Annotated in this window: 52 protein-coding genes (2 of these 52 running past the window's edge); 21 read left to right on the top strand and 31 right to left on the bottom strand. The window is 72.3% G+C overall.

What is annotated here, in order from left to right; genetic code table 11:
• From J2Y69_RS06420 to J2Y69_RS06395, 6 genes are all read right to left on the bottom strand, one after another.
• A protein-coding gene (locus J2Y69_RS06420) for a copper resistance CopC family protein (protein ID WP_310018729.1) crosses the window boundary here: on the bottom strand, position 1 shows a 1-nt sliver of it. The gene continues 773 nt to the left of window position 1, outside the view; a 1-nt sliver of its 774-nt coding sequence is all that appears in the window; its start codon straddles the left edge of the window (only 1 of its three bases is visible, at position 1); the stop codon falls past the left edge of the window.
• 192 nt (positions 2–193) lie between these two features.
• The gene (locus J2Y69_RS06415; protein ID WP_310018728.1) at positions 194–859 is read right to left on the bottom strand and encodes a hypothetical protein; all 666 of its coding nucleotides are present in this window, start codon (positions 857–859) and stop codon (positions 194–196) included.
• A gap of 93 nt (positions 860–952) precedes the next feature.
• A complete protein-coding gene (locus J2Y69_RS06410) occupies positions 953–2,326 on the bottom strand; it encodes an FAD-dependent oxidoreductase (RefSeq protein WP_310018726.1) in 1,374 nt (457 codons plus the stop codon).
• A 14-nt stretch (positions 2,327–2,340) separates the two neighbouring features.
• Entirely contained in the window at positions 2,341–3,402 is a 1,062-nt protein-coding gene (locus tag J2Y69_RS06405; protein ID WP_310018723.1) for a polyprenyl synthetase family protein, read from the bottom strand.
• Between the two features lie 138 nt (positions 3,403–3,540).
• Positions 3,541–4,263 (bottom strand): class I SAM-dependent methyltransferase, encoded by a 723-nt coding sequence (locus tag J2Y69_RS06400; RefSeq protein ID WP_310018721.1) that lies wholly within the window; start codon positions 4,261–4,263, stop codon positions 3,541–3,543.
• A 10-nt stretch (positions 4,264–4,273) separates the two neighbouring features.
• Positions 4,274–4,903, bottom strand: coding sequence for a hypothetical protein (locus J2Y69_RS06395; protein ID WP_310018719.1), 630 nt, complete (start codon positions 4,901–4,903; stop codon positions 4,274–4,276).
• Between the two features lie 22 nt (positions 4,904–4,925).
• Between J2Y69_RS06395 and J2Y69_RS06390 the strand changes: the two genes are divergently transcribed.
• The gene (locus J2Y69_RS06390; RefSeq protein WP_310018717.1) at positions 4,926–6,248 is read left to right on the top strand and encodes an isochorismate synthase; all 1,323 of its coding nucleotides are present in this window, start codon (positions 4,926–4,928) and stop codon (positions 6,246–6,248) included.
• An 80-nt stretch (positions 6,249–6,328) separates the two neighbouring features.
• On the opposite strand, the gene J2Y69_RS06385 is transcribed toward J2Y69_RS06390, so the two are convergent.
• The 3 genes from J2Y69_RS06385 to J2Y69_RS06375 form a co-directional block, all read right to left on the bottom strand.
• Entirely contained in the window at positions 6,329–7,183 is an 855-nt protein-coding gene (locus tag J2Y69_RS06385; protein ID WP_310018715.1) for a PPK2 family polyphosphate kinase, read from the bottom strand.
• A 74-nt stretch (positions 7,184–7,257) separates the two neighbouring features.
• Positions 7,258–9,027 carry a 2-succinyl-5-enolpyruvyl-6-hydroxy-3-cyclohexene-1-carboxylic-acid synthase gene (gene menD / locus J2Y69_RS06380; RefSeq protein WP_310018714.1) on the bottom strand — a complete coding sequence of 590 codons (1,770 nt, stop codon included), beginning with the start codon at positions 9,025–9,027 and terminating at the stop codon, positions 7,258–7,260.
• On the bottom strand, positions 9,024–9,371 hold the full coding sequence (locus J2Y69_RS06375) for a PLDc N-terminal domain-containing protein (protein ID WP_310018712.1): 348 nt from the start codon (positions 9,369–9,371) through the stop codon (positions 9,024–9,026). The genes menD and J2Y69_RS06375 overlap by 4 nt, the downstream gene beginning before the upstream one ends.
• A gap of 184 nt (positions 9,372–9,555) precedes the next feature.
• Here J2Y69_RS06375 and J2Y69_RS06370 point away from each other — a divergent pair, with 184 nt between their 5' ends.
• The gene (locus tag J2Y69_RS06370; protein WP_310018711.1) at positions 9,556–9,825 is read left to right on the top strand and encodes a DUF4229 domain-containing protein; all 270 of its coding nucleotides are present in this window, start codon (positions 9,556–9,558) and stop codon (positions 9,823–9,825) included.
• A gap of 168 nt (positions 9,826–9,993) precedes the next feature.
• Here J2Y69_RS06370 and J2Y69_RS06365 read toward each other — a convergent pair whose 3' ends face one another.
• From J2Y69_RS06365 to J2Y69_RS06350, 4 genes are all read right to left on the bottom strand, one after another.
• Positions 9,994–10,287, bottom strand: coding sequence for a DUF4287 domain-containing protein (locus J2Y69_RS06365; RefSeq protein WP_310018709.1), 294 nt, complete (start codon positions 10,285–10,287; stop codon positions 9,994–9,996).
• A 599-nt stretch (positions 10,288–10,886) separates the two neighbouring features.
• Positions 10,887–11,855: a 1,4-dihydroxy-2-naphthoate polyprenyltransferase gene (locus J2Y69_RS06360; protein WP_310018707.1), complete on the bottom strand. Its 969-nt coding sequence runs from the start codon at positions 11,853–11,855 to the stop codon at positions 10,887–10,889.
• 291 nt (positions 11,856–12,146) lie between these two features.
• Complete coding sequence (locus tag J2Y69_RS06355) at positions 12,147–13,472, bottom strand: aminotransferase class I/II-fold pyridoxal phosphate-dependent enzyme (protein ID WP_310018706.1); 1,326 nt, start codon at positions 13,470–13,472, stop codon at positions 12,147–12,149.
• 110 nt (positions 13,473–13,582) lie between these two features.
• Positions 13,583–14,035 carry an Lrp/AsnC family transcriptional regulator gene (locus J2Y69_RS06350; protein ID WP_310018704.1) on the bottom strand — a complete coding sequence of 151 codons (453 nt, stop codon included), beginning with the start codon at positions 14,033–14,035 and terminating at the stop codon, positions 13,583–13,585.
• Positions 14,036–14,107: 72 nt separating this feature from the next.
• Here J2Y69_RS06350 and J2Y69_RS06345 point away from each other — a divergent pair, with 72 nt between their 5' ends.
• Both J2Y69_RS06345 and J2Y69_RS06340 read left to right on the top strand, forming a co-directional pair.
• Positions 14,108–15,547 (top strand): DUF6421 family protein, encoded by a 1,440-nt coding sequence (locus J2Y69_RS06345; protein ID WP_310018702.1) that lies wholly within the window; start codon positions 14,108–14,110, stop codon positions 15,545–15,547.
• Positions 15,548–15,767: 220 nt separating this feature from the next.
• Positions 15,768–16,442: an SDR family NAD(P)-dependent oxidoreductase gene (locus J2Y69_RS06340; protein WP_310018700.1), complete on the top strand. Its 675-nt coding sequence runs from the start codon at positions 15,768–15,770 to the stop codon at positions 16,440–16,442.
• Here J2Y69_RS06340 and J2Y69_RS06335 read toward each other — a convergent pair.
• On the bottom strand, positions 16,432–17,877 hold the full coding sequence (locus J2Y69_RS06335; protein WP_310018850.1) for an MFS transporter: 1,446 nt from the start codon (positions 17,875–17,877) through the stop codon (positions 16,432–16,434). The genes J2Y69_RS06340 and J2Y69_RS06335 overlap by 11 nt on opposite strands.
• Before the next feature lie 129 nt (positions 17,878–18,006).
• Between J2Y69_RS06335 and J2Y69_RS06330 the strand changes: the two genes are divergently transcribed.
• Positions 18,007–19,074 carry a threonine aldolase family protein gene (locus J2Y69_RS06330; protein ID WP_310018698.1) on the top strand — a complete coding sequence of 356 codons (1,068 nt, stop codon included), beginning with the start codon at positions 18,007–18,009 and terminating at the stop codon, positions 19,072–19,074.
• 74 nt (positions 19,075–19,148) lie between these two features.
• Here the strand turns inward: J2Y69_RS06330 and J2Y69_RS06325 are convergent, their stop codons facing one another.
• Together J2Y69_RS06325 and J2Y69_RS06320 are read right to left on the bottom strand one after the other, a co-directional pair.
• Positions 19,149–19,877 carry a gamma-glutamyl-gamma-aminobutyrate hydrolase family protein gene (locus J2Y69_RS06325; RefSeq protein WP_310018696.1) on the bottom strand — a complete coding sequence of 243 codons (729 nt, stop codon included), beginning with the start codon at positions 19,875–19,877 and terminating at the stop codon, positions 19,149–19,151.
• Positions 19,878–19,879: 2 nt separating this feature from the next.
• Positions 19,880–20,497 carry an NUDIX hydrolase family protein gene (locus J2Y69_RS06320; protein ID WP_310018695.1) on the bottom strand — a complete coding sequence of 206 codons (618 nt, stop codon included), beginning with the start codon at positions 20,495–20,497 and terminating at the stop codon, positions 19,880–19,882.
• 67 nt (positions 20,498–20,564) lie between these two features.
• Here J2Y69_RS06320 and J2Y69_RS06315 point away from each other — a divergent pair, with 67 nt between their 5' ends.
• From J2Y69_RS06315 to J2Y69_RS06305, 3 genes are all read left to right on the top strand, one after another.
• On the top strand, positions 20,565–21,275 hold the full coding sequence (locus J2Y69_RS06315) for an alpha/beta hydrolase (protein WP_396653048.1): 711 nt from the start codon (positions 20,565–20,567) through the stop codon (positions 21,273–21,275).
• Between the two features lie 236 nt (positions 21,276–21,511).
• Positions 21,512–23,134: an ABC-F family ATP-binding cassette domain-containing protein gene (locus J2Y69_RS06310; protein ID WP_310018691.1), complete on the top strand. Its 1,623-nt coding sequence runs from the start codon at positions 21,512–21,514 to the stop codon at positions 23,132–23,134.
• 62 nt (positions 23,135–23,196) lie between these two features.
• Entirely contained in the window at positions 23,197–23,379 is a 183-nt protein-coding gene (locus J2Y69_RS06305; protein WP_310018689.1) for a PspC domain-containing protein, read from the top strand.
• Positions 23,380–23,401: 22 nt separating this feature from the next.
• Here J2Y69_RS06305 and J2Y69_RS06300 read toward each other — a convergent pair whose 3' ends face one another.
• Positions 23,402–23,812, bottom strand: coding sequence for a DUF6157 family protein (locus J2Y69_RS06300; protein WP_310018687.1), 411 nt, complete (start codon positions 23,810–23,812; stop codon positions 23,402–23,404).
• A 116-nt stretch (positions 23,813–23,928) separates the two neighbouring features.
• Between J2Y69_RS06300 and J2Y69_RS06295 the strand changes: the two genes are divergently transcribed.
• From J2Y69_RS06295 to J2Y69_RS06280, 4 genes are all read left to right on the top strand, one after another.
• Positions 23,929–28,635 carry an ATP-dependent helicase gene (locus J2Y69_RS06295; RefSeq protein ID WP_310018685.1) on the top strand — a complete coding sequence of 1,569 codons (4,707 nt, stop codon included), beginning with the start codon at positions 23,929–23,931 and terminating at the stop codon, positions 28,633–28,635.
• A gap of 2 nt (positions 28,636–28,637) precedes the next feature.
• Complete coding sequence (locus tag J2Y69_RS06290) at positions 28,638–29,471, top strand: EI24 domain-containing protein (RefSeq protein ID WP_310018683.1); 834 nt, start codon at positions 28,638–28,640, stop codon at positions 29,469–29,471.
• Positions 29,464–30,237 (top strand): DNA-formamidopyrimidine glycosylase family protein, encoded by a 774-nt coding sequence (locus J2Y69_RS06285; RefSeq protein WP_310018681.1) that lies wholly within the window; start codon positions 29,464–29,466, stop codon positions 30,235–30,237. Before J2Y69_RS06290 ends, J2Y69_RS06285 begins: the two co-directional genes overlap by 8 nt.
• A 128-nt stretch (positions 30,238–30,365) precedes the next feature.
• Positions 30,366–30,773, top strand: a complete 408-nt coding sequence (locus J2Y69_RS06280) for a transferase (RefSeq protein ID WP_310018679.1) — start codon at positions 30,366–30,368, stop codon at positions 30,771–30,773.
• A 154-nt stretch (positions 30,774–30,927) separates the two neighbouring features.
• Here J2Y69_RS06280 and J2Y69_RS06275 read toward each other — a convergent pair whose 3' ends face one another.
• The 3 genes from J2Y69_RS06275 to nadE form a co-directional block, all read right to left on the bottom strand.
• Entirely contained in the window at positions 30,928–31,698 is a 771-nt protein-coding gene (locus J2Y69_RS06275; RefSeq protein ID WP_310018678.1) for a hypothetical protein, read from the bottom strand.
• A gap of 254 nt (positions 31,699–31,952) precedes the next feature.
• Positions 31,953–35,465: a TM0106 family RecB-like putative nuclease gene (locus tag J2Y69_RS06270; protein WP_310018677.1), complete on the bottom strand. Its 3,513-nt coding sequence runs from the start codon at positions 35,463–35,465 to the stop codon at positions 31,953–31,955.
• 77 nt (positions 35,466–35,542) lie between these two features.
• A complete protein-coding gene (nadE, locus tag J2Y69_RS06265) occupies positions 35,543–36,376 on the bottom strand; it encodes an ammonia-dependent NAD(+) synthetase (protein ID WP_310018674.1) in 834 nt (277 codons plus the stop codon).
• Positions 36,377–36,437: 61 nt separating this feature from the next.
• Here nadE and J2Y69_RS06260 point away from each other — a divergent pair, with 61 nt between their 5' ends.
• Positions 36,438–37,010 (top strand): phosphorylase family protein, encoded by a 573-nt coding sequence (locus J2Y69_RS06260; protein WP_310018672.1) that lies wholly within the window; start codon positions 36,438–36,440, stop codon positions 37,008–37,010.
• A 168-nt stretch (positions 37,011–37,178) separates the two neighbouring features.
• On the opposite strand, the gene J2Y69_RS06255 is transcribed toward J2Y69_RS06260, so the two are convergent.
• The 3 genes from J2Y69_RS06255 to J2Y69_RS06245 all read right to left on the bottom strand — a co-directional run bounded on the left by J2Y69_RS06255 (position 37,179) and on the right by J2Y69_RS06245 (position 41,980).
• Positions 37,179–40,301, bottom strand: coding sequence for an SMC family ATPase (locus J2Y69_RS06255; protein WP_310018670.1), 3,123 nt, complete (start codon positions 40,299–40,301; stop codon positions 37,179–37,181).
• Positions 40,301–41,473 carry an exonuclease SbcCD subunit D gene (locus J2Y69_RS06250; protein WP_310018667.1) on the bottom strand — a complete coding sequence of 391 codons (1,173 nt, stop codon included), beginning with the start codon at positions 41,471–41,473 and terminating at the stop codon, positions 40,301–40,303. Before J2Y69_RS06250 ends, J2Y69_RS06255 begins: the two co-directional genes overlap by 1 nt.
• A gap of 198 nt (positions 41,474–41,671) precedes the next feature.
• On the bottom strand, positions 41,672–41,980 hold the full coding sequence (locus tag J2Y69_RS06245; RefSeq protein WP_310018665.1) for a GNAT family N-acetyltransferase: 309 nt from the start codon (positions 41,978–41,980) through the stop codon (positions 41,672–41,674).
• A gap of 345 nt (positions 41,981–42,325) precedes the next feature.
• On the opposite strand from J2Y69_RS06245, the gene J2Y69_RS06240 reads away from it, so the two are divergent.
• Positions 42,326–43,075, top strand: coding sequence for a winged helix-turn-helix domain-containing protein (locus J2Y69_RS06240; protein WP_310018664.1), 750 nt, complete (start codon positions 42,326–42,328; stop codon positions 43,073–43,075).
• Positions 43,076–43,144: 69 nt separating this feature from the next.
• A complete protein-coding gene (locus tag J2Y69_RS06235; protein ID WP_310018662.1) occupies positions 43,145–44,125 on the top strand; it encodes a DNA-3-methyladenine glycosylase family protein in 981 nt (326 codons plus the stop codon).
• A 217-nt stretch (positions 44,126–44,342) separates the two neighbouring features.
• Here the strand turns inward: J2Y69_RS06235 and J2Y69_RS06230 are convergent, their stop codons facing one another.
• The 4 genes from J2Y69_RS06230 to J2Y69_RS06215 all read right to left on the bottom strand — a co-directional run bounded on the left by J2Y69_RS06230 (position 44,343) and on the right by J2Y69_RS06215 (position 48,195).
• The gene (locus J2Y69_RS06230) at positions 44,343–45,098 is read right to left on the bottom strand and encodes an iron ABC transporter ATP-binding protein (protein ID WP_310018660.1); all 756 of its coding nucleotides are present in this window, start codon (positions 45,096–45,098) and stop codon (positions 44,343–44,345) included.
• On the bottom strand, positions 45,095–46,117 hold the full coding sequence (locus J2Y69_RS06225; protein ID WP_310018848.1) for an iron chelate uptake ABC transporter family permease subunit: 1,023 nt from the start codon (positions 46,115–46,117) through the stop codon (positions 45,095–45,097). The genes J2Y69_RS06230 and J2Y69_RS06225 overlap by 4 nt, the downstream gene beginning before the upstream one ends.
• A gap of 13 nt (positions 46,118–46,130) precedes the next feature.
• Positions 46,131–47,117, bottom strand: coding sequence for an ABC transporter permease (locus J2Y69_RS06220; RefSeq protein WP_310018658.1), 987 nt, complete (start codon positions 47,115–47,117; stop codon positions 46,131–46,133).
• A gap of 73 nt (positions 47,118–47,190) precedes the next feature.
• A complete protein-coding gene (locus J2Y69_RS06215; protein WP_310018655.1) occupies positions 47,191–48,195 on the bottom strand; it encodes a siderophore ABC transporter substrate-binding protein in 1,005 nt (334 codons plus the stop codon).
• A 95-nt stretch (positions 48,196–48,290) separates the two neighbouring features.
• Here J2Y69_RS06215 and J2Y69_RS06210 point away from each other — a divergent pair, with 95 nt between their 5' ends.
• Both J2Y69_RS06210 and erm read left to right on the top strand, forming a co-directional pair.
• Complete coding sequence (locus J2Y69_RS06210; RefSeq protein WP_310018653.1) at positions 48,291–49,088, top strand: siderophore-interacting protein; 798 nt, start codon at positions 48,291–48,293, stop codon at positions 49,086–49,088.
• Positions 49,089–49,510: 422 nt separating this feature from the next.
• The gene (erm, locus tag J2Y69_RS06205) at positions 49,511–50,299 is read left to right on the top strand and encodes a 23S ribosomal RNA methyltransferase Erm (protein ID WP_396653047.1); all 789 of its coding nucleotides are present in this window, start codon (positions 49,511–49,513) and stop codon (positions 50,297–50,299) included.
• A 15-nt stretch (positions 50,300–50,314) separates the two neighbouring features.
• On the opposite strand, the gene J2Y69_RS06200 is transcribed toward erm, so the two are convergent.
• The 3 genes from J2Y69_RS06200 to J2Y69_RS06190 form a co-directional block, all read right to left on the bottom strand.
• Positions 50,315–50,728: a RidA family protein gene (locus J2Y69_RS06200; RefSeq protein ID WP_310018651.1), complete on the bottom strand. Its 414-nt coding sequence runs from the start codon at positions 50,726–50,728 to the stop codon at positions 50,315–50,317.
• A 141-nt stretch (positions 50,729–50,869) separates the two neighbouring features.
• The gene (locus J2Y69_RS06195) at positions 50,870–51,856 is read right to left on the bottom strand and encodes a hypothetical protein (protein ID WP_310018649.1); all 987 of its coding nucleotides are present in this window, start codon (positions 51,854–51,856) and stop codon (positions 50,870–50,872) included.
• A gap of 72 nt (positions 51,857–51,928) precedes the next feature.
• Positions 51,929–52,891 (bottom strand): alpha/beta hydrolase, encoded by a 963-nt coding sequence (locus J2Y69_RS06190; protein ID WP_310018648.1) that lies wholly within the window; start codon positions 52,889–52,891, stop codon positions 51,929–51,931.
• Positions 52,892–53,121: 230 nt separating this feature from the next.
• Between J2Y69_RS06190 and J2Y69_RS06185 the strand changes: the two genes are divergently transcribed.
• A complete protein-coding gene (locus tag J2Y69_RS06185) occupies positions 53,122–53,532 on the top strand; it encodes a VOC family protein (RefSeq protein WP_310018646.1) in 411 nt (136 codons plus the stop codon).
• A 46-nt stretch (positions 53,533–53,578) separates the two neighbouring features.
• Here J2Y69_RS06185 and J2Y69_RS06180 read toward each other — a convergent pair whose 3' ends face one another.
• Positions 53,579–54,871: an MFS transporter gene (locus tag J2Y69_RS06180; RefSeq protein WP_310018644.1), complete on the bottom strand. Its 1,293-nt coding sequence runs from the start codon at positions 54,869–54,871 to the stop codon at positions 53,579–53,581.
• A gap of 102 nt (positions 54,872–54,973) precedes the next feature.
• Here J2Y69_RS06180 and J2Y69_RS06175 point away from each other — a divergent pair, with 102 nt between their 5' ends.
• The 3 genes from J2Y69_RS06175 to J2Y69_RS06165 form a co-directional block, all read left to right on the top strand.
• Positions 54,974–55,666, top strand: a complete 693-nt coding sequence (locus tag J2Y69_RS06175; protein ID WP_310018641.1) for a GntR family transcriptional regulator — start codon at positions 54,974–54,976, stop codon at positions 55,664–55,666.
• A 117-nt stretch (positions 55,667–55,783) separates the two neighbouring features.
• Complete coding sequence (locus tag J2Y69_RS06170) at positions 55,784–56,242, top strand: carboxymuconolactone decarboxylase family protein (protein ID WP_310018640.1); 459 nt, start codon at positions 55,784–55,786, stop codon at positions 56,240–56,242.
• A gap of 47 nt (positions 56,243–56,289) precedes the next feature.
• Positions 56,290–56,745 carry the 5' portion of a sigma factor-like helix-turn-helix DNA-binding protein gene (locus tag J2Y69_RS06165; RefSeq protein WP_310018638.1) on the top strand. The gene runs 474 nt beyond the window's last position, so 456 of the gene's 930 nt are visible here — the first part of the coding sequence; its start codon is at positions 56,290–56,292; the stop codon falls past the right edge of the window.

The raw sequence follows: 56,745 nt of genomic DNA, 5'->3' as shown, positions 1-56,745 counted from the left end.
TGCTGTCTTCTCCCGGCCGCCGCGACGGCGGCCGTGTCGTGCGCAGCGGCCTCCTGGCCCGTCGAGACGGAGGAGGGCCTTGCCTGCGCAGTGGCGTGCGGGCGGCGCGCTCCGAGGAGTCGCGCACGCGGATCTCTCCGCCCGGACAGGGCGGAGATCGGCCGACCGCCTCACGATGGGCGGCGGCGAACGATCACACGGACGCGGGCGGAGGGCCTCGACGGACGACGATGGACAGATGAGCGGCCCGGAGGACGCGGGGAACAGCGGTCTCGGCGTCGAAGAGCCGGCGCGGTCCGGCGACCAGGAGCGGGCCGGCGAAGGCGCGGACGATCGCCAGCACCTGACGCTCGATCCAGGACCCGGTCTCCGCCGCGAGCGTCAGGAGACGCCGGACGGCGCTCTCGCCCCGGTGCAGCGCGGCGATCGTGAGGACGGCGGCGAGGACGTGCGCCGTCCACATCGCGGCGTCCCCCCACAGCAGCCCCTCCAGCGAGACGGGCGCGGTCAGGGAGGCGGGCACGGTCGTAGAGGCGGTCGTCGAGACGCTGTCCGCGGGAAGGGCGATCATGCCGTGATGGCCGACGCCCACGAGCCCCGCGGAGGAGCCGGCTCCGAGGACGAAGAGGACGTGGAAGAGCGCCTGGCTCAGCGCGACGCCGATGCCCAGCCGGACGGCGGACAGCCGGCGCCCGGCGAGCGGCACGCAGACCAGGATCGAGAAGACCCACGGCACGACGACACCGAGCCAGCCCGGCATCGCACCACCCCCGCCGACGTGCGAGAGGAGGGCGACGAAGGTCGCGAGCGTCGCCGCGATCGCGCCGCGCGCCGCGCGGATCGCCCTCGTCCTCTCCATGACTCCATGCTAGTCAGGCGGACGACACCGATCTGACGACACCGATCGGACGGCGGTGGCGCACCCCGCCTCCGCACCCAGCCGGGCGGGCGGCTACTCCCCGCGGGAGATGCGGACCATGTCCTCGCGCGGCACGACCTTCACCCGGGCACGTTCCTGCGGCGTGCCGAGGGCGATCTCGTGCTCGTCGAGGCGGTGCCAGCCGTCCAGGTCCGTCCAGCGCACGCCGCGCTCGGCGAGGAGCGCGGGGATCGCCTCCTCCGACGGGTCCTCCGGCTGCCACCACGACCCCTGGTCGTTGATGAGGTGCCGAACAGTCTCCATCGCATCGGACTTGGTGTGTCCGATGAGGCCGACGGGACCCCGCTTGACCCAGCCGGTGGCGTAGATGCCGGAGACGCGCTGGTTGGAGTCCTTCGAGAGCACCTGGCCCTCGCGGTTCGGGATCACGCCGTGCTTCTTGTCGAAGGGGACTCCGGGAAGCGGTGAGCCGAAGTAGCCGATCGCACGGTAGAGCGCCTGGATCGGGACCTCGCGCAGCTCGCCGGTGCCCACGGCGCCGCCCTGCCCATCGGGCTGGGTGCGCTCGTAGACGAGGGCGGCGACGCGGCCGGCCTCGTCGGTGCGCACCTCGACCGGGCGCGCCCAGAAGTGCAGGTGGAGACGCCGGGAGGCCTCGCCGCCGGCGTTGTTGACCGCCGGCCGCGAGCGCCAGGACTGCAGGATGCGGTCCATGACCATGACCTGCTTGTTGCTGGCCACGGCGTCGCGGGACGCCTCGTCGTAGTCGAAGTCCTCGTCGTACACGACCATGTCGACATCGCGCAGCTCGCCGAGCTCGCGCAGCTCCAGCGGCGTGAACTTCACCTGCGCGGGGCCGCGGCGCCCGAACACGTGCACGTCGGTGACCGCGCTCGCGCGCAGCCCCTCGTAGACGTTCTCCGGGACCTCGGTGACCAGCAGGTCCTCCGCGTGCTTGGCGAGCATCCGGGACACGTCGAGCGCGACGTTCCCGTTCCCGACCACGGCCACGGACGCCGCGTCCAGCGGCCACTCGCGCGGCACGTCGGGGTGCCCGTCGAACCAGCTAACGTAGTCGGCCGCACCGTAGGATCCGACCGCGTCGATGCCGGGGATGTCGAGGGCGGCGTCGTTCACGGCGCCGGTGGCGAAGATCACCGCGTTGTAGTGGTGCTTGAGGTCTTCGAGCGTGATGTCCTCGCCGAAGCGGACGTTGCCGAACAGACGAATGTCGCCGCGGTCGAGCACGTCGCGGAGCGCCGTGATGATGCCCTTGATGCGCGGGTGGTCGGGGGCGACGCCGTAGCGAACCAGGCCGTAGGGCGCGGGGAGCTGCTCGAAGAGGTCGATCGAGACGTCGAAGCGACGCTCGGCCTTGAGCAGGATGTCGGCCGCGTAGATGCCCGCGGGGCCGGCTCCGACGATGGCAAGCCTGAGCTTGGTCATGGTTTCCTTCCGGGTCAGCTGCTGCGGTCGGCCAGCGACTGCGCGAAGCGGACCAGGGCGTCGCGCACCGGCCCCTTCGGCAGCGGGCCGAGCGCATCGATCGCGTCGCGCGTCCAGGCGCGCGCCAGGTCCAACGTCTTCCCGGTGACCGCGTGGTCCCGGAGCCGGGCGAGCGGCTCGTCGAGGATCGCGGGGTCGGCGCCGTCCGCGATCCGCGCGACGCCGTCGTCGATCAGCGCGGAGAGGGCGACGGAGTCGGGGTCGATCTCTGCGGCGAGGAGCAGCGACGGCATCGTCGGGACCCCCGCCCTGAGGTCGGTGCCGGGGACCTTCCCCGTGTCGTCGGGGTTGGCGGAGAGATCGATCACGTCGTCGAGGAGCTGGAAGGCGACGCCCACCTTCTCGCCGTACACGCGCAGCGGCTCGCCGTACTCCTCGGGAGCGCCGGAGAAGATCGCGCCGGCCTCGGTCGCGGCGGCGATCAGGGAACCGGTCTTGTCGGCGAGCACCTGGATGTAGAACTCGATCGGGTCATCGCCCGGCTGCGGTCCAACCGTCTCGTGCATCTGCCCGAGAACCAGGCGCTCGAACGTGTCGGCCTGCAGCCGGATCGCGCGGTCGCCGTTGCGGGACATGAGCTGGCTCGCCCGCGAGAAGAGGATGTCGCCGGTGAGGATCGCGACGTTGTTGCCCCACACCGCGTGGGCGGCGGGGACACCGCGGCGCCGATCGGCGCCGTCCATGACGTCGTCGTGGTAGAGCGAGCCCAGGTGCGTCATCTCCAGCGCCTTGGCGATGTCGATGACCGCGGGGACGTTGCCCTTCCCGAGCTGGGCGGTCAGCAGCGCCAGCACGGGGCGCACGCGCTTGCCGCCGGCCAGGTACAGGTACCGGCTCGCCGCGTCGGCCAGGGAGTCGGCGACCCGCAGGTCCTCCGCGAGCCCCTCCTCGACGAGGTCGAGACCCGCCTCGATCTCGCGCGCGAGGCGCCGTGCGGCCGGCCCCACGAACACGCGGTCGCTGAAGCCTAGTCGGCTCGCGAGGCGCGAACCCGAAGCGGGGGGGCTCGAAGTCACGTCTTCCAGCCTACCTGGGCGCGCCGGCGGTCTCGGTCCTCCGCGACGGAGATGACGACACGATCGACGATCGGGGCACGGACAGAGACACGGGCAGGGCCGCGGACAGGTCTGTTGATCCGGGCGGGAGCGGCCCGCTCATAGCTCCGGCTTGATCGCTCGGTGGAGGGCGACGATCCCCATCGAGAGGTTCCGATGGGCGACCTCCGTCCAGCCGGCCGCCCGGATCCAGGAGGCGAGCGTCGCCTGGTCCGGCCAGTCGCGGATCGACTCGTTGAGGTAGTCGTAGGCCTCGGCGTTGGTGCCGGCCAGCCGCGCGACCCTGGGCAGGACCCGGGCGTTGTAGAAGCGGTAGAGGCCGCGGAACAGCGGGCTGGGCGGGGTGGAGAACTCGTTGACGACGAGCCGCCCTCCGGGCTTGGTCACCCGGAACAGCTCGGCGAGCGCCTTCTTCGGATCGTGCACGTTCCGCAGGCTGTAGGACATCGTCACGGCGTCGAACTCGTCATCGCCGAACGGCAGGTCGGTCGCGTCGGCCTCGACGAAGCTCAGGTTCGGCAGATGCCCGTGGCGGCGACGCCCCTCGGCGAGCATGCCGGGCGAGAAGTCCGCGGCGACGACCTCGGCCCCGCTGCCGGCGAGCGATGCGGAGGACGAGGCGGTGCCCGCGCCGAGGTCGAGGATCCGCTCGCCCTTCTTGGGCGCGACCGCTCGCGTCGCGGCCGCCCGCCAGAACGCGTCGTTGCCGAAGGTCATGACGACGTTGGTGCGGTCATAGCCCGCGGCGACCTGGTCGAACATGCCGCTCACCTGCGCCGGGTTCTTGCCGAGATCTGCGCGGTTGGGCTCGTTCGAGGTCACGGTTCCGAGTCTACGGCTCGATGTCCACGGCTCGATGTCCGCGCTCGATGTCTACGCGCTCGATGCGATCGAGGCCGAGGGCCTCCAGACGGTCGAGCCACGCGTCCGGGACGGCGTCGTCGAACGGCGGCTCCTGCGCGCGCACGCGGTGCTCGAGGTCGAGCGCGAGCGCCTCCAGACGGGCGACGACCTCCGGCGGGTATCCGTAGCGGATCCGATGCTCGTCCCACTCGTCGCGATCATCGATCCAGGTGCCGCGCTCCCCCTCGACCCGCACCACGTCGAGGTCCATGTCGATCCCGGTCACGAGCAGCGGGTCGGCCGCACTGTCTTCCGCGCCGTCCGTCCCGCCCCAGCGGACCTCCCAGCCGAGGTCGATGTAGATCCGCATCCCGTGGGGGTGGTCGCGGTACACGGTGAGCGCGAGATCCCCGCTCGCCGGGAACAGCGTGACGTTCGGGCCCTCGGCGACGAACGCGGCTCCCGGACGCGCGCTCCGCCACCCGACGGGCTGACCGACCCAGTCCCCCCAGACGTCCGATCCGAGATAGACGCACTCATGGCGCCAGTGCGGCGAGCCGTCCCACTTGCGCCACTGGACGATCATCCCTGCCCCGTGCCGCGGGCGCGCAGTGCTCATCCGGCGAGTCTAGGCTGGACGGGTGAGCACTGCCCTGGTCGTGGAGACACGGGAGATCGATCCCGTCGACGACCTCCTCCCCTATGCCGACCCCGATCGCCCCCTCGCCTGGCTGCGCCGCGGCGACGGGATCGTCGCGATCGGCGCCGAGTCCGTCACCGAGCTCCGGGTCTCCGCCGGCGCCGCGGCGTCGCGCACCTCCGTCCTCGCCCACGCCTGGCGCGAGCTCGCATCCCGTGCCGACGTCGATGACCCGCTGCATCTCCCGGGGACCGGGCTGGTGGGCTTCGGCGCGCTCGTGTTCGACGAGGGATCGGCGCAGGACAGCGTCGTCATCGTCCCGCGCGCCGTCATCGGCCGCCATCGCGGACGCTCCTGGATCACGCGGATCCGGGATGCCGACGCCGCCGACCCCGTCTCGGAGTCCCGCACCGAAGCCCTCCTCTACGGAGACAGGGGGCACGGAGACGGGGGGCGCGCAGACGGGGGGCGCGGGTACGGGGAGCACTGGTCCGGCACGCTCGGCCCCGGGGCGCAGTCCCCGCAGGGCTATCAGGACTCGGTCCGCACCGCGGTCGAGGAGATCACCGCCCGCGAGTACGGGAAGGTGGTCCTCGCCCGCGACCTCGTCGGCACCGTCCCCTCCGGATCCGACCTGCGCCGGCTCGTCCGCGCGCTGTCGACCGGCTATCCCGACACCTGGGCGTTCGCGGTGGACGGGCTGATCGGCGCGAGCCCCGAGACCCTGGTCACCTCCCACGGCGGCACCGTGACCGCCCGCGTGCTGGCCGGGACCACCGCCCGCGGCGCGGACGCGGACGCCGACGCCCGCGCATCCGCCGCCCTCGCCTCCAGCACCAAGGACCTCGACGAGCACCAGTACGCCGTGCAGAGCGTGCTGACCTCGCTCCGCCCGCACACGCGCACGCTCGCCGCGAGCGAGCAGCCGTTCACGCTGAAGCTGCCGAACCTGTTCCATCTCGCGACCGACGTGGAGGGCGAGCTGACCGACGGGCAGTCCTCCCTCGACCTGGTCGGCGCGCTGCACCCGACCGCGGCCGTCGCCGGGGCGCCGACCGATGCCGCCGTCGCTGCGATCCGACGGCTGGAGCCCTTCGACCGCGGCCGCTACGCGGGACCGGTCGGCTGGGTGGACGGTGACGGGGACGGCGAGTGGGCGATCGCGCTGCGCTGCGCCCAGTTCGGCGATCCGCTCGGCGCCGACGAAGGGCTGATCCCGATCACCGCCTATGCGGGCGCGGGGATCGTCGCCGGCAGCGACCCGGAGGCCGAGCTCCTGGAGACCCGGGTGAAGTTCCGCCCGATCGTCGACGCGATGGCCTGACCGCGCGCCGGTGCGCGACGATCAGCCTGCGAAAGCGAATCGGTCAGCCGGCGAAAGTGATTCAACCGGCCGCGAGGATGTCAGCTGGCGGCCAACCGCTTCCGCTCGGCCTCGACGTCGTAGGACGCGGTGGGCCACTGCGGATCGATGTCCTGCAGCGCCGCGAGCAGGAGCTCCTGCACCGCGAGCCGTGCGTACCACTTCCGGTTCGCCGGGATCACGTGCCAGGGCGCCGCATCCGTCGACGTCCGCTCGAACACCGTCTGATACGCCGCCATGTAATCGTCCCAGACCAGCCGCTCGTCCACGTCACCGGGATTGAACTTCCAGTGCTTCTCCGGGCGGTCCAGCCGCTCCATGAGACGCGTCTTCTGCTCGTCCTGGGAGATGTGCATCATGACCTTGACGATCCGCGTCCCCGATGCCGCCACGCGGTCCTCGAACTCCGCGATCGCGTCATAGCGCCGGTCGATCTCCTCCGGCGACGCGAGGCTGCGGACCCGCCCGATCAGCACGTCCTCATAGTGGGAGCGGTCGAAGACGCCGATGAAGCCCGGCTCGGGCAGGCGCTTCTCGATCCGCCAGAGGAAGTCCTGCGCCCGCTCCTCCGGGGTCGGGGCCTTGAACGCGGCGAGCGCGACGCCCTGGGGATCGACGCCGCCGACGACGTGCCGCACGATCCCGCCCTTCCCGGCCGAGTCCATCGCCTGCAGCACGAGCAGGACGGCGTCGTCCGTCTCGCCGACGCGACTGCGGGCGAAGAGGCGCTCCTGCAGATCGCCGAGGCGCTGCCGGCCCACCTCCAGGTCCTTCGCCCCGCTCCTCTTGTCCCCGCCGTAGCCGGGGGTCGCGTCCGGATCCACGTCGGCCAGCCGGAACCCCGGCCCGGCGCGGAGGACATCGGCGGCGTCGGCGGTCCATCCCTGTGCGTTCATGCCCTCATCCTGCCCTACGGTCCCGGCCTCCGCCGCGCGGCGCTGCCGATTCGGCCCGTCCCCGGGAGCCAGGTTCAGCGCGGGAGCGGGACCTCGATGAGCTGCGGTCCCGTAAGGGGGGCCGTGAGGGCCTGGTCCAGCGCGGATCGGGTGGCCACTCGGCGGTACTCCCAGCCGTACGCCGCCGCAAGGTGCTCCAGCCCGACCGACTGGGGGGTGTAGAAGGCACGGTCGAGGTCCGCCTGCGGGGCGGAGTCCGCGACCTCCAGCCCGTCGAAGATCGTGCCGCCGCCGTCGTTCCCCACGATCACCTGCAGCCGTGGGGCCGGCTCGTCGGCGGGGAGGAGGAGCGCCCCGACGTCGTGCAGGAAGGCGAGGTCGCCGAGGAGCAGCCGAGTCGCCCCCGGTGCCCCTGCGGCCTGGCTCGCCAGGGCGATGCCGGTGGCCGTCGCGATCGTGCCGTCGATGCCGGCGAGGCCCCGGTTCGCGTGCACCGGGACGCGCTTGCCGCCCAGCAGCGCGTCGGCCACGCGCACGAGCCGGGAGGACCCGAAGACCAGCCGGTCGTGCGGCCAGGTCGCCCGCCACACCGCGTCGACCAGGACAGCCCGGTCGATCGGGCGACGCACGGCCGCGAGCTCGGCCCGCACCGCGTCGCGCCGCGTGGCGACGTCCGTCGATCCGAGCCCGTCGACATCCGGCGGCGGGACGTCGCCGATCGCGGCGGACGCGGTCGCCGCGGCGGCGGCCGATGCGCGCATCCACTCCCCGAGCCACTCGCGATCCGGGGCTCCCGCCTCCACGGACACCGCCGCGACCCCGCGGGCAGGGCGTTCCGCGCGCCCGAGATCGAGGAGCTCGCCGCCGCGATGGACGACGACCACCTCGACATCGGGCCGGGCGATGAGCGCGGGGACCTCGCGGCTGAGCGTGGGGTGCCCGTACACGACGGCGCGCTCGATCCGTCCGCCCAGCAGCGGATCGAGGAGCAGTCCACGGTAGCCGTGCACGATCTGCCGGCCGAAGCGGGCACCGCTCACGACCTCGGCGATAAGCGGCCAGCCGCCGGCGTGCGCGAGCTCCTCGGCATCGGCGCCCGCATCCGCGCCCGCGATCACGACCGTGCGCGGCCCCCGGGGCAGGGCGAACGACGGTTCCCGCGCGATGTTTGGGACGGGGCCGTGCGGGGTGGTCTCAGGAACGCTCTGCGCGCCCGGCCCGCCGTGCTCGGGACCGTCCCCGGCGCCTCGGCCGCCCGAGAGCGGCGCGCGGAACGGGAGGTTCAGGTGCACCGGGCCGGCGACGCCAGCGATTCCGGTCCCGTCTGCCCCGACCGCCGCCGACACGGCGGCCGCGGCGAGGTCCGTGAAGGCCTCCGGCCCGGCGTCTCCGGGGACGGGCGCGTCGGTCGCGAACCGCACCCAGGCCGCGAACATCCCGGGCTGGGCCGTCGCCTGGTTGGCCCCGATGCCCCGGAGCTCGGGCGGGCGGTCGGCGGTGAGGAGCAGCAGCGGCACCCCCGCGTGGAAGGCCTCCATCGTGGCGGGGAGGAATCCGGCCGCCGCCGTGCCCGACGTGCACAGGACCGCGACGGGCGCGCCACTCTCCCGTGCGATGCCGAGGGCAGTGAACGCGGCGACGCGCTCGTCGATGCGGACGTGCACCCGCAGCGCGCCCGCGCGGGCGAGAGCCGTCGCCTCGAGAGCGAGGGCCTGCGAACGGGAGCCCGGTGAGAGGACGAGATCGCGGACGCCGTGGGAGAGGAGGCCTGCCAGCAGCGCCGCGGCGGCCTCTGTCGCCGGGACGGAAGGCGCGGGAACGGAGGCTCCCGCGGTTCCGGTCACGCGCGCTCGCTCGGCGTGTCGCCCTCGCGGGGGTCGTCGAGGCGCGCCAGCTCGGCTTCCAGGTCGCGGATCCGGCGCTCCTGCTCGGCCTCGCTGATCCGGCGCAGGTGGCCGTTGTCGTCGTCGAGGGGCACGTACAGGTCGCGCGTCTGCTCACCGCCGCGGGAACGGCCGATCGTGAACCAGAGGATCCCACCGATCACCGGCATGAGCACGACGATCGCGATCCAGACCCCTTTGGACACGCCACGGTGACGCGCCGCCGGCTGCAGAGAGCAGTCGACGATGCTGAAGATCCAGAAGACCGCGGCCAGAAAGCCGCCGACCAAGAGAAACCGCGTCACCCCTCCAGTCTAGGCGCGCCCCGCGGCGGCGGCCCCGTTCCGGATGCCCGCCCCGTTGCCGTCCCGTTGCCGTCCCGATGGACGGGTGGGAGGGCAGAGCGCTCAGCCCGCACATCGAGGGTGCCCTGCCCGCGCATCGACCTCTCACAGCGGACGCCTCACGCCCGACGCCTAAACTGGACGGGTGAAGCTTCCGCCCCTGCTCGTGTACTCCGTGCTGCGGCTTCTCGCGTTCCTGGTCCCGCTGGGCGTCCTCTGGTTCTTCTTCCCGATCTTCCGGGAGTTCTGGTGGCTCGCCGCGCTGTTCGCCGCGCTCATCGGCATCAGCATCTCGATGCTGTTCCTGCGCCGCCCGCTCTCGGACGCATCCCGCGAGATCTACGGCCGCCGCGCATCCCGCGAGCCGCGTCCGCGCGACGAAGACGTCGAGGACGCCGCCTCCCCGTCCGACTGACTCCCCGGCCCCCTCGGGGCTCGCCCTCCCGGGGCTCGCCTCCGGGACCCCCGGGGGTTTGGCCTCCCGGGCTTGCCCCTCGAATGCCGTTCCGGTCGCGATTTGTGCCGCTGACGGAGCGTCAAGACGGCAGAAATCGCGACCGGAACGAGCGACGAGGACGTGCGGTCAGGCCTTCGACGGGTTCGTCGCCTGCCCATCGAGCCACAGCGTGTCGGATGCGTCGCCGTGCGGGCCCGACCTGCCGACGTGCTTGTCGCTGATCTTCGGCCCCTTGGTGATGACGTGCACGAGCGCCATGCCATGGCCGCGCGCGAGGCCGTAGTCCTCCTTCAGCCACTCCAGAATCGGCGTCGCCTTGGTCTCCGGCCCGAATCCGCGCGCGGCGGCGAGCTCGATGAACTGCCTCGGCGTGAGGCCGGTCTTGGTCTCGATGTTGTCGAGGTACGACTGGAATGCCACGGTGCTCCCCTTCTCGACGCCTGGTCTCTCCGGCGCCTGCGTGGATGCACACTACCGTGCCCCGTGCCCGTCCCCCGCCCGCCTCGTGCGCCTTTCGTGCCCGGTTCCGGCCTCGTGCGCCCTGTGCGCCTTTCAGGCCCGGTTCGCACCCACCCCCGTGCCGGCCTCGTGCCTTTCTGTGCCCTTGTGTCCATTTGTGCCCCGCCGTGGCAGATGTTGCGGGTTCACCGACCGCTGAACCCGCGGAACCTGCCACGCCGGGGCAGCTTCTGCAGGTTGCGCCCTGGGCACCTTGCCTCTGCACCCGGCACCCGGCACCCTGCGCCTCTGTGCGCCCCTGACCCGTCGGGCGTCAGGCGGGCAACTGACAGGTTCTGCCCCGGCGTGGCAGAAGATGTCGTCCAGAGCGGGCTGAACCCACAGAACCTGCCACGCCGGGACATACGCGACGCCCGTGAGCACTCTGAGGAGGTCAGCCGAACTGGTTTGGTCGAACCGGATCAGCCGAACCGGCTTGGTCGAACTGGTTTGGTCGAACTGGTTTGGTCGAATCGACCTGGCCCAACCGGATGAGTTGAACCGACTCGGCGCAGACTCGCTCAGCCGGTGAAAGCCCAGAACAGGGCGCCGGCGTAGAGCAGAGCCGCGAGCGAGGTGAGAGCGAGCGCGAGCACCAGCTCGGTGGCCTTCCGGTACATCCAGACGATCGTGAGCGCCGGCAGCGCCGCGAGAAGGGCGAGCAACGCGATCCACGCGATCGGGTAGAACACGGCGAGGACCGTGGAGATTGCGAACGGCATGATCAGGAAGATCGTGTAGACGACCTGTGTCGCGCGCTTGCCGATCAGAACGGTGAGCGTCCGCTTGCCTGACACCCGATCCTGATCGATGTCGCGCAAATTGTTCGCCAGCAGCACGGCGCAGGCGAACAGCCCCGCCGCGACGGCACCGAGCCAGGACTCCTGCGGCAGATCCTGCACCTGCGCCCACGTGGTGCCGAGGGTCGCGACCAGTCCGAAGAACACGAAAACGAAAACCTCGCCGAGGCCCATATAGCCGTATGGACGCTTCCCGCCCGTGTAGAACCATGCGGCCACGATGCAGACCGCCCCGACCGCGAGCATCCACCACTGCTGAGTGCGGATGACGATGCCGAGCCCCACGAGCCCCGCGAGCGCGAAGAAGGCCAGCCCCGCGATCAGGACCGCCCGGGCGGGAACCCGTCCGGAGGCGGTCAGCCGCGCAGGACCCACGCGGTGCGCATCGGTGCCCCGCACGCCGTCGCTGTAGTCGTTGGTGAAGTTCACCCCGATCTGCAGGCAGACGGCCACCGCGAGGCAGGCGAGCGCGATCACCCAGTGGAACGCCGGATCCGACAGCCTCGCCGCGCCCGTGCCGATGAGGACGGGGGCGATGGCAAGGGGAAGGGTCCGCGGGCGGGAGGCGCCGATCCAGTCCCCCACCCCCACCGGCCGCTGCTCCACGACCGGTCGCTTCGCCGGGTTGCCGGAGCGGGAACGGGGCGCGGGGCGGGAGGTCGAACGGCCGGAGCGCTGGGAGGAAGCCACGCAGAAATCCTAGCCGCCGCCCCTCTGCTCCTCCCGGGTGGGGCATGTCGCCGCTCCTCCGGGGCAGGGTATGTCGCCGCCCGGGTCTGGCCTGACCGGATAGCCGCCGCGCGCTTTCTCGCCCATGAACGCCGCCGTTTCTACCCCGGCGTGGCAGAAGTTGTGGGTTCAGGCCCCGGTGAACCCACAACAACTGCCACGGCGGGGTAGAAACGGCGGGTTCAAACCGCCCCCAGCTTCAGACTCAGCCCAGCCCCAGCCCCCGCCCAAGCCCAAGCCCAAGCCAGGGAATCAGCCGTTGGAGCGGCGGGACTGTCGGCCGCCGGCCTCGTCGATCGCGGCGCGCAGGTCGTCGGCGAGGTCACGCAGCTCGACGTCGTCGAGGGTGTGCGCGGTGAGCCGGATCTCCGGCGCGCCGTCGTCCGCCTCCAGATGGAAAGCACCGCCGGTGCGCACGAGCCAGCCACGGCGCATCATCGCCGCCGACACCGTGCGCGCATCCGCCCCGCACTCGACCCACACGTTGAGGCCGTCGTCCCCGCGCGCCGAGATGCCCCGCTCGCGCAGCAGCGCCCGCAGCCTGTCGTTTCGTGCCGCATAGTGGGCGCCCGCACGCTCCAACGCGGCGGATGTCTCCGGATGCTCCAGCATCCCGACCGCGACGCGCTGCAGGATCCTGCTCACCCATGTCGTGCCGGGCGAGAGACGCGCACGCAGCTGCACGGCCGTGTCCGGATCGCTCGCGAGCAGGGCCAGCCGCAGATCCGGCCCGAGGAACTTCGACATCGAGCGCACCAGCGCCCAGCGGGCATGCCCCTCCGGGACCACCGAGTGATAGGGCCGACGGGAGAGGAGGGAGTAATGGTCGTCCTCGATCACGAGGACGTGCGGCGCACGCTCCAGCACCGCCCGCAGCTCGGCCGCACGCCTCTCGCTGAGGCTGATCCCGGTGGGGTTGTGCGCCCGCGGGGTGCACACGATCGCCCGCGCGCCGGCGTCCAGCGCCGCGCGCAGACCGGCCACCGTCATGCCCTCGTCGTCGAGCGGCACACCCACGACACGGTACCCGCCGAGCTTGACGACGTTGATGCTGGAGAGGAAGCAGGGATCCTCCATCGCCACGACATCGCCGTACGCAAGGGTCGCGGCGAGGAGACGCTCCAGGGCGTCGACCGCGCCCGAGGTGACGCTCAGCTCGAACGGGCGCGGCTGCGCGGCCGCGAACCAGTTCGCGGCCCAGGCGCGGAGATCCTTGTCGATCAGCGCGTCGCCGTACAGCGCCGGCGTGCGCAGATCGAGCTCGGAGAGGACGGGGAGCGGCAGGAGATCGGGGTCGGGGTTGCCGCTGCCGAGGTCGCGCAGCACGGTCTCGCGCGCGAAGCCCTCCTCCTCGGTGAGGACGGGACCGGCGACGACCGTGCCAGACCGCCCCCGGCTGACCACCACGCCCGCCCGCGCGAGCGCCCGGTAGGCGGCGGCGACCGTGTTGCGGTTCACCCCGAGCTCGTCCGCGAGCGCCCGGACCGTCGGCAGCGCATCGCCCGCGGACAGCGCACCGGCGTCGATCCGGCCACGGACGCTCTCGGCGATCTCGCCCGCCGTGCTGCCCTCGATCATCCGCCGCCTCCTGCCCTGCGCACTACCCTACGGGGGCGCGGCGACGCCGCTGCCCTCACGCCCCCACGCCTCTTCCGCCTTCCGCGGACATGGGGACATCTCCGCGGACGCTACTCGCCGGCGGGGACGATCGGACGGTTCTCGTAGAACGTCTGGAGCACCACGGTGGTGCGGGTGCTGACGGACGCGGCGAGACGGATGTCCCGCACCAGCTGCTCGAGGTCTCGGGGCGAGGCGACACGGGCGAACAGCATGTAGCTCGCGTCCCCGGCGATCGAATGGCAGGCCTCGATCGCCGTGAGATGTTCCAGCAGCTCCGGAGCGTTGTCGGGCTGGGCGGGATCCAGCGGAGTGATCTCGATGAACGCCGCGAGCGACTTGCCGACCGCCGTGGGATCCAGGATCGGCCGATAGCCGACGATGACGCCGCGGGACTCCAGACGTCGCAGCCGCGACTGCACCGCGGAGACCGAGAGTCCGACGCTCGTCGACAGCTGGGCGAGCGTGGCCCGGGCATCCCGGGAGATCTCGGCGATGATCGCGCGGTCGACAGCATCCTCCATACATGGAAGAATAACGGCAATACCCGGCATTCGCCGGAAAGATTCCGCCCCACCTCATGATCGGAGGTTCCGATGTCCATCATTTCCGCCAAGGCTTCCACCGTCAACGCCATCGTCGGCGAACCCGAGGTCGTCGAGGACGCGTCGATCGCCGAGCAGAGCGCCGCGTGGCAGCTCCTGAAGGACGCCGCGATCGCGATCCGGCCCCTGCAGATCAAGGACGGCTCCATCCCGGACGCCGCCGACCACGATGCGGCCCGCTCCCACGTCACGGCCATCGTCGCCGGCATCCGCGCGCTCGCCCCCGCCTTCCCGCACGACGCGGCCTACCTCGACGCCGCGGTGCAGGACTTCCGCCGCTGGGCCGACGGCGGCTTCGGCGTTCCGGACTTCTACAACTCGCTCCTGGCCTTCCAGCCGCAACAGCACCGCGAGGACGGCATCCGCCATCTCGTCGTCTTCCCGATGTACACGCAGAACGGCTCCAGCGACCGACTCGTCGAGGCGCTCATCGTGGAGACGATCTGGCCGGAGTTCATCGCGGCCCTCGAAGCCGGCGACTACGGCAACAAGCTGTTCGTCTCGCTCCGCCTCGTCGACTTCACGCCCGGCTACGACACCAACTCCGCCGTGCTGTTCCCCGAGACGGTCGCGATGCGCGAGATCCCGGCGTTCACGTGGGGAGCGATCTTCCAGGACCGCGAGGCGGCGCGCTACCGCCGCGTCGTGCGCGAGGCGAGCGCCATCACCAAGCTCGACCTCCCCGAGGACGCCGCACGGATGCTCGATGACCAGGCGCTCACAGAGAAGACGTTCGTGATGTGGGACATCATCCACGACCGTACCCACATGCGCGGCGACCTTCCGTTCGACCCGTTCATGATCAAGCAGCGCATGCCGTACTTCCTCTATTCGCTGGAGGAGCTGCGCTGCGACCTGACCGCCTTCCGCGAGTCGGTGCGGATCCAGCGTGCCCTCGCCGCTCGCGCCGAGGCCGGGGAGTCCCTGACGGCGCCCGAGCAGGAGACGCTCGAGCACGCAGGCCTGGTGCAGTACGCGGTGATCTTCGACCGGATCTTCCGGTTCGCGATCACCGGCTCCCGCGTGCGCAACTACGACGGCCTGGGCGGCCAGCTGCTGTTCGCCTGGCTGCACCAGCGCGGCGTGCTGCACTGGACCGACACGCAGCTCGCCTTCGACTGGGAGCGCGTGCCCGACGCCGTCGTTGCGCTGGGCGACACGATCGACGAGCTCTACTGGCGTTCGATCGACCGCCCCAAGAACGCGCACTGGCTCGCGGCCTACGAGCTGGTCCGGTCCACCCTCACCCCGCACCCCGCATCGGCGTGGGCGCGAGGCCTGCCGGACGAGATCCTCGCCGGCGCCCCGAAGGGCTACACCGACGCGGTGCTGGACGACGAGTTCCCCCTGTCGATGTTCTTCGAGGCGCTCGACAAGAAGATGAAGCCGGTCATCGAGTCGACCGTCGGCATCCGCGGCTCGGACGACTGACCGCACCGTGCCGCCGGCCCGCGCGTCGGCGGCACGGCCATCTGGTCGGATGATCTGGTCGGGCCATCTGGTCGGATGATCTGGTCGGGTGATTGACGTTCTGTCGGCCCGTCACGCCGATTCGGTCCGACGTGGTGACGATCGTCCGACGAGCCGGCAGGCGCGTGAGTGAATGAGCACGCAGGTGAGGGAGAGAGTGCAGATGATGTCGGAGACCGGGATGAGCGCACGCGACCGCACGGTCCTCCTCGCGGGGGCGACGAGCCCGGCGGGGCTCTCGATCGCCCGCGCCCTGGTCTCCGCCGGCGCACGGGTGATCGCGGTCGGCCGCGACCAGGGGAAGCTCGACGCCCTTGCGGCGGCGGCCGGCCGTGGAAGCGTCCGCACCGAGGTCTGCCATCTCACGAACGAGGCGGAGGTCGCCGCCCTCGCCGAGCGGCTCGCCGCGGACGGCGAGCACGTGGACGCCGTGGTCCCCCTCGTCGGCGGGTGGCGCGGCGGCGGCGGTCTCGCCGGCCAGACCGAGTCGGACTACCGCGCGTTGGAGGACTCCTTCACCGTCGTCCGCGTCGTGAGCCGCGCCTTCGACGCGGAGCTCCGCGCCTCCGCGGCCGGGCGCTTCGCGATCATCTCCTCCACCGCCGTCGCCCGGCCGCTGGCGGGCGGGGCGAACTATGCGGCGGTGAAGGCAGCGAGCGAGACGTGGACCCGCGCGGTCGCTCACGGCTTCGCCAAGGCCGCCCGCGATGCCGGGGAGCCGCTGCGCGCCGCCGCCGTCGTCTTCCGGGTACGGAGCCTCGATGACGTGCGCGATGCCGTGGCCCGCGCGGTGGCAGGACTCTGGGACGACACCGCCGAGTCCCTCAACGACCGCGTCATCGACGTCACGGGCTGACGCCGGACCGTTCGCCCGATGGGCCGCTGCCTCTACCCGCGTCGCCCGCCTCGCCCGCCGCAGGGCCCTGGTCCGGGGGATCGACGGCGGCTGGTGCCTCCGCGTAGCTCGCGCTGACCGTCCGGTACGCCTTCGTGGTGAAGGCGACGAGGCCGAGCGCCACGGTCGCGAGGCCGGCGAAGAAGAAGATCACCGCGATGCCCCGCGCATGACCGCCCCCGACCAGCCATCCCCAGGCCGCAGCGCCCTCCGGGGACTGCACGTACGGGATGATCGCGTACTGCGCGATCGGGGCGATGAGGAAGGCGGTGATCGGCGCCGCCGACGCCTCCATCGCCGAGGCGAGGCCGAACACGCGCCCCTGCCGCTCGAAGGGCACGACCCGCTGGATGACGGTCTGCTCCGCCGCCTCGACCGCGGGGACGAGGGCCATGTACAGCCAGATCCCCACCGCGTACAACGGCCACCAGTCGCGGATGGTGAACACCGATCCGAGCACGCCCATCGCGATGACCAGGATCAGCATCGTCCGGATCGGATTGCGCCCGAGCCCGCGTGTCGCGATCATGAGACCGCCGACGATGAAGCCCGTCGAGGCGACCCCGAAGACCACGCCCCACCACTGCACGGGCATGAGCTCAAGGCCGTACGCGTCCATGAGCGCCATGTAGACGCCGCCGATGAGGTTGTTGAACATCGCGAAGAACAGCAGGACGAAGAGGCCGGGGACGGCGCGGATCGCCGCCACGCTGCCCCTGATGTCGAGCGTCTTCGGCGCATCAGGATCCCGCTCCGGCGTCTTCTCCGGGATCCTGACGAAGAGGATGTGCACGAGCGACACGACCGTGAGCGCGACGGCGATCGCCAGGGTCCCGCCCATCCCGAGGAAGCCGATCGCCAGGCCGCTGAACACGCTGGTCACGATGAACGCCATGCCCTGGACCGTGCCGACCAGCCCGTTCGCGTTCGCGTGGCGCTCGACAGGGATCAGCAGCGTGACCGTGGTGGACAGCGCGATGTTGCGCATCTGCTCGACCACGGCGCCCGCGAGGATGATGCCGGAGAAGAGCCAGAACCACGGGCCTCCGAAGTCGAGCAGCGCGGACTCCGGCTGCGCGAGGTAGATCCCGGCGGCCGCGAGGAAGGCGACGGCCGTCGCGACGCTGGAGAAGACGAACACGCTGCGCTTGCGGTGCCGGTCGACGATCGTCCCGAACACCATCGCGAAGAGCGCGACCAGGAGCATGTAGGCGCCGCCGACGATGCCGGTCGCCATCACGTTCCGCGTCTCCAGGTACACCCAGAACGTCAGGGCGAACCAGAGGAAGCTCGTCGTGACGTTCGCGACCATCGTGTTGACGAGCACCTGCACGAAGCTGCGCACCCCGTGGCGCTGCTCCTCGGTGAGCGGCGTGCGGGGCCGGCCCACGCCCATCTCACCTGCCGCACCGGATCGCTCGTCCATGCGTCGAGGCTACGCAGGACCACCGACATCGCACCAGGGGCGCTCTCGCGGCACCGGTGCGCGAGGGAGGGACCGGCCCGCCCCGCGTAGGCTGGTGCAGTGACCCCACTGCACGACACAGCCCTGCGCGGCTTCGCCTCCGACAACTACTCCGGCATCCATCCCGAGGTCCTCGCGGCCATCGCCGCGGCCAATGACGGGCACCAGATCGCCTACGGCGAGGACGTCTACACCGTCCGGCTGCAGGAGGTCTTCCGCGCCCATCTGGGCGACGGCGTCGAGGCGTTCCCCGTGTTCAACGGGACCGGCGCGAACGTCGTGGGGCTGCAGTCGATGCTCCCGCGCTGGGGCGCGGTGATCGCGGCGTCCACCGCGCACATCAACGTCGACGAGGGCGGCGCCCCCGAGCGCGTCGGCGGGATCAAGATCCTGACCGTGCCCACCGACGACGGCAAGCTGACCCCGGAGCTCGTGGACCGCGAGGCATGGGGCTGGGGCGATGAGCACCGCGCCCAGCCGCTGGTCGTCTCCATCACCCAGTCCACCGAGCTCGGCACCCTCTACTCCGTCGAGGAGATCCGTGCCCTGGCCGACCACGCGCACGAGCGCGGCATGCGCCTCCACCTGGACGGCGCCCGCGCCGCCAACGCCGCCGCCGCCCTCGACCTCCCGCTGCGGGCCTTCACCCGGGACGCCGGGGTGGACGTCATGAGCTTCGGCGGCACCAAGAACGGCGCCATGCTCGGCGAGGCCGTGGTGGTCCTTGACCCGGAGGCGGCGCCGGGCCTCCTCTACGGCCGCAAGCTCAACATGCAGCTGGCCTCGAAGATGCGCTTCGTCTCCGCCCAGCTGGTCGCGCTGCTCGAGGGCGACCTGTGGCTGCGCAACGCCAGGCACGCGAACGCGATGGCCCAGCGCCTGCGCGCGGCCGTCGAGGCCGGCATCGCCGACGGATCCGTCCGCGGCGTGGCCTTCACCCAGCCCACGCAGTCCAACGGCGTGTTCGCGACGCTGCCGGCCGGCATCGCCGACCGGCTCCGCGAGACGTTCCGCTTCTACGACTGGGACGAGGCGGCGCGAGAGGTGCGATGGATGTGCAGCTTCGACACGACCGAGGACGACGTCGACGCGTTCGTCGCCGCCCTCGCACGACTGACCTCCGAGTAGCGGCCGAGTAGCAGCGGCGGATCGCCGGGTAGCGGCGGAGTATCGGGACCGACCGGCGCGGACGACGCCGCCGGTCAGTCCCGGGACCTCGCCCGTTCCACGAGCCAGCCGAAGACCGGGTCGCCCGCGAGCGCCTCGGGGTGCCATTGCAGCCCCAGCGCCGGGAGCCCGTCCAGCTCGATGGCCTCGACGACCCCGTCGGGCGCCGTCCCCGTCACCGACACCCCGGATCCCGGGCGCTCGACGGCCTGGTGGTGGAAGGAGTTGACGCGGACCGAGGCCCCGTAGAGCGACTCGACGACGCTCCCCGGCACCGTGCGCACCTCATGCGCCCGATACGCGCGCGGATAGGCGTAGGAGCCGTGCGACTCCCCCTCGCCCAGCGCGAGATGCTGACGGAGGGTGCCGCCGCGGACGACATTGAGGAGCTGTGCCCCGCGGCAGATACCCAGCAGCGGCAGCCGCCGGGTGATCGCCTCCTCCATCAGCAGGGACTCGAAGTCGTCCCGCTCCGGGTCGACGGTGAGCGTGTGCGCGCCGGGCGGCTGCCCGTAGCGGCGCGGATCGACGTCATCGCCGCCGGTCACGATGATCGCGTCGAGGCGGTCGGCCAGCGCCGAGGGCGGCGCATCGAGCGGAAGGTGCACCGGAAGGCCTCCCGCGGCGAGCACGGACGTCGCGTACTCGCTGAAGTACGTCTCCAGCGGCGCGTCGGCGAAGCCCGACGGCGCCCCGATCAGGCTCGCGGTCTTGCGGCGCCCCGTGATGCCGATCAGCGGCGGGCGCGCGGTGTGGTCCTGCACGATCAGCGGAGCAGGCCGAGATGGGCCAGCGCCTGTCGGACGAGCGTGCCCCGCCCGCCCTCCATCTCCGCGGCGAGCGCGTCGGAGACGGCCTCCTCCGGCGAGAACCAGGTGACCTCGAGCGCGTCCTGACGCGGCTCGCAGGTGCCGGTGACGGGCACGACGAACGCGAGGGAGACCGCGTGCTGCCGGTCGTCGTGGAAGGCGCTCACGCCCGGGATCGGGAAGTACTCGGCCACCGTGAACGGCACGGGGGACGCCGGAAGGAGCGGGAAGGCCATCGGGCCGAGGTCGTTCTCCAGATGACGGAACAGCGCGTCGCGGACGGTCTCGCCGAAGCGGACGCGGCCCGAGACGATCGTGCGCGTGATCTCGCCGAGAGGCGTCGCGCGCAGCAGGATGCCGACGTCGATCACCTGCCCCGAGCCGTCGATGCGCACCGGGATCGCCTCGACGTACAGCATCGGGAGCCGGCGACGGGCCTGGGCGAGCTCGAACTCGCTGAGCCAGCCCGGGTTCGCCGCGCCGTCGGAGGCGTCGAGCGGGCCGAGACCGCCGGGCATGCCCTCGGGAAGGTCGTCGCCGTCTGACGGATCGGGATCAGGGGTTCGCACGGCCATGCTCCTTTTCTACCAGCGACCGGGCTCCGCCACCGATGCGGGAGCGGATCCTGTGGAGACTGGCAGGATGGGACGCGTGACCGACCGTCCCGTGATCGACCGCGACGCCGTCCGCGGGTCCCGGCGCCGCGAAGGCGCACCGCTCCTGGTGCTGCTGCACGGCTACGGCTCGGACGAGCGGGATCTGCTGGGCCTCGCGCCCCACCTGCCCCCGGACGCCGCGATCGCCTCACTTCCCGCGCCGCTCGACGCTCCGTGGCCGATGCCCGGCCGATCCTGGTACCCGATCGACGACCTGGAGCGGGGAGACCCCCGCGCTGCCACCGCCGCCGCGCAGGCCGTGCTCGACTGGCTGGAGACCGACGCCGCCGATGCCGCGTCGATCGCGTTGCTCGGCTTCTCCCAGGGGGCGTCGATCGCCCTGCAGGCGCTCCGTCTCGCCCCGGAGCGGATCGCCGCGGTCGTCAACCTCAGCGGCTTCGTCGTGCCCGGCGACCTCCCCGGTGACACCGCTCTGCGGGAGCGGCGGCCGCCGGCCTACTGGGGGCGCGGGGCCAGGGACGACGTGATCCGTCCCGCGCTCATCGACCTCACCGCCCAGTGGATGCCCGCGCACACGGCGCTCTCCGGCCGTGTTTACCCCGGCCTCACCCACAGCGTCTCCGAGGAGGAGCTCGCCGACGTCACCGCGTTCCTGGACCGCTGGCTGGCGGAGGCCCAGGCTCCCCCGGCCGACGACTCGACAGCGCCCGATGACTCGACAGCGCCAGGGGACTGAGGCTCAACGGGTGCGACACGCCCGGGTTGCACGGCATCGCCGACGCGCGATACAGTCGAACCTCTTGTCCGCCGTGTCTGGAAGTCCTTTGATCTGAGCCGTCGCCTCTCCGCGTTCTTTTCCACGCGCTGATCCGACGATCCTTCCTGCCACCGGCATCGGTCCTCCCACGCCTCCACGGAGCGCGTGACGCGACCCGTCGACGTCAGCGCACCCGCACATCACCGGGAGTCGCCATGTCCGCACCGCACACCACATCATCGGTCGTCCTCGACCGCCTCACCTTCACCTGGCCCGACGGGAGCACCGCGCTCGACGCGGTGTCCGGGGCGTTCGGCACCGGCCGCACCGGCCTCGTCGGCCGGAACGGGGCGGGCAAGTCCACCCTGCTGCGCCTGGTCGCCGGCGAGCTGACGCCGACGTCGGGCCACGTCCTCGCCCACGGCGATGTGGCCTACCTGCCCCAGCGTCTGACGCTGGACACGCACGCCCGCGTCGCCGAGCTCCTCGGGATCTCCGAGGCGCTCGACGCCGTGCGGGCGATCGCGGCCGGCGACGTCGACCCTGCGCGCTTCGACGCCGTGGGCGACGACTGGGACGTCGAGGCGAGGGCGGAAGCAGGCCTTGCCGAGGCGGGCCTCGATCCGTCGTTCCTGGACCGGACGGTCGGCGAGCTCTCCGGTGGGGAGGCGGTGCTCGTCGCCATCGCCGGGATCCGTGCGCGCCGTGCGCCGATCACGCTGCTGGACGAGCCGACGAACAACCTGGACCGGGATGCCAGGGCGCGCCTGTCCGAGATGATCCGGACCTGGCGCGGAACGCTGATCGTGGTCAGCCACGACGTGGCGCTCCTGGAGCTCATGGACGACACCGCCGAGCTCTATGCACAGGAGCTCGGCGTCTTCGGCGGGCCGTACTCCGAGTGGCGGGCATGGCTCGACGCCGCGCAGGAGGCGGCCCGGCAGGCCGAGCGCGACGCCGCGCAGACCCTCCGCAAGGAGAAGCAGCAGCGCATCGACGCCGAGGTGAAGCTCGCCCGCCGGGCGCGGACGGCCCGCAAGGCCGAGCTCGAGAAGAGGGTGCCGAAGATCGTCGCGCACGGACGACGCATGGCCGCGGAGGTCTCGGCCGGCCGGCTGCGCACGGAGGTCGGCGAGAAGGAGGCCTCGGCGCGCACCGCGCTCGACGAGGCCGGGCGGCGCGTCCGCGACGACGACCTGATGAGCATCGAGCTGCCGGATCCGGGGCTCTCCCGGTCGCGCCGCATCGCCACGCTCGGCGACGCGGAGCGGTCCTGGGTGATCCAGGGGCCCGAACGGGTCGCGCTGATCGGACGCAACGGAGTCGGCAAGACCACGATGCTGCGCCGGCTGGTGGAGGAGGGGAGCTTCGGGCCGGACCCGGACGAGCACCCCGCAGGGCCGCGGGGGGAGCGGCACACCGACCTGGTGGGCTACCTCCCGCAGCGGATGGACGGCCTGGACGACGCGGCCACGGTCCTCGCCAGCGTCGCGGCCAAGGCACCGGCCGTGCCGGAGAAGGAGCTGCGGAACCGGCTGGCCCGGTTCCTGATCCGCGGGGCCACCGTGGACCGGACCGTCGCGTCCCTCTCCGGCGGCGAGCGCTTCCGCGTCGCGCTGGCGACGCTCCTCCTCAGCGACCCGGCGCCGCACCTCGTGGTGCTGGACGAGCCGACGAACAACCTCGATCTGGACACGGTCGACCAGCTCGTCGAGGCGCTGCGCGCCTACCGGGGAGCGGTGCTGGTGGTGAGCCATGACGATGCGTTCCTCGGCCGCATCGGCCTCGATCTCACGCTGGAGCTGGACGCCGACGGCGGACTGCACCAGGTCGGCTGAGGCCCGGTTCGGCTTCGCCTCCCCCTCAGACGGAGCCCAGGGTGCGGGGGCAGGATGGGATCATGAACGATCTCATCCGCCCCCGCAAGGGCCGCGTCATCGCGGGCGTCTGCGCGGCCGTCGCCCGCCGTTTCGGCTGGTCCCCGACGCTCCTGCGCATCCTGACCGTCGTCGCCATGGTCTTCGCCGGGCTCCCGCTCTGGATCTACATCGTGCTCTGGATCCTCATCCCCGTCGAGAAGTGACCCGTCGCGCGGCGCGCATCGCTCACACGCGACGAGAACGCATCGCCCGGGTGTGCGCCAGCTCGGGATCCGCCGCGAGCAGGGCGTACTCCTCCGACTCCCTCGGCACGAGCGAGACCCGCCCCTCGGCGTCGTGGAGGATCCCCCACCCGTAGCGCTTGCCCAGCGGCGAGGAGCGCAGGCAGGCCTGTCCCTTCGCGAAGAACGCCTCCCGGGCGGCGGCTCTGTCCTCGTCCGAGACGTCCTGCCGGAGCGCCCAGGTCTCGAAGATCACATCGTCCGAGGTCCACGTGCCCGGCGCCTCGGCGATGAGGCGATAGTGCAGCGACGCGATGGTCGGCCTCTCCCCCATCGGCGGCTCGGTCGCCCGCTCCGCCGGGCAGTCCTCCGCGACCTCGATGAACGTGGAGAGGTAGTTCGTCGTGTGCGGCATCCGTCCAGGATCTCGCCTCATCGGCCAGGAGGCAACGGCTGCCCGTTCGCGGCCCGCGGAGCCGGCCGTCGCAGGCTCCGCGCCGGATGTCGGCGGCAGCGGCGAAGATGGGGGGGATGAGCGACGTGCTCGACCGCTTCACCCCGGCGACCCAGGACTGGTTCCGGGGTGCCTTCGCCGCGCCCACCGACGCGCAGGCCGGGGCCTGGGAGGCGATCTCCGGCGGGCGGCACGCCCTCGTCGTCGCCCCCACCGGATCCGGGAAGACGCTCTCGGCGTTCCTCTGGGCGATCGACAGCGTCTTCCGCGAGCACGGAGCGGGAGGGACGGCGACGACGGCCGCCTCGACCGCCGCCTCCCCGTCGGCCGACGGCGCGGCGCGCACGCGCATCCTCTACATCTCCCCGCTGAAGGCGCTCGGCGTCGACGTCGAGCGCAACCTCCGCTCCCCGCTCATCGGGATCGGGCAGGCCGCGCGCCGGCTCGACGTGCCCGCGCCGTCGGTGACCGTGGGTGTGCGCTCCGGCGACACGACCTCCTCGGACCGCAGGAAGCTCGTCAGCGACCCGCCGGACATCCTCATCACGACGCCGGAGTCGCTGTACCTCATGCTCACCAGCCGTGCGGGCGAGACCCTCCGGAGCGTCCACACCGTCATCATCGACGAGGTCCACGCGGTCGCCGCGACCAAGCGGGGCGCCCACCTCGCCGTGAGCCTGGAACGCCTCGACGCCCTGCGCACGGCACACGGCGCCCCGAGCCCCGTCCAGCGGATCGGGCTGTCGGCGACCGTCCGGCCGATCGACGAGGTCGCCCGCTTCCTCGGGGGCGCACAGCCGGTGCAGATCGTCGCGCCCCGGGCGTCGAAGACGTTCGCGCTCGACGTCGTGGTCCCGATCGACGACATGCTCAACCCGCCACCGCCACCCGGGGTCCCCGCGCCGGGCGACGACGGGGCGGGTGGGTTCGGGGAGAACACCGAGATCACCGGATCGGTGTGGCCGCACGTCGAGGAGGCGATCGTGGATCGCATCCTCGCGAACCGCTCCACGATCGTCTTCGCCAACTCCCGCCGCCTCGCCGAGCGGCTGACGGGGCGTCTGAACGAGATCTACAGCGAGCGGCTCGGGATCGCGCTCCCCGCCCCCGCGATCCCCGCCGCGACCATGGCGCAGGCAGGATCGACGGCCGGCGCGGACGCGGTCCTCGCCAAGGCGCACCACGGCTCGGTCTCCAAGGAGCAGCGGGCCGTCGTGGAGGAGGAGCTGAAGGCGGGGGTGCTCCGCTGCGTCGTGGCCACCAGCAGCCTGGAGCTCGGCATCGACATGGGTGCCGTCGACCTGGTGATCCAGGTCGAGGCGCCGCCGTCTGCCGCCTCCGGCCTTCAGCGCGTGGGCCGCGCGGGGCACCAGGTCGGCGAGATCAGCCGGGCCTCCCTCTTCCCGAAGCACCGCGGCGACGTGCTGCACACCGCCGTCGTGACCGAGCGCATGCTCGCCGGGCAGATCGAGTCGCTCGCCGTCCCGCGGAACCCGCTCGACATCCTCGCGCAGCAGACGGTCGCGGCCTGCGCGCTGGCGCCTCTCGACGTCGAGGGGTGGTTCGAGACCGTGCGGCGCAGCGCCCCGTTCGCCGCCCTCCCCCGTTCCGCGTACGAGGCGACCCTCGACCTGCTCGCCGGCCGCTACCCGTCCGACGAGTTCGCCGAGCTCCGCCCCCGCCTCGTCTGGGACCGCGACGCGGGGACCCTCACCGGCCGGCCGGGCGCGCAGCGGATCGCGGTGACCAGCGGCGGGACGATCCCCGACCGCGGGCTGTTCGGTGTCTTCGTCGCGGGCGAGTCCGCCGGCGCCCGCGTCGGCGAGCTCGACGAGGAGATGGTCTACGAGTCGCGCGTCGGAGACGTCTTCACGCTGGGCACGACCAGCTGGCGGATCGCGGAGATCACGCACGACCGCGTCAACGTCATCCCCGCCTTCGGCCAGCCCGGAAAGGTGCCGTTCTGGCACGGCGACGGCCTCGGGCGCCCGTATGAGCTCGGCGAGGCGCTCGGCCGCTTCACCCGCGAGGTGCACGCGGCCTCGCCGGACAAGGCCAAGGAGCGTCTCGACGCCGCGGGACTCGACGAGCGCGCGCAGGCGAACCTGCTCGCCCATCTCGCCGGGCAGCGGGAGGCGACGGGCACCCTGCCCACCGACCGCTCCCTCACCGTCGAGCGGGGGCGGGACGAGATCGGCGACTGGCGGGTGATCCTGCACTCGCCCTACGGCATGACCGTGCACGCGCCGTGGGCCCTCGCGGTGAACGCCCGGGTGCGCGAGCGCCTGGGCGTGGAGGGGTCGGCCGTCGCGAGCGACGACGGGATCATCGTCCGTCTCCCCGATGCCGAGGCGGAGCCGCCGGGCGCCGACCTGTTCGTGTTCGACCCCGAGGAGCTGGAGCGGATCGTCACGGACGAGGTGGGCGGGTCGGCGCTGTTCGCCGCACGCTTCCGGGAGTGCGCGGCGAGGGCCCTGCTCATGCCGCGCATGGACCCGAACCGCCGCACGCCCCTCTGGCAGCAGCGCCAGCGCTCCGCCCAGCTGCTGGAGGTCGCCCGGAGGCATCCGACGTTCCCGATCATCCTGGAGACCCTCCGCGAGGTGCTCCAGGACGTCTACGACCTGCCCTCCCTGCGACGGCTCGCCACGGCGATCGCGGATCGTCGGATCCGCCTGGTCGAGACCCAGACCGCACAGCCCTCCCCCTTCGCCCGGGACCTGCTGTTCGGCTACGTCGGCGCGTTCATGTACGAGGGCGACTCGCCGCTGGCCGAACGGAGGGCGGCGGCGCTGTCCGTCGATCCCGCGCTGCTCGGCGAGCTCCTGGGGACCGTGGAGATGCGCGAGCTCCTGGACCCGGAGGTGCTGGCGCAGTTCGAACGCGAGGTCCAGCGGCTGGACCCTGGCCGCCGGGCGCGCGGGGTAGAGGGCGTCGCGGACCTCCTTCGCCTGCTCGGGCCGCTCGACGCCGCCGAGGTCGCGGTTCGCCTCGACCCCGCCGACGCGAACGTTGACGCGGACGCATCCGCCGATCCGCCCGCCGCCGACGACCCGTCCTCTGCCGCTGCTCCGCTCTCCGCCGCCGTCGCGCATCTGAGGGCGCTGGTGGAGGCCCGCCGGGCGATCGAGGTCACCATCGGCGGCGTTCCCCGGGTCGCCGCGATCGAGGACGCCGGCCGACTGCGCGACGCGCTCGGCGTCCCCCTGCCCGTCGGCATCCCCGTGGCCTTCCTCGAGCCCGTCGCCGACCCGCTCGGCGATCTCGTTGCCCGGTACGCACGGACGCACGGCCCCTTCGCCGCGCCGGCGATCGGCCGGCGCCTCGGTCTCGGAGCCGCGGTCGTCCGCCATGCCCTGCAGCGGTTGGAGGCGGACGGCCGGGTGGCCGCCGGGTTCTTCCTGCCCGAGGCATCCTCCGCCACCGACGCGGAGGGCGAGTGGTGCGATGTCGAGGTGCTGCGCCGGCTCCGGATGCGCTCGCTCGCCGCGATCCGCGGCAGCGTCGAACCCGTCGCCCCGGAGGCGTTCGCCCGTTTCCTCCCGGAGTGGCAGCACCTGGGAAGGCCCCTGGAAGGCGTCGACGGCGTGGCCGCGGTGATCGAGCAGCTCGCCGGCGTCCCCATCCCCGCCAGCGCCTGGGAGTCCCTCGTCCTGCCGCAGCGCGTGCACGACTACGCGCCGGCGATGCTGGACGAGCTCACCTCGGCGGGCGAGATCGTCTGGGCGGGGCACGGCGCGATGCCGGGCCGCGATGGGTGGGTGTCCCTGCATCCGGCGGACCTCGCGCCCTTCACGCTCCCCGATCCGTCCGAGACGCCGGCGACCGATCCGCTGGAGGAGCAGCTGCTCGCTGCCCTGGGAGCGGGAGGAGCATACTTCGCCGCGCAGCTGCGCGAGGCGACCGGCGCCGCGAACGAGCAGTCGGTGGTCGAGGCGCTGTGGAATCTGGCCTGGGCGGGGCACGTGACCAACGACACCTTCGCCCCGATCCGCGCGCTCCTCGCCGGCGGCTCGCAGGCGCACCGCGTCACCCGGCGGGCCCCTCGAACGCGCACGTTCCGCGGGATCTCACTCGCCCGGCCCGCCGCCTCCCCGCGCCCGACCGCGGTCGGCGGGCGATGGTCGCTCACCCCGCCCCGCGAGGAGGCCCCGGCCCGCCGCGCCACGGTGACCGCCGGGCTCCTCCTCGACCGCTACGGGGTCGTCACCCGCGGATCCGTCCAGTCCGAGGGCGTCCCCGGCGGATTCGCACAGGCGTACCGGGTGCTCGCAGGGTTCGAGGAGGCCGGGCACTGCCGACGCGGCTATGTGATCGAGAGGCTCGGCGCCGCCCAGTTCGCCGCCTCGACGACGGTCGACCGGCTGCGGACCTTCGCCGGTCTCTCCGATCCGCCTCCGCGCTCGGCGGTCACGCTCGCCGCGACTGACCCGGCCAACCCCTACGGCGCCGCGCTCCCCTGGCCGCGACTCGACGACGTGCCCCATCGCCCCGGGCGCAAGGCGGGCGCGCTCGTCGTCCTGGTCGACGGCGCCCTCGCGCTGTACCTCGAACGCGGCGGACGCACCGTGCTGGCGTTCGCTGACGACGCCGAGACCCTGCGGGCGGCGACCGCGGAGCTGGCCGCGACGGCGCGAGGACGACGGCTCGACACCCTGACGGTCGAGAAGGTCAACGGTCAGGGGATGTACGGCACCGACCGGGGATCCGCTCTCGGCGTCGTGCTGCAGGAGGCGGGCTTCGTCGCGACCCCCCGCGGATTCACCCTGCGCAAGGCGCTCTGACGATGGGGGTGAGAGCGGTGGTGGGGGAGCTCGGTGCCGGAGCCGGAACGCTCGCGCGCGGTTTCGGGTTCTGGCGCACGCGACCCTGGCTGATGGCCCTGGGTCTGGTCCCGGCGCTGATCGCCTTCGCGCTGCTCGCCGCGGCCCTCCTCCCGCTCGTGCTCTCGCTCGGTCCCGTCACGGATGCGCTCACCCCGTTCGCGGAGGACTGGATCGACGGATGGCGCGTCGCCGTGCGGATCGCCGTCGGCGCCGTCGTCATGATCGCGGCGCTCGTCCTCGCCGCCTCGCTGTTCACCGCGCTGACGCTCGTGATCGGCGATCCGTTCTACCAACGGATCTGGCGCGCGGTCGAGGAGGACCTCGGCGATCCCCCCTCCGGTGAGGGCTCCTTCTGGTCGACGGTCGGCGAAGGGCTGCGGGTGCTGACCCTCGGCGTGCTCGTGGGAGTCCTGGTCCTGCTGATCGGGTTCATCCCGGTGATCGGCGGCCCGATCGCCGCGGTGCTCGGCATCGTGCTACCGGGACGAGTGCTCGCCAGAGAGCTCACCGGGCGGGCCTTCGACGCCCGCGATCTGGATCCGGCGCAGCGGGCGGCGCTGTTCCGAAGTGGCCGGAGCAGAACGCTCGGGTTCGGCGTCGCGACACAGCTCTGCTTCCTCGTCCCGCTCGGCGCAGTGCTGGTGATGCCCGCCGCGGTGGCGGGAGGGACGATGCTCGCCCGCGACCTGCGAGAACGGACCCCCACCAGCCTCGATCCCCGCGGCCAGGGTTTGGCCGGTCAGGGTCCGACCGGCCAGGATCCGACCGGCCAGGATCCGGGTGGTCATGCCTGAGGGGGACACGGTCTTCCGCGCCGCTCGGCGCCTCGACCGGGCGCTGCACGGCGACGAGGTCACCCGCTTCGAGCTGCGCGTCCCGGAGCTCGCGACCGTGGACCTCCGCGGATCCGTCGTGCACGAGGTCGTCCCGCGCGGCAAGCACATCCTCCACCGGATCGGCGGCATGACCCTGCGCTCCCACCTTCGGATGGACGGCTCCTGGCAGCTCGTCCGCCCGGGGGAACGATGGCGAGCACCGGCCTTCCGCGCCAGGGTGATCATCGCCACGGACCGGATCGAGGCCGTGGGGTTCGACGTCTCGATGCTCGCGCTCGTGCCGACGCACAACGAGGAGAGCATCGTCGGACACCTCGGACCCGACCCCCTGGGCGAGGACTGGGATCTCGACGAGGCCGCACGGCGGGTCGGCGCGGATCCGCGGGCCGCCCATGTCGCCGTGCTCGATCAGCGGAACGTCGCCGGCTTCGGCAACGAGTATGCCGCTGAGCTGCTGTTCCTCCGCGGCATCCTGCCGACCCGGCCCGCGACGGAGATCGACGCGAGGGCGCTTCTGGCCCTCGGCGCCCGCACGATCCGGGCGAACGCGGAGCGGGTCGAGCGGACCTTCACCGGCGAGAGCCGACACGGTCGGACCACCTGGGTCTACGGCAGGGCCCGGCGACCCTGCCGACGCTGCGGAACCCCCATCGAGACCGGCGAGCTGGGCGCCGCGCCGACCGAGGAGCGGGTGATCTTCTGGTGTCCGCGATGCCAGAGCTGAGCACTCCCGCCGTCGAAGGCCGACGCCCATCCGGGGCCGCACCCGACACCGGCGCCCGGGAATGAAACACGGCCATCCGTGGTTGTTCATGTATCCGGGAGAAAGCACCCGGGACGCGGGAGGTTTTCGTGGGTAAGAACTACGTCGACATCGATGACGACCAGGGTGGCACGCTGCGCTATCGCAAGCACGCCAACGGTCGTGGACTCGTCGCGCACGGCGCGAAGGTCCACCCTCAGGCGCTTGTCGAGGCCGGAGCGTATGTCGAACCGGGGGCGAAGATCGGCGCCGGGGCCCGAGTGGCCCGCGGCGCGTGGATCGAGCCCGATGCGGTGATCGGCGTGAACGCCAGGATCGACGCCCACGCACACATCGGCGTCGGCGCGACGGTGGGCGACGGCGCGAGCGTCGGCGTGCGCACCGACATCGGCGCCGGTACCCGGATCGCGCGGGGCGCGCGGATCGGCGACGACGAGACGATCGCCGCAGGAATGCGGATCACATCCGATCAGAAGGGCCTCTGGCTCGCCGCCTGACCGGGTGCGGCTGTTCCAGCCGTGGATGTTCGAGGCCGTCCGAGCAAGGCCGGCCTCGTGAAGTCGGTCGTGCGCGCTTGAGGTGCCGTGCCGTGCGGTGCGGTGCCTGATCCGGCTTCCTGCCTCGGATCGAGGCGCATGGGGTCGGCTCCGATCAGGAGAGGTCCAGCGTGTACGAGCGATCCTCCCCGTATCGGGTGAATCCGGAGCGGGCGAGGATCGGTGCCGATGTCGCGACGCGGCCCTTCACCAGCGCGGTCGCCGCGCCGTTCTCCGCGCCGAAGCGCAGTCGTCGGGCGAGGACCGCCCGGTAGGCACCGCGACCGCGCAGTTCGGCGGGCGTGGCCGCGCCCCACAGCCTCAGGAACCCGTCCACGATCGTGCAGCCGCCGGTGGACGCGGGGCGTCCGTCGATGCGGGCGAGCACGCGGGCGCCGACGCCGGACTCGAGTGACGAGGTCACCTCGGCCAGCTCCTCCGCAAGGCCGGCGGCGTCGAGCGGCTGCTGCTCCCAGACCGGGACGTTGATCGCATCCACCTCGCGCACCTGCTCCGGCGTGCGGACGATCTCCGTCGTGACGTTCGAGGGGAACGCCACCGGCTCCGCGTCGATCGGACGGACGAAGACCGTGACGGTGTCGTCATGGACGGCGCCGCGATGTCGCAGCTCCTCCTCGACGTCGGGGGAGTCGGCCGCACCGACCCAGAAGGTCAGCCTCGTCTCGCCCCAGGCGCGTGTGCGTTGGATCGCATGATCGACCACGGCGGCCGGATCATCCGGGGAGTCGACCATCGACGCCCTCACCCCACCGCCGAATCGCGACGGATAGCGCACGAGCTGGAGATGCTCGTCCTCGCTCTCGGACCCACGCGGAAGCCATACCCAGGCCGCCGAGGCCCGGAGGATCTGATCGACGGAATGCACGGCCCCATTCTGCCTCGCCCACGCTGCTCTCCCATGCCGCCCGTTGATCAGCGCGCTGGCCCTGGCTCTGGCTCTAACCCTGGCCCTGGCCCTGGCCCTGGCCCTGGCCCACGCTGCCCTTTCCCGCTCACGCGGCGCAGATCGGCACAGCGTCAACAGGAAAGAGCAGCGCGACGCAGGGAAGGACAGCGCAACCCAGGAAACAGCAGCGCGACGCAGGGAAAGACAGCGCGGGCCGCACCCGGCGGCGCGCGTCAGTCCTGGTCGGCGCCGACCAGGCGGGCGAAGGCGCTAAGCCGGGCGACGCCCTCGGGCGTCCACGGGAGGTCGTCCAGCAGCGCCGGCGAATGCACGAGGTAGGCCGCGGCCTTGGCCCGCGAGATCGCGACGTTCAGCCGGTTCTGCAGCAGGAGGAACTCCGGCCCCCGCGGGGCGTCTCGCCCGCTCGATGCCGCGAGCGACGTGATCGAGACGACGGCCTCCTTGCCCTGGAAGTTGTCGACCGTCCCGACGGCGACCTCGCCGAAGCCGGCCCGCCGAAGCTCGTCGTGGATGAGCTGCTTCTGGGCGTTGTAGGGGGCGACGACGATGATGTCGGCAGCGGTGAGCGGGCGAGGGGCGGTGTTCGGGTCGTCCATCCCGTCGCGGTATGCACGGCCGATCAGCTCGCCGACGATGCGCACGACCTCGGCGGCCTCCTCCGGCGACTGCGTGGCGTTGCCACGATGCCGCACCGGGACGACATGGAGCCCGGGGGCCACGTCGTCGATGACCCGACGCTCGGCGCCGGGGGCCGAGGCGAGCCGTCCCGCGTAGGCAAGACGGGACACGGGAGCCGCAACCTCCGGGTGCATCCGCCAGGAGCGGGCGAGGAAGGAGCCGTAGGCCGGGTCGATGACCGCGTCGCCCGCCATGACCCAGCCGAGCGCCGAGGTGTCGACGGGCTCGGGATGGGCGCCCTGACTCACCTGCGGAAGCTGCTGCGGATCGCCGAGCAGAAGGAGCCGCTGCGCCGAGGCGGCGACCGCGATCGTGGACGCGAGCGAGAACTGGCCCGCCTCGTCGATCACGAGGAGGTCGAGGCCGCGCCGGTCCACCCGACGGGTGTTGCTGAAGTCCCAGGCGGTCCCCCCGACGACGAGACCGCCGCCGCGATGCTCGTCGATGAACCCCGCCATGCCGTCCTTGCGGATCACGGTGTACGCCGGCTCCGGGCCGTCCGGATCCTTCGGCGCCTTGGCGACCTGGCTCGCGGGCACCCCGTCGGCCACGACCCGCTCCAGCAGGCTCTCCACGATCGCGTGGGACTGGGCGACCACCCCGACCCGGAATCCGTGGTCCCGCACGAGCCGGGCGATGACCTGCGATCCGGTGTAGGTCTTCCCCGTTCCCGGGGGCCCCTGGACGGCGAGGTAGCTGCGGTCGAGGTCCCGCACGCCCCGAACGATCGCGTCGACGACGTCCCCGTCCGCGACCGGGAGCGCTTCCCCGGAGACCGTTCGCGGAGGGATCCGCCGGAGGATGTCCGTCACCGCGTCCTCCGGGAATCGGGGAGCCGCACGATGCACGGCGTCCGCCCACTCCTCGATCGCGCCCTGCAACGAGACGACCCGCGGCGGGGCGGCCGGGGCGAGCGCCAGCGGCAGCACGTCCCACGTCTGCCCCTGGACCGCCTTCTCCCGGACGAGGAACCCGTCATCGGTCGCCTGGACCAGCTCGACCTCGTGCGGGACGTGGATGACCCGCGACGGGAACTCGCCGTCGAACGGTGCCGGCACCGCGTAGAGGGCGAACGGTCGCCCTCCCGCGCCCATCGTGCTGCCGGGGGCCAGCTCTCCCCGCAGCTCCACGAGACGGGTCTGCGCCCTCGCCCCCTCCTCGATGCCCCACCCCTCGACGACACGCGAACGCTCGGCGTCGACCCGGAGCACGTCCCGCGTCGACTCCCAGAGCGAGACCGGCTCGCGCAGACGCTGGAAATGCCCGATCCAGAAGCTCTTCGCCTCGCGGGGGTAGTAGTCGATCGCGGCCGCGGCGACCCGATAGGGCTCCCCGTCGCGCCCCTCGTGGTCGGTGTGCTGTCCCTCGGCCTGCAGCGCGAGCGACAGCGGCGAGGGCTCATAGGCCCGCGTCTCCGGATCGTCCGGCGGGGCGGGGAGCACGTTCTCGCTCCGGGCGATCCCGATGAGCCAGTTGCGCAGCCGCCGGGTCGAGACGCAGTCGTAGCGGTTGTAGTCGGCGAGGTCCGTGAGGATGGCGTCGGCCGCGGCCGAGCTCCCCTCCGCCGCGAGGGCGCGCGCCTGGACGTACTGGACGATGGACTCGTCGCCCTTCTGCACGTCGCTGGTGCGCACCTCCTCGCCCATGTACAGCGGTTCGAGCTTCTTGATCGAGTACGACCGCGACCCGATCCGCACCGCGCGGAGCACGAGCGGATACAGATCGACGAAGACGCCTTCGCGCAGGAGCCGGTCGACATCCGCCTCCCCGACCCCGTAGCGCGCGGCCATCGCCGTCAGATGCGCGGTCTCGTACGGCGCGTAGTGGTAGATGTGCAGATCCGGATGCGACTGCCGCCGCAGCTTCACGAACTCGAGGAACTGCAGGAGCGCTGTCCTCTCCTCCTCGAAGGTGTGCGCCCACAGCGCCGAGTACTGCTCCGCATCATCGACCCATCCGAAGAGGTAGTCGATGCCCCACGGCGCATCCTCCGCGGGCTCGGTGTAGAGGGGATCCCCCTCGAAGTCGAAGAACAGGTCGCCGCGGCTCGGCCGGGGCAGCATCCCGACCGCCGCGGCCGACACCACCTCGTACGGCGGGAGGGCGCCGGGCGCCGCCTGTGCGCCGACCTGGAGACGGGCCTGCGCCCGCAGGGTCAGGAAGCTCTCGGTGCTCATGCCCTCGGGGACGGCCTCGGTCGCCGCGAGGTCGTCGATCGTCGTGATGCCCGCTGCGCGGAGACGTTTGCGCTGCACGGGCCGCATCCGCGCGACCAGGAGGAGGTCCCGATGCGCCTCGACCTGCTCCTCGCAGGTCGCGCACCGGCCACAGGCCACCACCTGCAGATCGCCGCGGTCATCGCCCCAGGCGAGCGGCGCTCCTCCTGCCCCATCCTGGATGCGCCGATCAGCGATGAGTGCGCGCAGGCGCTTCCTGCGCACCCGGAACAGCGGAAGCAGATCGTCCACGGCATGGACGCTCACCGAGCGGTCGCCGAGGATCAGGTCCACCTCGTCGGCGCGGGGAATGCCCAGGGCATCGAGCTGATCGACATATGCCGCCAGCTGCATGAGTGCGGTCACGCGGGCGGTGCGGGCGAGCTTGGTGTCCTGGACCCGCCACCGACCGTCCTCGTCGCGGCGCAGGAAGTCGGCGAATCCGACGAACTCCGGAGTGGAGAACGCGGCCTGGAACATCACGTCCGCCTCCGAGCGCAGCGCCCGGCCCGTCTCCGCGACGACCTCGGCGAGGGCCTCGCGATCCGCGGAGGAGACCTTCGGCAGCTCCACCACGCCACGGCCGCCCCGCTCGGAGCGGCCGAAGCGCACGACGTAGTCCTCGAGCACAGCGCGCTCGTGCGCATCGCCGAGGGCGGCCGCGCGGAGGAGCATCGCGTCTTCCGGGTCTTCGACGGCGGGCACCCGGCCGAGCTTGGCGTCGAGCGCACGGGCCCAGGCGAACTCGCACTCCGCGGCGAGCTTCAGGTCCGTCGCGCTCCACACGACACGGGCTTCCTCGGACTCCGTCGAGGAGGGGATGACGCGCACGGAGGCTCCTTGTCCGCGACCGCCTCGGCCGCTGCTACGACCCTAGACGCAGCCGCGGACATCGGTCCGGGAGCGTCCTAGCGCCACCAGTCGTCGTCGGGGGCGACCGGCTGACGCCGCTTGTGCGCGGTCGCCCGGTACTTCGCCTCGATGCGCTCGGCGACCTCGGGCGCCACCGGCTTCCCCTCCAGATAGTCGTCGATCTGCACGTAGGTCAGACCGAGCTCATCCTCGTCGGAGCGACCGGGGGTCCCGTCCAGGAGATCGGCCGTCGGCACCTTCAGGGCGAGCCGATCCGAGGCGCCGAGCAGCTGGAGCATCGCCCGCCCCTGGCGCTTGGTCAGCCCGGCGAGCGGCGTGAGGTCCGCCGCCCCGTCGCCGAACTTCGTGAAGAACCCCGTCACCGCCTCGGCGGCATGGTCCGTACCGATCACGAGCATGCCGCGGTGGCCGGCGATCGCGTACTGCGTCACCATCCGCAGGCGCGCCTTGATGTTGCCCCGGTGGAAGTCGCTGATCTCGCCGACGCCGGCCTCTTCGAGGTCGGTCTCGAGCCCGTCGACGCCGTGCTCGATGTTCACCTCGATCCGCTCGTCGGGCGCGATGAAGTCCAGGGCTGCCGACGCGTCGTCGGCGTCGCGCTGCACGCGATACGGCAGCCGGGCGGCGATGAAGGCCGCATCCCCGCCCTCGGCGCGGGCCCTCTCCACGGCGAGCTGCGCCAGGCGGCCCGCGAGCGTGGAGTCCTGCCCTCCGGAGATGCCAAGGACGTAGCCGCGGGCGCCGGTGCGGCGGAGATAGTCGACGAGGAACGACACCCGTCGGTCGATCTCGGTGCGGGGGTCGATCTCGGCGCGCACCCCGAGGGCGGCGGCGATCTCCTGCTGTACGGTCACGGATCCTCCGATCATCGGACCTCCAGTATCCGCCCGTCGCGTTACGACCGTGTGAACCCGATGCGAGGATGGACCTGTGAAGCTCCTCGTCGCCGCCCTCGACTCCGAACTCTCCGCCTTCCCCGCAGACCTCCCGGGCTTTGCCCGTCTGGTCACGGGGCCGGGGAAGCTCAAGGCCGCCTACGGCCTCACCCGTGCGCTCGACGCCGCGCAGGAAGCGGGAGCGCCCTACGAGGAGATCCTCGTCGTCGGCACCGCCGGCGCCGTGGGCGACGAGCTGGCGGCCGACGTGTACGAGGTCGCGACCGCGATCCAGCACGATGTGCAGGATCTCGACGGCGTCCCCGGCCGCCATGTCTCCCTTCCGGAGCGTGTGCAGACGGGGCGGCCCGGGCTCACGATCGCGACCGGCGACAGCTTCGTCGACGACGCCGACGCCGTGGCCCGCATCCGCGCGCTCGGCGGCGAGCTCGTCGACATGGAGACCTTCGCCTACGTCTGGGTCGCGGGGCAGTTCGGCGTCCCGATCCGCGTGCTCCGCGCCGTGTCCGACCGCGCCCAGGACGGCGCGACCCAGATCTGGGACGAGGTCGTGGCCGCGTGCAGCGCCCAGCTCCGCGAGCGCGTCCGCGCCGAGTACGGCGTCTGACCGGCGTCGTCCCCCGGCGTCCTCCCCCGCGTCTGACCCGGCGAGACTGCATCTGCGTTCCGAGACTGCGCGATCTTCCTGCTGCCTCGTGACGCAGATGCAGTCTCGCGGTCGAACCGGGCAGGAACCGGGCGCGGGAACGGGGCGCGGGGAAGGGTACGGGCGGGCTCAGCGAGGGCGCGGGGCGTCGATGACGCTGGAGCCGCCGGGGGTGGTGCGAACGGTGAGCTGGGCCGGGATCTGATCCTGCATCGCCTCGACATGGCTGATGACCCCGACCGTGCGACCGCCCTGGCGCAGCTCGTCGAGCGTGCGCATGGCGACCTCCAGCGTGTCGCCGTCGAGGGATCCGAAGCCCTCATCGATGAACAGGGTGTCCAGGCGCACACCGCCGGCTCGGGCCGTGACCACCTCGGCGAGCCCCAGCGCGAGGGCGAGCGAGCCGAGGAACGTCTCGCCGCCGGAGAGCGACTGCGCCGGACGCGTCTGCCCCGTGAACGCGTCGTAGACGACGATGCCGAGACCGGACGCCGCGCCCCGCGCCGCCACGGCATCGCTGTGGACCAGGCGATAGCGCCCCGATGACATGTCGTGCAGCCGGAGGTTCGCCGCCGCCACGATGTCCTCGAGCTCCGCGGCGAGGACGAAGGTCTCCAGGTTCATCCGGTAGACGTTCGTCCCTCGACCGGCGAGCGCGTCGGTGAGCGCGCGGAGGACCTCGTGCTCCTCGGCCTGGGATGCGCTGCGCTCATGCGCGGTCGCGGCGGCGTCGACCAGTGCTCCCAGCTGCGTCGCCACCGCGCCCGCGCGGCTGGCCGCGTCCACGGACTCCGCCCAGACGGTGCGCGCGGAGTCCGCGGCCTGCTCGGACGGCGCCAGATCGAGGGGCTCGTCGGGGAGCATCCGCAGTTCCAGGTCGAAGAGCGTCGCGCGCTCCTTCTCCCGCCGTCCGGCGTGCCGGGCGATCCGCTCTTCGAGTCGTCTCTGCTCGGCCTGTGGGCGCAGGGCGTCCTCCACATCCCGGGCGTCGCCGAAGGGCGAGGCGTCGAGCGCGCCGCGCAGGTCGGCGAGAGCGCCGTCGAGAGCATCCCGCCTCTGCGCGCGTCCGTCGAGGGCATCGGCGAGCGCCCCGGCCGCGGCGATCCGGACCGCCTCGCCCTCCTGCCGCCGCGCGACCGACTCATGCCCGCCTCGCGCTGCGGCGATCTGCTCCTCGGCATCGGCGTGACGGCGTTCGAGGAGGGTGAGCGCCTCGCGCGCGTCGGAGCCCGCGCGCAGAGCTGCGGCGTGCTCGGCGTCGAGCTGAGCCCCGCGCTCGCGGGCACGCCCCAGCGCCGCCTCCGCCTCGTCCGCCGCGACCGCGGCGGCGACGGCGCTCGCGTGCTCGGTGAGCACGGCGTCGAGGGCGGTCTGCGCGGCGGCGACGTCCAGACCGCCGGACCGGGCGAGGGCTGCCGCGAGATCGGCGGCGACCTCGGCGGCACGCGTCGCCGCGATCGCCTGCTCCGCGGCCGCGCGCTCCTGGTCCGCCTCCGCGGCGACGACGTCCTCATCCGTGACGGGGTCGGCATGGGTCGCCGGATGCGGATGCTCCGTCGCGCCGCACACCGCGCAGGCCTCACCGGGGACGAGGGCGGCGGCGAGCTCTCCCGCGATCCCGGCGAACCTCCGACGGCGAAGCGCGGTGACCCGCGCCTGCGCGGCGGTCGCCTCCTCTGACCGTTCGAGCAGGACCCGCTCCGCCTCGATCCGCTCTGTGCCGCGACGCACCGCGTCCTCGGCGCCCGCGAGGCGGGACGCCGCATCGTCGCGGGCGCGCACGAGATCCGCCTCCCGGTCGGCGAGCCGCCGCGCGTCGTCCCGCGCAACGATGAGCGCGTCCTGCTCCGCGGGCAGCCCCGCGCGCTCCCGATCGAGCCCGGCCACCTTCTCCGCCACCGCCTCCGCGGTCGCACGGGCCTCGGCGATCGCGGCGACGCGGGACGGCGCCTCCGCCTCGAGCACACCGGCGCGCTCCCATGCCCCGACCTCACGTGTCCGCGCCGATGCCCACTCCCGCATCGAGAGCGGGGACATCGGATCCGGACCAGCGTCCAGCGAGCCCTGCTCTCTCTCCTGCGCTGCCTCGCGCGCTGTCTCCTCCCAGGACTCCTGCGCGACGGCGAGAACCTCGTCGGCCTCGACGAGCGCCTTCCGCGCCCGCTGCTCGGCCGTGCTCAGCGGACGGATCGCCTCCGCCGCACGTGCCCTGTCCAGGATCGCGCGGTCCTCCGCGACGGCGGGGGCCTCCGCATCGAGCTCGGCGAGCGCCGCCCGCGCCCGATCGCGTTCGATCTGCGCCTGTCGCTGCTCTCTCGCCTCATCACGGTGCCGCTCCGCCCGGAGGAGGCGGCTCTCCGCATCCTCCCGATCGGCGGTGCGCCGCTCCGATCGATAGGCGGCGCGGTCCAGAGCCCGTCGCAGGAGCGCGATCCGATCCGCCGTCGTCGCATCCCGACCTTCGCGGGAGGTTCCGGGTTCGGGTTCTCCGGATGCGGGTTCGGGTTCGGGTGCAGGTACGGATTCGCCGGGCTCAGGCACGCCGGAGGCATTCACGCCGAGGTCATTCGCGGCGAGGTCATTCGCGGCGACGAGGCGCTCGCCCTCCTCGACGCGCGCCGTCACGGTCGCGACAGCGCCGCCGAGCGCCTGCTCGGAAGCCCTCCGCCGTTCCTCGAAACGCGCCTGGTAGTCACCGAAGCGCTCGGTGCCGAACAGCTTGCGAAGGAGCGCCTGCCGATCCTTGCTGCTGGCGTGCAGGAACTCGGCGAACCGGTTTTGGGCGAGCAGGATGACCTGCAGGAACTGCGCCATGTTCAGCTGGAGGATCCCCTCCAGCTCGTGCGCGACATCGACCGCGCGCGCCGCCCTGCCCACCCATCGCCCCTCGGAGAGCTCTTCGAGGGAGGCCGCCGCGGCCTGCTTCGTCATGCCGCCGCCCCGCTTCGCCGGGCGCTCGTACTCCGGTGACCGGGTGACCCGGAACCGTCCGGCGACGGTGCTGAACTCCACCCGCACCTCGGTCGGATCGCCCGGCTCGCAGTGATCGCTCCGCAGGCGACGGTCGCCGCCGTCGTACCGCGGGACACCGCCGTAGAGCCCGAAGCACACGGCGTCCAGGATGCTCGACTTGCCCGCGCCCGTACGGCCGGCGATGAGGAAGATCCCGTCGTCGGCGAACGCGTCGAAATCCACGTCCTGTCGTTCCCGGAACGGGCCGAACCCCTCGATCTCCAGGCGGTGGAGGCGCACTAGACGAGCGCCTCCGCACGAACGCGGTCGTCCAGGACGTCCCGGATGAGGGCGCGCTCCTGCTCGCTCGCCCCCGCACCGTCGCGCACGTGCGCGAGGAATGCGTCGATCCGGTCGACGTCCGTCACCGCGGCGTGCAGCCGCTGGGCATAGGAGCGCTCGTCCTTCGCCGGCGCGTCGATCGGCACGTGCTGCACGAGCGCACAGAACGGATACAGCTCCCGGAGGCGGCGCATCGGATCCGTCTGCGGCAGCGCATCGGTGTACACGGCGCTCACCCAGTCGTCGGCGTGCGCGGCGACCAGCTCCGGGGCCAGCAGCTCGTCGAGGGATCCCGTGAGGGTGACGAGCCGCCGCGGGACGGGGAGCGCGAGCCATTCCGCCTCGATGCCTCCCTCTCCGTCGATGTCCACGAGCCAGGACCCGCGCTCCTTGTGCTGCTCGCCGAAGCTGTAGTGCAGCGGCGCCCCCGCGTAGCGCACGCGCTCCGACAGGCTCTGACGCCCGTGGATGTGCCCGAGGGCCACGTAGTCCGGTCCGTCGAAGACCGGCAGCGGGACCATGTCGATCCCGCCCTGCCGGATCTCGCGCTCGAGCCCCGTGGTCGCATCGACACCCGCCGCGAAGCAGTGGGCGATCGCGACGGAGCGCCCCGGATGCTCCGCCATCCCCGCCCGCACGAGCGACATCGCGTGGGCCACCGTCTGCGCCTGCGTCCGCAGGACGGGCTCGCCGGCAGCGTCCCCGTCCGTCCAGTGCCGCCGCACGATCGCAGGCTCCAGATAGGGGATCCCGTAGAAGTGCACGGGACCGTCGGCGTCGTCGATCGTGATCGGCGTGCCGACCGTCCGCGGATCGGTGACGATGTGGATGCCGTCGCGCAGCAGCCGGGAGTGGAAGCCCAGCCGCGCGGCCGAGTCGTGGTTGCCGCTGGTGACGATGACCGTCGCTCCGGTCTCGTGCAGCGCCAGCAGCGCATCGTCGAGGACCGCGAAGGCGGCCGCGGCCGGCGTGGCCGAGTCGAAGACGTCTCCGGCGACGACCACCACGTCCACCGCGTGCTCGCGCACCTGCGCGGCCATCGCCGCCAGCACGCCGGCGAGCGCATCGAGCGTGGCGTGCCCGTGGAAGGAGCGCCCGATGTGCCAGTCGGAGGTGTGCAGGATCCGCATGCCACCCACGCTACGGAGGGGGTCCGACATCGCCGGCCAGGCGTGCCGCGAACCCGTGTTCGCGACCCCGCTGATGCAGCCGGTTGCGAGCACGGCCGACGCCGCTGGATGGGGCAGGGTCGGAGCGTCCGGCGTAACACGGCGTCATGGAGGGCCGCCCGCGGACGCCGCTCGACCGATGCCTTCGCGCGGGATCGCCTAGCGGCGGCGCAGCAGGTGCTGGTGCTCCGGGTGCGCGTCGAACCAGTCCGCCACGTACCAGCAGACGGCGTCGACCCGGCGGTCGCCACGTCCTTCGATGTCGGCGACCGCACCCGCGACGATCCGCGCGGCCTGCCCGGTTCCGCGGAAAGTCGGGATCGTGAAGGCCCTGGTGAGGGCGATCGTCCGCCCGTCGTCGCGATAGTCCAGCACGCTCACGAGGTCGCCCCCGCGCGTGAGGGAGTATCGCGAGGCGTCGTCCTCCCGGGTCAGGACGTATCCGTCGGGGAGGTCCGCACTGGTCATCCCGCCACGCTACGCCGCCTCGATCGCCATGGATTCGTTTTGACACGAACGGTCATCGTCCGACATAATCGGCCGCATGACCACCAACGCACTCCCCTTGTCCGCCCAGGAGGCGAACGGGACTGCCGGCATGATGATGGCCGGCTGCGTTGGCGTGTGTTGCCGAATGTGTCGCTGACCAGCCGCTCCGCCTGACTCGCTCCGCCGGTATCTCCGCGAGCCGAGTCCCTGGGCACTCACCCCGTGCCCATTCCCCGGCCCCTCCGGTCACTTCGCAACACCTCTCGATCCGTCGGCCCCGATAGACGCGGGCCACGGGTCCCCCTTCGCCAAGGACCCATCATCATGTCGAACATCGCCCTCCTCGAGCGCCCCTCCTCCGCCGTCGTCTCCCCCGCCCCGGTCCGGCTGCACGCCGTCCCCCGCACGCAGATCGACGCCCCCCAGCCGACCGAGCGCCCCGCCGAGCAGCAGCCGGCCGGCGACCAGCCCGCCGCGCGCTCGCCCCGCGGCTTCGCCCTGTACGTCGGCCTCGACGAGCTGAAGGCCGCGACCTCCGGTGTGAGCCTGCCCGTCCTCGTCGACGCCCTCCGCCGCACCCTCGCCGAGCTGGCGCCGGAGGCGGAGACCCACGCGACGGTCGCCCTCGCGCCGCAGAGCGCCGGCGGTCGCGATCTGGACGTCGTGCGCCTCGCCCTCCACGAGCCCGGCGCGATCGCCCGCGCCAAGGCCGGATCCGAGGAGAGCGCGGAGGACCGCGGCGGCGTCGTCGTCGACATCTCCCGCAAGCGCGTGCTGCTGGACGGCGAGTCCGCCGCGTTCACCTACAAGGAGTTCGAGCTGCTGCAGTACCTCGTGCTGCGCGAGGGGCGCACGATCGAGCGTACCGAGCTCGTGTCGGCCCTGTGGCAGGCGCCCGGCGACGAGACGCCCGGCGAGCGCACGATCGACGTGCACGTGCGCCGTCTGCGCGCCAAGCTCGGCCGCTACGAGGACATCGTCCGGACCGTGCGCGGCGTCGGCTACCGCTTCGACCGCCACGCCGACGTCTCCATCCGCTACGGCCACGGCACCCCTTCGCCCGACCGCGTCTGACGATCCGGCCCTCGCCGCCCGCCGAGCTCGCCGCCCTGTGGTGTCGGTCCTCCGACGTAGGGTGAACGGATGACCGTGACGGCAGAGGCGCTCGACGCCGGAGAGCCCCTGCGCGGCTCCCTGCCGCGCGAGGCCCCCGCCGTGCGGGAGACGGTCTACCGGCCCCCTCATCCGCTCGATCTGACCGCGACCGTCGGCGTGCTGCGCCGCGGACCCCGCGATCCCACGATGGCGATCGACGGCCCGGTGATCTGGCGCGCGTCGCGCACCCCCGACGGCGTCGCCCTGCTCGCACTGCGCATGGTCTCGGGCGAGGTCCGCGCGAGCGCCTGGGGTCCCGGCGCTGAGCACGCCATCGCCCTGGTCCCGCGGCTCTGCGGGGCGGATGATGATCCGTCCTCGTTCGACCCGTCTCCCCATCCCCTCCTCGCCGAGGCCGCCCGCCGCGCGCCCGGCCTGCGTCTGACGCGCACCGACGCCGTCTTCGAGGCGCTGGCCGGTGCCGTCCTCGAACAGAAGGTCACCGGACTGCAGGCGTTCGGGGCCTGGCGCTCGCTCGTCTCCCGTTTCGGGGAGGCGGCACCGGGGCCCGCCCCGCGGCCTCTGCACGCACCGCCTCCCGCCGAGACGTGGCGGCGCATCCCGTCCTGGGCCTGGCACCGCGCCGGCGTCGAGCCGCCCCAGTCACGGACGATCGTCCGCGCCGCCGAACGAGGGGACCGGATCGAGCGGGCCGTGCACGCTGCGACCGACGGCCCCGCCCGCGACGCCGTGCTGACCGGGCTCCCCGGCGTCGGCGCGTGGACCGCGGCGGAGACACGGGCCCGCGCGCTCGGCGACCCCGACGCGGTGAGCGTCGGTGACTACCACCTCGCCCACGAGATCGGCTTCGCGCTCACCGGCCGCCGCACCGACGACGCGGGGATGCTCCAGCTCCTCGCCCCCTGGGCGGGGCACCGTCAACGGGTGATCCGCCTCATCCGCGGCAGCGGCGTCGCAGAGCCCCGGCGCGGGCCGCGCCTCGCCCCCGAGGACCACCGCCGACGCTGAGCCCCGCCCTCCGAACCTGCCCCGCCCGGCCCGGCCATCCGGCCCGCCCCGCACCACCCCGAGCGGCCGGATGGCGGGAGACATCGGCTTCCGGACACCGCCCGGCGGGGATTCTCCATGCAGATGGCCGCCCCCGATACGCCGCACCTGCACGCCGCAGCCACATGCCGTAGCCGCACCCCGGGCGCGTCGGCCGGTCGGCCGGCCGGCGGGCCGCTCAGTAGTAGACCGCGAGCGGGCCGTTCGGCCCATCGATCACGCGGACGGCGGTGTCGAAGACGCGAGTGAGCACCTCGTCGGTCATGATCTCGTCCGGCGGACCGAACTCGACCACGCCGCCGTCCTTCATCGCGCAAATCCGGTCGGCGTAGTGCCCGGCGAAGTTGATGTCGTGGAGCACCACGATGATCGTGCGCCCAAGCTCCTCGGCCGCCCGCCGGAGGTGCTTCATCATCTGCACGGCGTGGCGCATGTCGAGGTTGTTCAGCGGCTCGTCCAGCAGCACCACCTCGGTGTCCTGCGCGAGCACCATCGCGACGTAGGCCCGCTGACGCTGCCCGCCGGAGAGCTCGTCGAGATAGCGCGACTCCAGGGCGCCCAGGTCGAGGAAGTCGATCGCGCGGCTCACGATCTCCTCGTCCGCGCGGGTCAGACGCCCCCGCGAGTAGGGGAAGCGGCCGAACCCGACGAGCTGGCGAACGGTCAGGCGGGTGACGAAGTGGTTCTCCTGCCGCAGGATCGAGACGACCCGCGCGAGCGTCTTCGACGGGGTCCTCGCCACGTCGTGCCCGGCGATCTCGATCGATCCCGCATCCATCCCCATCAGCCGGCCGATCATGGTGAGGAGCGTCGACTTCCCCGCGCCGTTCGGCCCGATGAGAGCGGTGATCCCGCCCTCCGGGATCACGAGGTCGACCGGCCCGATGGCCACCTCCGTGCTGTAGTTCCTGGCGACGCCGTCGAGCGTGATCACAGGCGGCCCTTTCTGAGGATGACGATGAGGAAGACCGTGCCGCCGACGAGCTCGATGATGATCGAGACCACGCCCTGCGCATAGAAGAGGTTCTTCATGACGAAGTAGGCGCCGCCGAGCACGGTGAACGCGGTGAGCACGGCGACGGGGAACACGAGTCGGTGATCGAACGAGTCGGCCAGCTGGTAGGCGAGCGTCGCCACGAGGAATCCGAGGAAGGTCATGGGGCCGACGAGGGCGGTCGAGCACGCCATGAGCACGGCGACGAGGAAGAGCGTCTGCATCAGCTCGCGGCGATGCCCGACTCCGAGGGCGTTCGCGGTGTCGGAGCCGAGCGCCATGACGTTCAACCGGCGCGCGCGGACCCATAGCAGTGCTCCCGCGACGAGGCACAGCGGCGCGGCGACCGGCAGATAGGACGCGTCCGCGTTCGCGATGCTGCCGAACAGCCGCGCGGCGAGCACGTCGAACTCGCTGGGCGAGAGCAGCCGCTGCATGAAGGTGGACACGGCGCCGAGGCCGCCGCCGAGGATGATCCCGATCAGCAGCATGATCTGGAGGTTCCCGTAGCGGCCGGAGAGCAGCCATCCGTAGAGCAGCATCGCGAAGCCGACCATGAGGGCCACCTGCAGCACGAACTGCCCGACCCCCTGGAGCGCGATCACGCCCGCGATGCCGAGGAGGTAGACCGAGGTGGTCTGCACCGCGACGTAGAGCGACTCGAATCCCATGATCGATGGGGTGATGATCCGGTTGTTCGTCACGGTCTGGAAGCTCACGGTCGCGATCGCCTGACTGAAGGCGACGACGCCGATGACGACGAGGTTCTCCACGCGGAGCTGGGCGATGCGCCAGAAGCCGCCCGTGCCGAAGGGCATCGGATTGCCGTGCACGAGGAGGCCGACCGCGGATCCGACGGCGAGGAGCGCGAGAACCGTCAGGACCACAGCGTAGCGGACACGCGCGCGCCGGGTCGGCAGGGCGTCCGACCGGCGGGGACCTGTGGCCAGCGGCGGCATGAAGACGTCGGCCCTAGCCACGACGGCGCTGCCTCAGGACGAGGAGGATGAAGACGGCCGCGCCGACGATCCCGAGGATGAGCGAGACCGGGACCTCGAAGGGCATGATGATCGTGCGCCCGACGAGGTCGCAGACCGTCACGATCGCGATGCCGAGCAGGCACACCCACGGCAGGTTGCTGCGCAGATCGTCGCCGCGGATCATCGAGACGATGTTGGGGACGATCAGGCCGAGGAACGGCAGGTTCCCGACGACGACGGTGACGACGCCGGTGGAGAGCGCGATCAGCACGGTGCCGAGGAGGATGACCCGGTTGTAGTTCAGCCCGACGTTGGTCGCGACCTCCTCGCCGAGGCCGGCGACGGTGAACCGGTCCGCGACGACGAACACGACCACGCCGACGACGGCGACGATCCAGAGCATCTCGTACTGTCCGCGCAGCACCGAGGTGAAGCTGCCGGCGAACCAGACGCCGAGGCTCTGCAGCGCGTCCGCCTGCAGGGCGATGAAGGTGGAGACCGATCCGACCACCGCGCCGAGCATGATGCCCACGATCGGGACGATGAGGGACGAGCGCAGGGACACGCGGCGGAGGAAGAGGAAGAAGACCATCGTGCCGAGGAAGGCCGCGAGCACCGCGCCCGTCATCCGCAGCGCGATGCTCGCCTGGGGGCTGAGGATCATGACCGTGAGCAGTCCGAGGCCCGCCCACTCGGTCGTGCCGGTCGTCGTCGGCTCGACGAAGCGGTTCTGCGTGAGCAGCTGCATCACGAGGCCCGACATCGCCATCGCCGCGCCGGCGAGCATGAGCGCGACGGTGCGCGGGATGCGGGTGATGGCGAACATCTCGCCCCCGCCTTCTCCGCCGACCACGTCGTAGACGCCGGTGAAGAGCGAGAGCACGAGGAGGCCGGCGACCAGGAGGACGCCGATGAGCAGCTTCGGATCGAACAGGCGCCCCCGCGATCGGGTCGCGGGGGCAGCGGGAGCGGTCGTCATGAGAGGCGCGGGACGCGGACGGATGACCGGCCGGCGGGACGGGTCCGGACGACCGGACCCCGTCCCGGGCCGCTCAGCCCTTGGCGCCCTTGGCGCTCTTCTCGAACGCGTCGGCGAGGTCGTTGAGGAAGGTCGTGTACGTCTGGATGCTCTCGTTGAGGTAGGTGTCGGAGGGCATGTAGACGATCTGCTTCTTCGTCACCGCGGTGACGCCGGCGAGGGCCTCGGAGCCCTCCAGGATCTCGGCGGCGGGCTTGAAGGACGGCTCCTTGGCGCTGAAGGAGGCGTCACGGTCCATGACGAGGATCCAGTCGGGGTTGGAGGTGGCGATCGCCTCGACCGAGATGTCGTCGCCCTTGTGGTTGGTGCTCGCCTCCGGCACCTCGAGCGCCGGCGTCATGCCGATGAGGTCGAAGATCGGGCCGAGCGTGCGGCCGACGGTCGGCGCGATGTAGCCGATCTCACCGCCGGAGGTGTTGACCGCCATGACCTTGTCGGCCTTCTGATAGGCGTCCTTCGCCCGGTCCACGGCCGCGTCGAAGTCGGCGACGAGCTTCTCGGCCTCCTTCTGCTTGCCGAAGATCTCACCGAGCACGGTCACCTGCCGGCGCAGCTCCTCGTCGAACGGCTTGCCCTCACGCGGGTCGAGCTCGATCACGGTCGCGTCGGGAACGAGAGTGACGAGGTCGTCGTGGAAGGAGGCGAAGCGCTGGCCGTTGATGATGAGATCGGGCTCCGCGGCCACGACCGTCTCGAGCTTGGGCTCGATGTGGTTGCCGAGGTCGAGGATCTTCTCGTCCTTCTTGTACGGGGAGGAGTCGGGCATGAGCGCGACCGCCGCCGCCTTCAGCTCGATCCCCCAGTCCGAGAGGGTCTGGAAGGTGCGGTTGTCGGTGGCGACGACCGCCGTCGGCGGAGTCTTGATCTCGTGCGTGCCGTTGTTGTCCTCGATGGTGACCGACGAGGCCGCGGGCGCCGATGCGGTGGGCGCCGTTGCGGGTGACGCCGAGCACCCGGCGATCGCGAGGACGGAGGCCGCACCGAGAGCGGTGGCGGCGAGGATTCTGGGCACGGACATGGAGAGACTCCTGTTCTGCGGTGTGGGGGTCTGCCAGGTGGAGACAATGTAGGTAAGCCAATCCTAACCTGACGTGATCAGGCTAGCCTAGAGGCATGACTTCGTCGAACCCGACTCCCGCCCCGCCCTCGGCACCGACGTCCTCCGCGTTCACGATCGAGCGGCAGCGGCTCGATCTGCGCTTCCGTACCGTCACCCTCGCCGCCCGCGAATGGCTGGCCCCGGCCTACGTGCGCGTCCGGCTGCAGGGCGGGGATCTCTCGGGCTTCACCTCCCTCGGCGCCGACGACCACCTGCGCCTGTTCTTCCCTGCGACGCCGCCGGCGACGGTCGAGGAGATGCGCGAGGCGCCGAGCCGCGAGTACACGCCGCTCGCCTGGGGCGAGGATTGGCTCGACGTCGAGTTCGCGGTGCACGGGGACGAGGGGATCGCTGCCCCCTGGGCGGCCACGGCTCCGCTCGGATCCGTGGTCGGCGTAGGCGGACCCCGGGGATCCGCCGTGGTCACCGGCGCGCCGGGAGGGTGGTTCCTCGCGGGCGACGAGACGGCGATCCCCGCGATCCGACGCTTCGCCGGGATGATCGGGGGCGCACCGGCGCGCATCGTCGTCGAGGTGCGCTCCGCGGAGGATGAGCTCGATATCGACGCACCGGTCGACGTCGAGTGGCTGCACCGCGGCGACGCCCCCTCCGGCTCGGCGCTCATCGACATGCTGGACGGCCTCGGCGAGGCAGACGCCCCGGGCGCCGATCCGTTCTGCTTCATCGCGGCGGAGCAGGCCGTCGTCAAGCCCGGCCGCGCGCTGCTCGGCCGCTGGGGCGTCGACACGGACCATGCCGTGGTGAAGGGCTACTGGAAGCGCGGCGAGGCCGAGTACCACGCCCCGCACTGAGCACCGCCGGAGCGCGTCGTGGTGTGAGCGCCGCTGTCCGACCCCTCACATCCTGAGCCGCTCACGCCCTCGCGGGGATCGCCTACACTGGCAGGCATGGGAACGATAAGCGAGGCATGCGTCGGCGTGTGCTTCTACGGCTTCCGCGACCGCCGCGCCTGACGGCGCGATGACGCTCGCCTAGCCTGCCGCTCGCGCCGTACCCCCGGTCATCGCACCCGGGGAGCGGTCCTCCGTCGAACCCCGCGTTCGCCGTCTCCGGACGGCGTCGACGCCCATCCGGTCCACCGACCCGCTCGCCGGGTGCTCCATCCTCTTCTCCGGGAGCACCCATGCGTCGCCATTCCTCGTCTCACCCGTCCGACCGCCCCTCCGACCCGCGTTCTGCACACGGTTCCGTGCCGCGTTCTGTGCACAGCTCTGTGCCTCGTTCTGACCCGCGTTCCGTGCACGGTGGCCGGCATGAGCTCGGCCAGAACTTCCTCGCCCATCGTCCGACCACGAGGACCATCGCCTCGCTCGTCGCCGCCACCGAGGGGACGATCCTCGAGATCGGACCAGGAGACGGCGCTCTCACCGGGGAGCTGGCGGAGCTGGGCCGGCCGCTCACCGCCGTCGAAATCGACGAGCACCGAGCGCGGACCCTCCGCGAGCGGTTCGGCGGGCGGGCGGGCGTCGATGTCCGCTGCGCGGACGCCCTCCGGGTGCCCCTGGACGCGGCGGTGCTCGTCGGGAACATCCCGTTCCATCTCACCACCCCGCTGCTGCGGCGCATGCTGTCCTCCGGCGCCTGGCGGCATGCGGTCCTGCTGACGCAGTGGGAGGTCGCCCGGAAGAGGGCCGGCGTCGGCGGATCGACCATGCTGACGGCGCAGACGGCGCCCTGGTTCACGTTCGCGCTCCACGGAAGGGTCCCCCGCGAGCGGTTCCGCCCCGTCCCCTCCGTCGACGGCGGGATCCTCGGGATCACCCGCCGTGGCTCGCCCCTGGTGCCGCTCTCGGAGCGCGGCGGGTATGAACGGTTCGTCCGCGGCGCCTTCACCGGGGGCGGGCGAGGACTGCGCCGGATCCTGGAGAACGCCTCACGCCGTCCGGCCGGAGAGGTCCGCGCCGCACTCTCCCGCGCGGGGATCCCCGTCGGCGCGCTGCCGCGAGACCTTGCGCCCGAGGCGTGGGCCGAGCTGTGGCGGCTCCTCGGAGCACGGCGCTGATGCCCTCTATCCGGCTCAGCCCTCCGGGTCGACGACGGCGGCGATCGCCTCGATCTCCACGAGCTGATCGTCGTACCCGAGGACCGTGACGCCGAGGAGCGTGCTCGGCACATCGTGCGCACCGAACGCATCGCGCACCACCTCCCAGGCCGCGACGAGATCGGCCTGGGCGCTCGATGCGACGAGCACGCGGGTGCTGATGACGTCGGTCAGCCCCGCGCCGGCATCGGCCAGGGCGCGCCGGAGAGTCTCCACGCACCGAGCCGCCTGCCCCGCATAGTCACCAACGGCCGCGGTCGACCCGTCATCCTCCAGCGGGCAGGCGCCGGCGAGGAAGATGAGCCTGGCGTCCTTCGGAGCGGTGGCGGCATAGGCGTACTCGGCGACGTCGGAAAGGGATGCGGAGCGGATGAGCGTGACGGCGGTCATCCCTCCATCCTGCCCCCGCGCTGCTCATTCCTGCTCGCGCGGCGGAAACCTTCGCAGCGCGAACAGGAAACGACAGCGCGAACGGGAAGGGCGGCGCGGGCAGGACAGCACGGAAGGACGGAACAGCAGGGGCGACGAGCGTCACACGAGCCTTTCGAGCAGCCGCGCCACCTCGTAGCGAAGGCGACCCTGGCGGGAGCGAGGGTCATAGCCCAGCTGTCGCGTGAGCGTCTCGTGTCTGGACTGGAGCGTGCTGTGGTGCAGCCCGAGGGACGCCGCCGCCGCTCGTACGCTCTCCGCCTCCACTAGCTCGTCCAGGAGCTCACGAGCGCGCGGATCCAACGCAATGATCGCGTCGACATCGGGATGCCGCGGCGTCGAAGGATCGTGCGCGCGCACGAGCTGCATCGCCGCACCGAGATCGTCGGCGCAGCACACGGGGTGCCTCGCGTCCGTGATCCTCAAGGCGGCGCGGGCATCGATCCAGGCCTCCGGGAGCCGCTCGATCGACTCCGCCGCCGCGTGTCCGCCGACGGCGGGCACCGCCCCCGCCGGCGCGATGACGGCTCGCGCGAGGCCATAGGGCCCCGCCAGCACCGCCGACGGACCGGGCGGGGCATCGGCGTCGGCATCGGCATCGAGCGGCAGCGCGGCCACACGGAACGGTCCGCCGCCGATGCGGAGCCGCGTCGCGGCGACCGCGCGCTCATCGGCCGAACGCGCTCCGTCCAGGACGATCTCGACCGATCCGGGCTCGGCTCCAGGGCGGCGGGTGTCGACGATCGCGACGGCGAGCGAGAGGCGTTCGAGGATCATCGCGTCGTTCGCGTGCGCCGCCCCCTCCCGCTCGATCCACACCCTGCGTCCTCCGGCGGCCGACGCCGGCCATCCCTGGGACGACCACCCCTGGGACGAGGCGCTGCCCACGGCTCGCCCGCCGGCGTCCATCCGCGCGATCCGCCCGTCGAGCTCGCCGCCGACGACGGCACCGCTGAGAAGCGCCGCGGCGCGGAGGAGCGCATCGATGCCGGCACCGCCCGCGACGAGCGCATCGAAGTACGAGATGACCTTGAGCGACTCGCTCGCATCGGGATCGAGCGCCGTCAGTCGTCCGGCGAGTTCCTGCATGGCGGCTCCTCTGTGCCGGCCAGTCTAGGCCGCGGAGACCGGCGGCTCGCCGGACTCCGCGGGGTCAGGGGGTCAGCGGCCGAGCATGCGGGCGATCCAGCTGTCGCGCGCGGCGACGGCCGCCTGCGAGATCGCGGCCTGAGGGACCATCTCGAAGCCATGAAAGCCGCCGGCCCACACGTGGAGCTCGGCCTGTCCGCCCGCCTCCCAGATGCGGGTCGCGTAGGCGACATCCTCGTCGCGGAAGACCTCGGCGCTGCCGCAGTCGATGTAGGCGGGCGGCAGCCCGGACAGATCGACGGCGCGTCCCGGGGCCGCGTAGATCGACACGTCGTCCGTCCCCCTGCGGTCGCCGAGCAGCGCACTCCAGCCGACCACGTTGCTGCCGCGGTCCCACACTCCGACCCCGTCGATCTGCCTGGTCGAGACCGTGGTGTCGCGATCGTCGAGCATCGGGCACATGAGCAGCTGCGCGCGGAGAGCGGGACCACCGCGGTCGCGGGCGAGCAGGGCGGTCCCGGCGGCGAGCCCACCGCCGGCGCTCCCGCCTCCGATCATGAGCCGGTCGAGGTCGACGCCCAGCTCCGCGGCGTGCGCCGCCGTCCAGACCAGGCCGGCATAGCAGTCCTCGACCGGCGTGGGATCCGGATGCTCGGGGGCGAGTCGGTACTCCACCGTGACGATCACGGCGTTGAGCTCGTGCGCCCAGCGCGCGAGGCCCGCGACGCCGGCCCAGCGGTCGCCCACGATCATTCCGCCGCCGTGGGCATGGTAGATCCCGGGACCCGTGCCCGTGCGGTCGGGTCGCTGGATGATACTCAGCACGATCTCCGCGCCGTCGTGGCCCGAGATCGTCACGTCCCGGGTCACGAGCCCGGCATCCTCGATCGTCTCGCGTCCGCCCAACGCCAGGGGCACCGCCCGCATGGCCGGGATCATGTCGACCGTGAGCGTCGCGGGCATGTTCTCGCGCATGATGCCGAGGGCTGCCTCGAGCTCCGGATCGAAGGGCGGCCGGATCGTCGTCGATGTCATGTGAACTCCTTCGTCCATGGTGAGCGACCTATGCATCCCATCTTGCGGACGATGCCGCACGATGGGCACCCGCCGTGCGGCCGCGCTCGGCGTCCGCGGCACCGCCATCCGGCGGATCGGCGCGCAACGACAAGCCGGCACGAGGAGGGGATTGCGGATGTCGGAGGCCGCGCGGAGACTTGCTCCTGCACGGCACAGGCCGCGACATCCGATCGCCAGAAGGAGCAGTCATGCCCTCGCTCAACCCCTACCTCTCGTTCCGCGACAACGCCCGCGCAGCGATGGAGTTCTACCAGCAGGCGCTGGGCGGAGAGCTCGACGTCTCGACGTTCGAGGCCTTCCCCGACATGATCCAGGACCCCGGCGAGAAGGATCTCGTCATGCACGCCCAGCTCACCACCCCCGACGGCCTCGTGCTGATGGCCTCCGACATCCCCAGCGTCATGCCGTACGTCGCCCCTCAGGGCATCTCGGTCTCCCTCAGCGGCACGGACACGGTCGCCCTGCAGGACGCCTGGACGAAGCTCTCCGACGGCGGCACCGTCACCATGCCGTTCGTGGAGGCGCCGTGGGGAGGCCTCTTCGGCATGTTCACCGACAGGTTCGGCATCGACTGGATGATCTCCGCAGGCCAGGACTGAGACCGACCGGCCGCCGCATCGGCAGGCACCTGTGGTGCAGGGGCGGCTATCGCGTGGGCTCCCCCGCGCCACGGGCGTCCCCCATCGCGGACGGCCCCGACAACTCGTCGGTCCCGGCGAAGTCGAACCGGTCATCGGCCGGGACGAGCGGTCGCGCCAACGCCGGTGCCACGGCCAGCAGCGCGAACGCCCAGGGCGCACCGACCAGCCCGATCAGCGCGCCGACCACCGGGCCGACGGCGGACGCGACGAGGTACTGCCCCGTATTCTGCACGCCGAGGGCACGCCCCGCCCAGTCCCCGCCGGCTGCCTCCGCCACGGAGGTGAACGCGACCCCGTTGTCGGCCACGCTCACGACCGTCGCGATCACGAACACGATCGCGGCGACGGCGTCGACCCGGAGGAGCCCCGCTCCTCCCACGGCGAGCATCGCCACGGCTCCTGCGATCGAGACGGCGCGAAGGACGCGGACGCGGCTGCCGACGCGGTCGCTCACCGCCCCGATCAGGATGCGGCCGAGCGCACCGATGAACTGCGCGGCGGCGACCAGGACGCCGGCGGCCGTCGCGTCCCATCCGAGGTCCGTCACCAGCCACACGACGCCGAAGATCGACAGGGCGAACTGCGGGACGACCAGCAGCGCGGATACGGCGTGGATGCGCCAGAGGAAGGATCCGGAGCGATAGGGATTCCCGCTCATCGCGCCCGGCGAAGACCCTCCAACACCGCTTCGTCCCCCGCCCCGGTTTCGTCCCCCGGCCGGCTTGCGTGGCGGGTTGCGGATCCCGAGCGCGCACAGCACCGCGAGCACGCCAAGGAGCACGGCGGAGAAGGTCATGGTCGCCGCGATCCCTCCGCCGTCGACGAGGATCGGAACGAGGATCGCCGCGACGGAGACGCCGAGGGGCTGCGCGATCTGCCGGACACCCATCGCAAGCCCCCGGCGCTCGCGCGGGAACCAGCCGATCACCACTCGTCCGCTCGCCGCGTTCACGCTCGCCGAGGTCGCGCCGCCGAGGAGCAGGAGGATCCCCAGCGGCAGCGGGTCGGCGACGCCGATCGCGAGCGCGGCGACCAGGGCGCTGAGGCCGAGGCCCGCCGCGATGACGATCCGCTCGCCGAAGCGGTCGGCCAGCGCGCCCCAGAGCACCATCGTCAGGACGAGCCCCACGGTCGGCGCCGCGGCGAGCGCGCCGCCCGCGACCAGGGACATGCCCTGCGCATGCAGGTGCGGGAGGAGGAAGGCCGGCGTGCTCACCAGCACGGTGCCTGCGGCCTGCGCCGCGACGCCGAGGGCGAGCATGCCCCAGGCCCGCAGGGATGCGCCTTCTCCGGCCATGTCGTGCCCTTCTCCGTGGATGCCCCCGGGGAGGCGTGGATGGGATATCGTCAAGGTACACCAACTTGGGATCCCAAGATTCCCTCCCCGATTCGAGGACGAATGCCCGCCCTGACACCCGACCTCGCCGACGCCTCCTCGGTGCACGACCGCCTCCGCCAGGCCATCCTCTCCCTGGACTACATCCCCGGGGAGCGCCTGACCGAACGGGGCCTGGAGGCGGACCTCGGCTCGTCCCGGACGCCGATCCGCGGCGCGCTGCTGCGCCTCGAGGCCGAGGGGCTGGTGCGCAGAGAGGGGCGCGGATGGACGACGGCTCCCATCGACCTCGCCGAGATCCGGGCGCTGGCCGAATATCGCGAGGGTGTGGAGGTCGCCGCGATCCGGCTCGCCTGCGCACGAGCCTCGGACGACGACCTCGCCGCCCTCCGCTCCGGCCTGGAGGCGACCGACGAGGAGGACGTGCTCGGGCACGGAAACGGCTTCCATGAGGTCCTCGGCCGCCTGTCCGGCAACCCCTTCCTCGCCGAGGCGATGTCCGGCGTCATGACCCGACTGCTGCGCCCCCGCTGGCTGGAGGCGCGCACACCCGACTCCCGGATGCAGGCGGTGGACGAGCACCGCGCCATCGTCGATGCCCTGGCCGCCCGGGACGCGGACGCCGCCGCGACGCTTGCCGTCGCCCACATCCGCACCACCACCGCGCGGATCCTCGCCACGCTCGCCGAGGAGCGCCGGCGCCTCCGGGGCAGAGGGCTCGCGATCATCGACAGCGGGACGACGACGGAGGCCTGATCCGAGGACTCGCCGACGGGGATGTCACACTTCGCCCTCCTCCCCCGACTTCTCCTATGACGGCCTCATGAGGACCCGCGATCCCCGCGGACCGGGCCGATGGAGGAAGGACTCGGGATGACGAGGATCGAGATCTCGCGGACCAACAAGCTCGGCTACGCGGCCGTGCTCGGCATGGAGGCGTACGCGCGGAAGGCCGTGGACACCCGGCTGTACGAGCTCATCAAGCTCCGCGCGTCCATCCTGAACGGCTGCGGCTACTGCGTCGACATGCACGCGACCGACGGCGCGGCGCACGGCATCCCTCAGCGGACCCTCCATGCCGTGGGCGCGTGGCAGCACGCGCGGGCGCTCTTCGAGGAGCGGGAGCTCGCGGCCCTCGCCCTCACCGACGCGGTGACGAAGCTCGGCCCCGACACCGTGACCGATGAGATCTGGGACGCCGCGGCCGCGCACTTCGACGAGGGCGAGCTCGGCGCGATCGTCCTCGCGATCTCGGTCATCAACGTCTGGAACCGCATCGCGATCGCGACGGAGATGGCGCCGCCGGTGGACGCGAAGAACCCGATCGTGTGACCGCACGGCCGGACGCCCCTGTCGCCGACCGGGGCTAGCGTGGAGGCATGACCGCGCCCACGCCTGCCGCGCACGCATGGGCGGACGAGCGAGGCCGCCTCCTCGGCATCGCCTACCGGATGCTCGGCGACTTCGGGCTCGCCGAGGACGTCGTCTCCGAGGTCGCGATCGAGGCTCTGCGGCAGGAGCGGGACGGCGCGGCGCCCGTCCGCTCCTGGCCCGCCCTCCTCACGACCATCTGCGTACGCCGGTCGATCGACCTCGTGCGCGGCCTCGCCGCATCCCGCGAGGAGTACACCGGACACTGGCTTCCCGAGCCGGTGGCGACCTCCCGGCTGCCGGAGGAGGCCGTCGCCGATCGCGAGATGCTCTCGATCGCCCTGCTCCACGTCGCCGAGCAGCTCGCGCCGGAGACCCGTGCCGCGGTGGTCCTCCATCGTGCGTTCGGGATGACGGCCGGCGAGATCGGCGAGATCCTGGAGAGATCGCCCGCCGCCGTCCGT

The organism is Microbacterium resistens (assembly GCF_031456305.1).
Lineage (GTDB): Bacteria > Actinomycetota > Actinomycetes > Actinomycetales > Microbacteriaceae > Microbacterium > Microbacterium resistens_A.
Note: the sequence above shows the minus strand (reverse complement) of the source record. Positions and strands in the feature narration are given on the sequence as shown.

Bases quoted from the DNA above. Each gene is read 5' to 3' on its own strand.
- J2Y69_RS06415 (WP_310018728.1), bottom strand. From the start codon at position 859: ATGGAGAGGACGAGGGCGATCCGCGCGGCGCGCGGCGCGATCGCGGCG.
- J2Y69_RS06410 (WP_310018726.1), bottom strand. From the start codon at position 2,326: ATGACCAAGCTCAGGCTTGCCATCGTCGGAGCCGGCCCCGCGGGCATC.
- J2Y69_RS06395 (WP_310018719.1), bottom strand. From the start codon at position 4,903: ATGAGCACTGCGCGCCCGCGGCACGGGGCAGGGATGATCGTCCAGTGG.
- J2Y69_RS06385 (WP_310018715.1), bottom strand. From the start codon at position 7,183: ATGAACGCACAGGGATGGACCGCCGACGCCGCCGATGTCCTCCGCGCC.
- J2Y69_RS06355 (WP_310018706.1), bottom strand. From the start codon at position 13,472: ATGATCGAGGGCAGCACGGCGGGCGAGATCGCCGAGAGCGTCCGTGGC.
- J2Y69_RS06350 (WP_310018704.1), bottom strand. From the start codon at position 14,035: ATGGAGGATGCTGTCGACCGCGCGATCATCGCCGAGATCTCCCGGGAT.
- J2Y69_RS06345 (WP_310018702.1), top strand. From the start codon at position 14,108: ATGTCCATCATTTCCGCCAAGGCTTCCACCGTCAACGCCATCGTCGGC.
- J2Y69_RS06340 (WP_310018700.1), top strand. From the start codon at position 15,768: ATGAGCGCACGCGACCGCACGGTCCTCCTCGCGGGGGCGACGAGCCCG.
- J2Y69_RS06335 (WP_310018850.1), bottom strand. From the start codon at position 17,877: ATGGGCGTGGGCCGGCCCCGCACGCCGCTCACCGAGGAGCAGCGCCAC.
- J2Y69_RS06320 (WP_310018695.1), bottom strand. From the start codon at position 20,497: ATGGCCGTGCGAACCCCTGATCCCGATCCGTCAGACGGCGACGACCTT.
- J2Y69_RS06315 (WP_396653048.1), top strand. From the start codon at position 20,565: ATGGGACGCGTGACCGACCGTCCCGTGATCGACCGCGACGCCGTCCGC.
- J2Y69_RS06310 (WP_310018691.1), top strand. From the start codon at position 21,512: ATGTCCGCACCGCACACCACATCATCGGTCGTCCTCGACCGCCTCACC.
- J2Y69_RS06305 (WP_310018689.1), top strand. From the start codon at position 23,197: ATGAACGATCTCATCCGCCCCCGCAAGGGCCGCGTCATCGCGGGCGTC.
- J2Y69_RS06300 (WP_310018687.1), bottom strand. From the start codon at position 23,812: ATGCCGCACACGACGAACTACCTCTCCACGTTCATCGAGGTCGCGGAG.
- J2Y69_RS06295 (WP_310018685.1), top strand. From the start codon at position 23,929: ATGAGCGACGTGCTCGACCGCTTCACCCCGGCGACCCAGGACTGGTTC.
- J2Y69_RS06290 (WP_310018683.1), top strand. From the start codon at position 28,638: ATGGGGGTGAGAGCGGTGGTGGGGGAGCTCGGTGCCGGAGCCGGAACG.
- J2Y69_RS06285 (WP_310018681.1), top strand. From the start codon at position 29,464: ATGCCTGAGGGGGACACGGTCTTCCGCGCCGCTCGGCGCCTCGACCGG.
- nadE (WP_310018674.1), bottom strand. From the start codon at position 36,376: ATGATCGGAGGATCCGTGACCGTACAGCAGGAGATCGCCGCCGCCCTC.
- J2Y69_RS06250 (WP_310018667.1), bottom strand. From the start codon at position 41,473: ATGCGGATCCTGCACACCTCCGACTGGCACATCGGGCGCTCCTTCCAC.
- J2Y69_RS06245 (WP_310018665.1), bottom strand. From the start codon at position 41,980: ATGACCAGTGCGGACCTCCCCGACGGATACGTCCTGACCCGGGAGGAC.
- J2Y69_RS06240 (WP_310018664.1), top strand. From the start codon at position 42,326: ATGTCGAACATCGCCCTCCTCGAGCGCCCCTCCTCCGCCGTCGTCTCC.
- J2Y69_RS06235 (WP_310018662.1), top strand. From the start codon at position 43,145: ATGACCGTGACGGCAGAGGCGCTCGACGCCGGAGAGCCCCTGCGCGGC.
- J2Y69_RS06225 (WP_310018848.1), bottom strand. From the start codon at position 46,117: ATGCCGCCGCTGGCCACAGGTCCCCGCCGGTCGGACGCCCTGCCGACC.
- J2Y69_RS06220 (WP_310018658.1), bottom strand. From the start codon at position 47,117: ATGACGACCGCTCCCGCTGCCCCCGCGACCCGATCGCGGGGGCGCCTG.
- J2Y69_RS06215 (WP_310018655.1), bottom strand. From the start codon at position 48,195: ATGTCCGTGCCCAGAATCCTCGCCGCCACCGCTCTCGGTGCGGCCTCC.
- J2Y69_RS06210 (WP_310018653.1), top strand. From the start codon at position 48,291: ATGACTTCGTCGAACCCGACTCCCGCCCCGCCCTCGGCACCGACGTCC.
- J2Y69_RS06200 (WP_310018651.1), bottom strand. From the start codon at position 50,728: ATGACCGCCGTCACGCTCATCCGCTCCGCATCCCTTTCCGACGTCGCC.
- J2Y69_RS06195 (WP_310018649.1), bottom strand. From the start codon at position 51,856: ATGCAGGAACTCGCCGGACGACTGACGGCGCTCGATCCCGATGCGAGC.
- J2Y69_RS06190 (WP_310018648.1), bottom strand. From the start codon at position 52,891: ATGACATCGACGACGATCCGGCCGCCCTTCGATCCGGAGCTCGAGGCA.
- J2Y69_RS06185 (WP_310018646.1), top strand. From the start codon at position 53,122: ATGCCCTCGCTCAACCCCTACCTCTCGTTCCGCGACAACGCCCGCGCA.
- J2Y69_RS06180 (WP_310018644.1), bottom strand. From the start codon at position 54,871: ATGGCCGGAGAAGGCGCATCCCTGCGGGCCTGGGGCATGCTCGCCCTC.
- J2Y69_RS06175 (WP_310018641.1), top strand. From the start codon at position 54,974: ATGCCCGCCCTGACACCCGACCTCGCCGACGCCTCCTCGGTGCACGAC.
- J2Y69_RS06170 (WP_310018640.1), top strand. From the start codon at position 55,784: ATGACGAGGATCGAGATCTCGCGGACCAACAAGCTCGGCTACGCGGCC.